Annotated in this window: 60 protein-coding genes (1 of these 60 cut by a window edge); 23 read left to right on the top strand and 37 right to left on the bottom strand. The window is 37.3% G+C overall.

The genetic code is table 11. The annotated features are described in order from the left end of the window. The 3 genes from ACK4M9_RS19240 to ACK4M9_RS19230 all read left to right on the top strand — a co-directional run. Positions 1-223: the final stretch of a glutamate-1-semialdehyde 2,1-aminomutase gene (locus ACK4M9_RS19240; RefSeq protein WP_409854201.1), read on the top strand. 1073 nt of this gene lie to the left of the window's left edge; only the last 223 of its 1296 coding nucleotides appear in the window; its start codon lies beyond the left edge, outside the window; the stop codon is at positions 221-223. 436 nt (positions 224-659) lie between these two features. Next, positions 660-5132: a glutamate synthase-related protein gene (locus tag ACK4M9_RS19235; RefSeq protein ID WP_409854199.1), complete on the top strand. Its 4473-nt coding sequence runs from the start codon at positions 660-662 to the stop codon at positions 5130-5132. Between the two features lie 431 nt (positions 5133-5563). Then, positions 5564-6643 carry an FUSC family protein gene (locus tag ACK4M9_RS19230; protein WP_409854196.1) on the top strand — a complete coding sequence of 360 codons (1080 nt, stop codon included), beginning with the start codon at positions 5564-5566 and terminating at the stop codon, positions 6641-6643. 142 nt (positions 6644-6785) lie between these two features. Here ACK4M9_RS19230 and ACK4M9_RS19225 read toward each other — a convergent pair whose 3' ends face one another. The 10 genes from ACK4M9_RS19225 to fabL form a co-directional block, all read right to left on the bottom strand. Further along, positions 6786-7184, bottom strand: coding sequence for a DoxX family protein (locus ACK4M9_RS19225; RefSeq protein ID WP_409854194.1), 399 nt, complete (start codon positions 7182-7184; stop codon positions 6786-6788). 670 nt (positions 7185-7854) lie between these two features. Further along, on the bottom strand, positions 7855-8253 hold the full coding sequence (locus ACK4M9_RS19220) for a DoxX family protein (protein WP_409854192.1): 399 nt from the start codon (positions 8251-8253) through the stop codon (positions 7855-7857). 301 nt (positions 8254-8554) lie between these two features. Continuing rightward, positions 8555-8743, bottom strand: coding sequence for a twin-arginine translocase TatA/TatE family subunit (locus ACK4M9_RS19215; protein ID WP_409854189.1), 189 nt, complete (start codon positions 8741-8743; stop codon positions 8555-8557). A gap of 2 nt (positions 8744-8745) precedes the next feature. Next, positions 8746-10380 (bottom strand): PhoX family protein, encoded by a 1635-nt coding sequence (locus tag ACK4M9_RS19210; protein WP_409854186.1) that lies wholly within the window; start codon positions 10378-10380, stop codon positions 8746-8748. 268 nt (positions 10381-10648) lie between these two features. After that, positions 10649-12397 (bottom strand): ABC transporter ATP-binding protein, encoded by a 1749-nt coding sequence (locus ACK4M9_RS19205; RefSeq protein WP_409854224.1) that lies wholly within the window; start codon positions 12395-12397, stop codon positions 10649-10651. Positions 12398-12496: 99 nt separating this feature from the next. Continuing rightward, positions 12497-13027 (bottom strand): nucleoside tri-diphosphate phosphatase, encoded by a 531-nt coding sequence (gene ntdP, locus ACK4M9_RS19200; RefSeq protein WP_409854184.1) that lies wholly within the window; start codon positions 13025-13027, stop codon positions 12497-12499. An 18-nt stretch (positions 13028-13045) separates the two neighbouring features. Then, positions 13046-13495: a DUF3939 domain-containing protein gene (locus ACK4M9_RS19195; protein WP_409854181.1), complete on the bottom strand. Its 450-nt coding sequence runs from the start codon at positions 13493-13495 to the stop codon at positions 13046-13048. A 173-nt stretch (positions 13496-13668) separates the two neighbouring features. Next, positions 13669-13962, bottom strand: a complete 294-nt coding sequence (locus ACK4M9_RS19190; RefSeq protein WP_409854178.1) for a hypothetical protein — start codon at positions 13960-13962, stop codon at positions 13669-13671. A 159-nt stretch (positions 13963-14121) separates the two neighbouring features. Beyond that, complete coding sequence (locus ACK4M9_RS19185) at positions 14122-14280, bottom strand: gamma-type small acid-soluble spore protein (protein WP_409854176.1); 159 nt, start codon at positions 14278-14280, stop codon at positions 14122-14124. A 95-nt stretch (positions 14281-14375) separates the two neighbouring features. Then, positions 14376-15125, bottom strand: a complete 750-nt coding sequence (fabL, locus tag ACK4M9_RS19180) for an enoyl-[acyl-carrier-protein] reductase FabL (protein WP_409854173.1) — start codon at positions 15123-15125, stop codon at positions 14376-14378. A 133-nt stretch (positions 15126-15258) separates the two neighbouring features. On the opposite strand from fabL, the gene ACK4M9_RS19175 reads away from it, so the two are divergent. The 3 genes from ACK4M9_RS19175 (at position 15259) to ACK4M9_RS19165 (ending at position 17370) form a co-directional block, all read left to right on the top strand. After that, positions 15259-15483, top strand: a complete 225-nt coding sequence (locus ACK4M9_RS19175) for a hypothetical protein (RefSeq protein WP_409854170.1) — start codon at positions 15259-15261, stop codon at positions 15481-15483. Between the two features lie 289 nt (positions 15484-15772). Further along, positions 15773-16297 (top strand): hypothetical protein, encoded by a 525-nt coding sequence (locus ACK4M9_RS19170; RefSeq protein ID WP_409854167.1) that lies wholly within the window; start codon positions 15773-15775, stop codon positions 16295-16297. Positions 16298-16407: 110 nt separating this feature from the next. Further along, entirely contained in the window at positions 16408-17370 is a 963-nt protein-coding gene (locus tag ACK4M9_RS19165) for an NADPH:quinone reductase (protein WP_409854164.1), read from the top strand. Between the two features lie 508 nt (positions 17371-17878). Here the strand turns inward: ACK4M9_RS19165 and ACK4M9_RS19160 are convergent. From ACK4M9_RS19160 to ACK4M9_RS19145, 4 genes are all read right to left on the bottom strand, one after another. Continuing rightward, on the bottom strand, positions 17879-18184 hold the full coding sequence (locus ACK4M9_RS19160) for a hypothetical protein (protein ID WP_409854161.1): 306 nt from the start codon (positions 18182-18184) through the stop codon (positions 17879-17881). A 104-nt stretch (positions 18185-18288) separates the two neighbouring features. Beyond that, positions 18289-18795: a fructose-bisphosphate aldolase gene (locus ACK4M9_RS19155; protein WP_409854158.1), complete on the bottom strand. Its 507-nt coding sequence runs from the start codon at positions 18793-18795 to the stop codon at positions 18289-18291. Positions 18796-19034: 239 nt separating this feature from the next. Continuing rightward, positions 19035-19526 carry a hypothetical protein gene (locus tag ACK4M9_RS19150; protein ID WP_409854156.1) on the bottom strand — a complete coding sequence of 164 codons (492 nt, stop codon included), beginning with the start codon at positions 19524-19526 and terminating at the stop codon, positions 19035-19037. 56 nt (positions 19527-19582) lie between these two features. Then, a complete protein-coding gene (locus tag ACK4M9_RS19145; protein WP_409854153.1) occupies positions 19583-20794 on the bottom strand; it encodes a DUF418 domain-containing protein in 1212 nt (403 codons plus the stop codon). A gap of 439 nt (positions 20795-21233) precedes the next feature. Here ACK4M9_RS19145 and ACK4M9_RS19140 point away from each other — a divergent pair, with 439 nt between their 5' ends. After that, positions 21234-22172, top strand: a complete 939-nt coding sequence (locus ACK4M9_RS19140; protein ID WP_409854152.1) for a hypothetical protein — start codon at positions 21234-21236, stop codon at positions 22170-22172. A 330-nt stretch (positions 22173-22502) separates the two neighbouring features. Here the strand turns inward: ACK4M9_RS19140 and ACK4M9_RS19135 are convergent, their stop codons facing one another. The 6 genes from ACK4M9_RS19135 to ACK4M9_RS19110 form a co-directional block, all read right to left on the bottom strand. Further along, positions 22503-23033 carry a chromate transporter gene (locus tag ACK4M9_RS19135; RefSeq protein ID WP_409854223.1) on the bottom strand — a complete coding sequence of 177 codons (531 nt, stop codon included), beginning with the start codon at positions 23031-23033 and terminating at the stop codon, positions 22503-22505. Continuing rightward, the gene (locus ACK4M9_RS19130; RefSeq protein WP_409854149.1) at positions 23033-23590 is read right to left on the bottom strand and encodes a chromate transporter; all 558 of its coding nucleotides are present in this window, start codon (positions 23588-23590) and stop codon (positions 23033-23035) included. The genes ACK4M9_RS19135 and ACK4M9_RS19130 overlap by 1 nt, the downstream gene beginning before the upstream one ends. A gap of 52 nt (positions 23591-23642) precedes the next feature. Further along, entirely contained in the window at positions 23643-25256 is a 1614-nt protein-coding gene (gene ggt, locus ACK4M9_RS19125; RefSeq protein WP_409854147.1) for a gamma-glutamyltransferase, read from the bottom strand. A gap of 246 nt (positions 25257-25502) precedes the next feature. Further along, positions 25503-26261 (bottom strand): SDR family NAD(P)-dependent oxidoreductase, encoded by a 759-nt coding sequence (locus ACK4M9_RS19120; RefSeq protein WP_409854145.1) that lies wholly within the window; start codon positions 26259-26261, stop codon positions 25503-25505. Between the two features lie 18 nt (positions 26262-26279). Then, complete coding sequence (mutY, locus tag ACK4M9_RS19115) at positions 26280-27359, bottom strand: A/G-specific adenine glycosylase (protein WP_409854142.1); 1080 nt, start codon at positions 27357-27359, stop codon at positions 26280-26282. An 11-nt stretch (positions 27360-27370) separates the two neighbouring features. After that, complete coding sequence (locus ACK4M9_RS19110; RefSeq protein ID WP_409854139.1) at positions 27371-27691, bottom strand: hypothetical protein; 321 nt, start codon at positions 27689-27691, stop codon at positions 27371-27373. Between the two features lie 118 nt (positions 27692-27809). Between ACK4M9_RS19110 and ACK4M9_RS19105 the strand changes: the two genes are divergently transcribed. Next, positions 27810-28790, top strand: a complete 981-nt coding sequence (locus ACK4M9_RS19105) for a metal-dependent hydrolase (RefSeq protein ID WP_409854137.1) — start codon at positions 27810-27812, stop codon at positions 28788-28790. A gap of 42 nt (positions 28791-28832) precedes the next feature. On the opposite strand, the gene ACK4M9_RS19100 is transcribed toward ACK4M9_RS19105, so the two are convergent. Continuing rightward, on the bottom strand, positions 28833-29090 hold the full coding sequence (locus ACK4M9_RS19100; protein ID WP_409854135.1) for a YfhJ family protein: 258 nt from the start codon (positions 29088-29090) through the stop codon (positions 28833-28835). Between the two features lie 96 nt (positions 29091-29186). On the opposite strand from ACK4M9_RS19100, the gene sspK reads away from it, so the two are divergent. Both sspK and ACK4M9_RS19090 read left to right on the top strand, forming a co-directional pair. After that, complete coding sequence (sspK, locus tag ACK4M9_RS19095; RefSeq protein WP_409854132.1) at positions 29187-29336, top strand: small, acid-soluble spore protein K; 150 nt, start codon at positions 29187-29189, stop codon at positions 29334-29336. 51 nt (positions 29337-29387) lie between these two features. Then, positions 29388-29543, top strand: coding sequence for a YpzG family protein (locus tag ACK4M9_RS19090; protein WP_409854130.1), 156 nt, complete (start codon positions 29388-29390; stop codon positions 29541-29543). A 51-nt stretch (positions 29544-29594) separates the two neighbouring features. On the opposite strand, the gene ACK4M9_RS19085 is transcribed toward ACK4M9_RS19090, so the two are convergent. The 3 genes from ACK4M9_RS19085 to recX form a co-directional block, all read right to left on the bottom strand. Continuing rightward, entirely contained in the window at positions 29595-29909 is a 315-nt protein-coding gene (locus tag ACK4M9_RS19085) for a YfhH family protein (protein ID WP_409854128.1), read from the bottom strand. Positions 29910-30131: 222 nt separating this feature from the next. Then, positions 30132-31814 (bottom strand): L-lactate permease, encoded by a 1683-nt coding sequence (locus ACK4M9_RS19080; RefSeq protein ID WP_409854125.1) that lies wholly within the window; start codon positions 31812-31814, stop codon positions 30132-30134. Positions 31815-31993: 179 nt separating this feature from the next. Further along, positions 31994-32803: a recombination regulator RecX gene (gene recX / locus ACK4M9_RS19075; protein ID WP_409854122.1), complete on the bottom strand. Its 810-nt coding sequence runs from the start codon at positions 32801-32803 to the stop codon at positions 31994-31996. Between the two features lie 89 nt (positions 32804-32892). On the opposite strand from recX, the gene ACK4M9_RS19070 reads away from it, so the two are divergent. The 9 genes from ACK4M9_RS19070 to ACK4M9_RS19030 all read left to right on the top strand — a co-directional run bounded on the left by ACK4M9_RS19070 (position 32893) and on the right by ACK4M9_RS19030 (position 40151). Continuing rightward, on the top strand, positions 32893-33795 hold the full coding sequence (locus ACK4M9_RS19070; protein WP_409854120.1) for a TIGR01777 family oxidoreductase: 903 nt from the start codon (positions 32893-32895) through the stop codon (positions 33793-33795). A 192-nt stretch (positions 33796-33987) separates the two neighbouring features. Then, entirely contained in the window at positions 33988-35112 is a 1125-nt protein-coding gene (locus ACK4M9_RS19065) for an amidohydrolase (protein ID WP_409854118.1), read from the top strand. A 484-nt stretch (positions 35113-35596) separates the two neighbouring features. Continuing rightward, a complete protein-coding gene (locus ACK4M9_RS19060) occupies positions 35597-36157 on the top strand; it encodes a GNAT family N-acetyltransferase (protein ID WP_409854115.1) in 561 nt (186 codons plus the stop codon). A 295-nt stretch (positions 36158-36452) separates the two neighbouring features. After that, complete coding sequence (locus ACK4M9_RS19055) at positions 36453-36581, top strand: YfhE family protein (RefSeq protein WP_409854112.1); 129 nt, start codon at positions 36453-36455, stop codon at positions 36579-36581. 19 nt (positions 36582-36600) lie between these two features. Beyond that, a complete protein-coding gene (locus tag ACK4M9_RS19050; RefSeq protein ID WP_409854109.1) occupies positions 36601-36747 on the top strand; it encodes a YfhD family protein in 147 nt (48 codons plus the stop codon). A 483-nt stretch (positions 36748-37230) separates the two neighbouring features. Continuing rightward, positions 37231-37446: a DUF5654 family protein gene (locus ACK4M9_RS19045; RefSeq protein WP_409854107.1), complete on the top strand. Its 216-nt coding sequence runs from the start codon at positions 37231-37233 to the stop codon at positions 37444-37446. A 333-nt stretch (positions 37447-37779) separates the two neighbouring features. Continuing rightward, complete coding sequence (gene ectA, locus ACK4M9_RS19040; protein ID WP_409854105.1) at positions 37780-38283, top strand: diaminobutyrate acetyltransferase; 504 nt, start codon at positions 37780-37782, stop codon at positions 38281-38283. A 66-nt stretch (positions 38284-38349) separates the two neighbouring features. After that, the gene (ectB, locus tag ACK4M9_RS19035; protein WP_409854102.1) at positions 38350-39636 is read left to right on the top strand and encodes a diaminobutyrate--2-oxoglutarate transaminase; all 1287 of its coding nucleotides are present in this window, start codon (positions 38350-38352) and stop codon (positions 39634-39636) included. A gap of 119 nt (positions 39637-39755) precedes the next feature. After that, complete coding sequence (locus tag ACK4M9_RS19030; RefSeq protein ID WP_409854099.1) at positions 39756-40151, top strand: ectoine synthase; 396 nt, start codon at positions 39756-39758, stop codon at positions 40149-40151. Positions 40152-40206: 55 nt separating this feature from the next. Here the strand turns inward: ACK4M9_RS19030 and ACK4M9_RS19025 are convergent, their stop codons facing one another. After that, complete coding sequence (locus tag ACK4M9_RS19025) at positions 40207-41694, bottom strand: hypothetical protein (protein WP_409854097.1); 1488 nt, start codon at positions 41692-41694, stop codon at positions 40207-40209. 23 nt (positions 41695-41717) lie between these two features. Further along, entirely contained in the window at positions 41718-42785 is a 1068-nt protein-coding gene (locus ACK4M9_RS19020; RefSeq protein WP_409854221.1) for a nitric oxide synthase oxygenase, read from the bottom strand. Between the two features lie 129 nt (positions 42786-42914). Between ACK4M9_RS19020 and ACK4M9_RS19015 the strand changes: the two genes are divergently transcribed. The 3 genes from ACK4M9_RS19015 to ACK4M9_RS19005 all read left to right on the top strand — a co-directional run bounded on the left by ACK4M9_RS19015 (position 42915) and on the right by ACK4M9_RS19005 (position 44878). Further along, entirely contained in the window at positions 42915-43661 is a 747-nt protein-coding gene (locus ACK4M9_RS19015; RefSeq protein WP_409854094.1) for a TspO/MBR family protein, read from the top strand. Positions 43662-43925: 264 nt separating this feature from the next. After that, on the top strand, positions 43926-44600 hold the full coding sequence (locus ACK4M9_RS19010) for an endonuclease/exonuclease/phosphatase family protein (protein WP_409854091.1): 675 nt from the start codon (positions 43926-43928) through the stop codon (positions 44598-44600). A gap of 128 nt (positions 44601-44728) precedes the next feature. Continuing rightward, entirely contained in the window at positions 44729-44878 is a 150-nt protein-coding gene (locus tag ACK4M9_RS19005) for a hypothetical protein (protein WP_409854088.1), read from the top strand. 227 nt (positions 44879-45105) lie between these two features. Here the strand turns inward: ACK4M9_RS19005 and ACK4M9_RS19000 are convergent, their stop codons facing one another. From ACK4M9_RS19000 to ACK4M9_RS18985, 4 genes are all read right to left on the bottom strand, one after another. Continuing rightward, entirely contained in the window at positions 45106-46062 is a 957-nt protein-coding gene (locus ACK4M9_RS19000; RefSeq protein ID WP_409854085.1) for a DUF5692 family protein, read from the bottom strand. 574 nt (positions 46063-46636) lie between these two features. Continuing rightward, positions 46637-47086: a small multi-drug export protein gene (locus ACK4M9_RS18995; protein WP_409854083.1), complete on the bottom strand. Its 450-nt coding sequence runs from the start codon at positions 47084-47086 to the stop codon at positions 46637-46639. 261 nt (positions 47087-47347) lie between these two features. Then, on the bottom strand, positions 47348-47887 hold the full coding sequence (locus tag ACK4M9_RS18990; protein WP_409854080.1) for an NADPH-dependent FMN reductase: 540 nt from the start codon (positions 47885-47887) through the stop codon (positions 47348-47350). Between the two features lie 153 nt (positions 47888-48040). After that, on the bottom strand, positions 48041-49753 hold the full coding sequence (locus ACK4M9_RS18985) for a WG repeat-containing protein (protein WP_409854077.1): 1713 nt from the start codon (positions 49751-49753) through the stop codon (positions 48041-48043). A 352-nt stretch (positions 49754-50105) separates the two neighbouring features. On the opposite strand from ACK4M9_RS18985, the gene ACK4M9_RS18980 reads away from it, so the two are divergent. Continuing rightward, entirely contained in the window at positions 50106-50879 is a 774-nt protein-coding gene (locus ACK4M9_RS18980) for a DUF4397 domain-containing protein (protein WP_409854074.1), read from the top strand. A gap of 147 nt (positions 50880-51026) precedes the next feature. Here ACK4M9_RS18980 and ACK4M9_RS18975 read toward each other — a convergent pair whose 3' ends face one another. The 7 genes from ACK4M9_RS18975 to ACK4M9_RS18945 form a co-directional block, all read right to left on the bottom strand. Next, positions 51027-51659: a response regulator gene (locus tag ACK4M9_RS18975; protein WP_409854072.1), complete on the bottom strand. Its 633-nt coding sequence runs from the start codon at positions 51657-51659 to the stop codon at positions 51027-51029. A 1-nt stretch (position 51660) separates the two neighbouring features. Further along, complete coding sequence (locus tag ACK4M9_RS18970) at positions 51661-52692, bottom strand: histidine kinase (RefSeq protein ID WP_409854069.1); 1032 nt, start codon at positions 52690-52692, stop codon at positions 51661-51663. Beyond that, positions 52689-53417 (bottom strand): cell wall-active antibiotics response protein LiaF, encoded by a 729-nt coding sequence (gene liaF, locus ACK4M9_RS18965; RefSeq protein WP_409854067.1) that lies wholly within the window; start codon positions 53415-53417, stop codon positions 52689-52691. Before liaF ends, ACK4M9_RS18970 begins: the two co-directional genes overlap by 4 nt. A 96-nt stretch (positions 53418-53513) precedes the next feature. Then, positions 53514-54164 carry a PspA/IM30 family protein gene (locus tag ACK4M9_RS18960; RefSeq protein ID WP_409854066.1) on the bottom strand — a complete coding sequence of 217 codons (651 nt, stop codon included), beginning with the start codon at positions 54162-54164 and terminating at the stop codon, positions 53514-53516. 37 nt (positions 54165-54201) lie between these two features. Next, positions 54202-54561 carry a lmo0954 family membrane protein gene (locus ACK4M9_RS18955; RefSeq protein WP_409854063.1) on the bottom strand — a complete coding sequence of 120 codons (360 nt, stop codon included), beginning with the start codon at positions 54559-54561 and terminating at the stop codon, positions 54202-54204. Positions 54562-54918: 357 nt separating this feature from the next. Continuing rightward, a complete protein-coding gene (locus ACK4M9_RS18950; RefSeq protein ID WP_409854060.1) occupies positions 54919-56376 on the bottom strand; it encodes an alanine/glycine:cation symporter family protein in 1458 nt (485 codons plus the stop codon). 242 nt (positions 56377-56618) lie between these two features. Further along, positions 56619-57104 carry a GNAT family N-acetyltransferase gene (locus ACK4M9_RS18945; RefSeq protein ID WP_409854057.1) on the bottom strand — a complete coding sequence of 162 codons (486 nt, stop codon included), beginning with the start codon at positions 57102-57104 and terminating at the stop codon, positions 56619-56621. Between the last annotated feature and the right edge of the window lie 305 nt (positions 57105-57409).

The following is a 57409-nucleotide window of genomic DNA, read 5'->3' as shown; positions in this document are numbered from 1 at the left end:
AACAATTTATTTTACAACAGAAAAAGTAACAAATTATGAGTTAGCTGAGCAAACTGATGGAGAAATGTTTGCCAAATTCTTTAAACATATGATAAATGAGGGAATTAATCTCGCCCCTTCAAAATATGAAGCGTGGTTCCTAACAACAGAACACACAGATGAAGATATTTCCTATACATTAAAAGCAGTAGAAAATGCATTTAAAGCGTTGAAAAGTGAATAATTATGCAATATCTTCTACCCTATGGAATGAATATTCCCTAGGGTGTTTTCATTTTAACGTTGAAAACGCTTGCAAATATTGTATCTTTTTTGACATAATACGTTTTGTTTTTACAATAAATAACTGAATACCATATCCAAATCAATGAATGTATTCATTGATTTATTTAACTACTCGTTGTATACTTGTTTTATAATTCTGACAATTTTTGCGATCGATTTTGATTAAATCAATGCCAAAACGGCATTGATTATCACGAAACTTATGAAATGGACCTAAGCTTCTTATTTTAATGAATCATAGTGCGTGTTGAAAAAAGCGCTCAACGCTACGCAGAAACCTTAGCGTTATACCAGCGCTCGCTTTAAACAACCACTAAATGAGCTAGGCTGTTTACTTTTACTAGGAGGTGAAGGTCAGTATTCTGACCAAGAAGATGAAAAGAAAATGGAGTCCCGAAAGTTTCACTGGCTTTAAAAACGAAGAACATGACGCTTGCGGCATTGTATCTGCAATTGAAAAAAAACGGATACCTACGAAGAAAAATATCGATGACTGTATTAATGCCTTAGTAAAAATGAACCACCGTGCCGGATTTATTAATGAGGAAGGTGATGGGGTTGGCGTTCACATTGACATTCCTCGTGAGCTTTGGAAAGAAAAGCTTAAACAAAATGGTCAAAATGAAGGCTTAGTTGATGACCCGAACTTCGTTGTTGGTCATTTCTTTATTAATAAGCAAACAGACGTAGAAGCAGCAAAAGAAACGATTCAAACACATTTTTCTTCCTTTAACCTTAAGGTAGTTTTCGAATCTGACCAAGTAACAAATTCAAATGCACTTGGACCAATGGGGCGTAGCGAAGAACCAACCTTCTGGCAAGTTGCTCTATTCCCAACAGAAACGATTGAAAACCTTTCTAGTAAACTCTTTGATCTAATTATTGCGATAGAGAAAGATTTAGCAGTCCATGTCGCATCACTTAGCCAGTACCATGCAGTATATAAAGTTTTAGGGGCTGGAGATATCCTTCCAAAATTTTATCAAGACTTAGCAAATCCATTAGTGGCTTCAACGATGACTTTAGGTCATAACCGCTATTCAACTAATACACTATCTAACTTTTTCCGTGTTCAGCCATTTAGTGTGATTGGCCATAACGGAGAAATTAACACGATCGCAAAACTTCGTGATGAAGCTGCGATGCTTGGAGTGCCTCTAGTTGATGGTGCTAGTGACTCTCAAGACTTAAGCCGTGTTCTTGAAACATTTATTTGTAAGCATAATTATTCTTTATTTGAAGTACTAGAAATTATGTTCCCACCAATTATCAATGAGATTAAAGCGTTCCCTGATCATTTACAAGACTTATATACGTATATCCGTGAAGCCTGGGGCCATTTTGCGCAAGGGCCCGCTGGGATCATCTCTCGCTTTGGTGATGAAGCTGCATTCTCTCTTGATTCGTTAGGCTTACGTCCACTTTGGATGATTGAAAACGAAAGCTCTTATTATTTTTCATCAGAACAAGGAATTCTTTCTTCAAGTGAATTTGTCTCTGAGCCTAAACCTCTCGCGCCTGGTGAGAAGGTCGGATTAAAATGGAAGGCTGACGACACAATCCAAGTTTACTTCCATGAAGAAGTACAAGAAGAAGTTTATGAGCGTATGAAAAAACGATTAAATGTAGCAGGAAGTCGCCAACGTCTGACGACAACGTTAGAAAAAGGCAATACGCCCCAAAAGATGAAGTTAAAAGTTACAAATAACTATTACTCTGCGTTTGGTTGGGATCGTGAGCATATTCAAATGGTTGAACAAATGGCCGAAAAAGGTGTTGAACCAATTCGTTCATTAGGGCATGATGCTCCTCTAGCTGCCCTAGACCAGTCACGAAAAAACCTAGCTGACTTCATTAAGGAAAGTGTAGCTGTTGTCACAAATCCAGCGATTGACCGTGACAGGGAAATGGAACACTTCTCGACGAGAGTTATTGTTGGAAGACGTCCTTCACTTTTTGCAGACCGATCATTCAACGTAGCTGAACTCATTTCACCTTTATTGGTCGAGGGGTCTGCTGGTGAATTCATTGCAGCCGGGCAGCAGCACCCTACGTATGAGCAAATCCTAGAGAAATTTAAGGATTCAGCGGAACTTTATTATTTATCACTTACTTTCGCAAAAGATGAGACAATTGAAACTGCCTTAACAAGACTAGTCAATGAGGCTGCTTCTGCAATTGAAAGTGGGGCCGCACTGCTAGTTCTTGATGATGAAAAAGCTCATAAAGACGATCAATTATGGTTGGATCCTCATCTTGTAGTCTCAGCCATTGATCAAGGACTAACCGAAAAACAATTACGACGTGGCTGTTCAATCGTCGTTCGTTCTGGTAGTATCCGGTCATTGCATGATATTGCTGTTTTATTTGGTTTGGGTGCGGATGTCATTAACCCTTACTTAATGTTTGCAACAGTAGTAGAACACAGCGATGCACCTGCTGTTCAGTTATTTACTGCCTTGAACAAAGGATTAGAAAAGGTTATTTCTACCCTTGGTATCCATGAACTTCGCGGCTACGGCCGACTCTTTTCGGCCATTGGCTTAAATAAAGAAGTTTCCGATGTATTAAACATTGTTAACTTCTTAGGATCAACTGAAGTTGCCTTCAATTTCGAAGCAATGAAAGCAGATAGCTTAGCTCGTTTCGAAGATTTCAATAAGGATAACGTTAGACCAGGAAAGCTCTTTCACTTCTTCCCGCGTATTTGGAAGTCTATCGGTGATCTATCTAGCGGTGCTGCTTCATACGAAGATTATAAAAATAAATTAGAAGAACAAGAATTAAAAAATCCAATCTCGATTCGTCACTTAACGGATTTAGTCCCTTCTAAAAAACCATTAACTCCTGAAGAAGTAGATGTTGGTGTGAAAAATCATAGCCTTCCATTTATGATCTCATCGATGTCCTTCGGATCGCAAAACGAAATTGCATTTAGAGCTTATGCTGAAGCAGCTGAACGACTAAACATGATTTCGTTTAACGGTGAAGGTGGCGAAATAAAAGATATGCTTGGAAAATACCCTAATACAAGAGGACAGCAAGTCGCCTCCGGTCGATTTGGGGTTAACGTAGAACTATTGAATTCAACAAACTTAATCGAATTAAAGATTGGTCAAGGTGCGAAACCAGGTGAGGGCGGCCACTTACCAGGATCAAAAGTAACAGCTAAGGTTGCTGCTGCTCGTAATGCAACAACTGGCTCTGATTTAATCTCACCATCAAACAACCATGACATTTATTCTATTGAAGATTTAGCGCAAATCATTACTGAGTTTAAAACGGCAAATGATCAAGCAAAAGTCGCCGTAAAGGTGCCAATCGTTCCGAACATTGGGACGATCGCAGTCGGAATCGCCAAAGCTGGCGCTGATTACATTACATTGAGTGGGTTTGATGGCGGGACTGGTGCTGCTCGTGTTCATGCTCTCCAACACGTTGGCTTGCCAATCGAGATTGGTGTAAAAGCCGCCCATAATGCCCTTATTGAAGCTGGGCTACGTAATTCGGTGGAATTATGGGCTGACGGTGGGATGCGCAGTGCCCTTGATGTTATGAAGGTTATCTTATTAGGAGCAAACCGCGTTGGTTTTGGAACTCTTGCGATGATCGCTGTAGGTTGTACGACTTGTCGTGGCTGTCACCTTGATACATGTCACGTTGGCATCGCAACCCAAATTGAAAGTGAAGAACAAGCGAAAGAACATGGCTTACGCCGGTTCGTTCCTCGTCAATTTGACTTAGCTGTCGAAGGCTTAACAAATCTTTTTACAGCCTTCGGGAAAGAGTTACAAGTATTAACAGCTGCGCTTGGTGCAAAGCGCACTCAAGATCTCGTTGGGCGCTCGGACTTATTACTACAAACTCGCGGTAAAGAGTTAATGAGTTTAACAAGTATGTTAGAAACAATTGCTGTGACTGACATCTTCCAATATGAAGCTCAAACAGAAATTAAAGAAGGCAAGTTAGCTGTAGCTGTTGGAGCAGAGTATTTAGATAACAATGTTGAAGAACTATCGCATTCTCGGGAGTTTACTAGTGTCACAGCTGAACAACGTGTCCTAGGCAGCCGCGTTTCCTGTCATAGAGTCCGTGGAAAGCTCGACGGTTCGTACCGTAATCTACCTGAAGTTACGTTAAATTTCAAAGAAGGATCAATCCCTGGAAATGGTCTTGGGGCATACAATAGTAGTGGTGTTGCGATCAACGTTCATGGCGGTGCTCAAGATGGCGTAGGTAAAACAGCATTCGGAGGTTCCTTTGCGATCTTAAAGTCTGAAGGTCGTGACGGCAGATACTATAACGGATCTGTAGGTAAAGGCGCAGGTTACGGTGCTCAACAAGGGCTCTTCATCATTCAAGGGAATGCCGATGCTAGAGCTGGAATTCGCCTCTCTGGTGCAGACATCATAATTGGTGGTCGTGTCAAAAAGCCACTACGGACCGACTACTTTGCTAATATCGGTACACATGCCAACATTAAAGGATTCGCATTTGAATATATGACAAATGGCCGTGGTGTTGTTTTAGGTGATCCTGGTCCATGGATTTGTGCAGGGATGACAGGTGGAGTTGTCTACCTACGTCATCAACCAGAAGTAGGATTAACAAAAGCTTCACTCCAAAAGCGTATTGCTAAAGGTGCGAATGTTTCAATCCAACCTTTAACAAATAAAGGGATAGATGATTTGACGGAACTCTTAACAAAGTACAAGGATGTTCTAACAGAAAACGGGCAAACAGAAGAAGCAGAAGTTATTACAAACCTTCTCGCTGACCCTGAAGAACACTTTTTACAAGTTATTCCGACAAAACTACAAGCTGACCCTTCAGTGTCTACTGAATAATTAGAAAAGTAGAAGGCACATTACTTTTGACATGTTTGAAGAGTGACGTTATGCGCGTGTTGATTATTGAAATAGTTAGTCTATAAATTCAGCAATTAAAATAGTTCACAAAAAAGTGTCAGCTCATCTCGAAGGATACTATAAATAGTCGTGTATGATTGTACACCCTATTCATAGTCGACGAGGTGACTGACACTTTTTTTTGAATGCTTTTTCTCTTTGACAAATTGGGGAATTATTATTAATGAAAACGATATCAAACCGTTTTCATACTTTTTTCACCTTGATTGTTTTCAAAAATAAGTGTATATTTACGTTTCAATGAGCCAATTTTGGGTCAAATATTAAGTATGAATTGCTTAAGGCTATCTGTTTCCAAGAGAAACATAATCTTAGTTAATTTAATTCATTACGAAAGGAATTACCTTGTTATGAAGCTTGGAGCCCGGATTTTTAAAACCGGATTATCCATTACTCTTTCTCTATATGTGGCACTTGCATTTAATTTGCATCCACCTATGTTCGCTGCCTTAGCAGCTACATTTGCGATACAACCATCGATACAAAAGAGCTTTCAAACAATTTTAGAACAAATTCAAGCAAATGTGATTAGTGCTATTTTAGCGATTGTATTTGTATTAACATTTGGTCATCACCCATTTGTCGTCGGTGTAGTTGTTATTATCGTCATCGCCATCAACATTCAGTTAAAAATGGAATCGATCATTCCGTTAGCAATCGTTACTGTTATTATCATTATGGAAAGTCCCACTGATGATTTTATTGTTTTTGCTTCTACTCGCTTTTTACTAATTCTGATCGGTGTCTTTTCAGCATTTATTGTTAATTTAGTGTTTTTACCACCAAAGCATGAAACACAGCTTTACCACAAAATTTCTAATAGCACCGAAAACATTATTAAGTGGATTAGACTTTTGACTAGAAACGATGCTAAGCAAAAGATGTTAAAAAAAGATTTATCGAGACTCAAAGAATCGATGGTCAAAATCAACAATCTATTCCTACTCTACAAAGAAGAACGAAATTATTTTAAAAAACGCCAGTATTCAAAATCAAGAAAAGTCGTTCTTTTTCGGCAAATGCTAGCAACATCAAATAAAGCTTTAGTCATTTTAAAATCTTTAAACCGCCGTGAGAATGAATTACACCATATGCCTGAAGAGCTCCAAACACTAATTAGAGAAAAACTTGATTATTTAACAAATTATCATGAACGAATTCTCTTGAAGTATGTCGGTAAAGTAAAAACACATACGACAGAAGAATGCATTCAAGAAGTTTGTCTTGGTAAACAAGAATTAACAGCACTTTTTGTTACCTTCTACAAAAAAGAAGAGATTGACTCAGATGAATGGCTTCACCTCTTCCCTGTAATCGCTCAAATCGTCGAGTACAGTGACCAATTAGAGTACTTAGATAAGCTTGTTGATAGCTTCTTCAAGTACCATAAAAAAGAAAATAAAGTAAATATAAAAGAAAGAGAAGATTAAAAACACTAAATGTAAAATAAAGAAGAGGCTGCCCCATAAGCTAAGTAACAGTCACCTCAGGTAAGATATCTAGAGTTTACTAAAAACTATTCTAGATATCGCGCCTAAACGGTGACTGGCACTTAAGGGACGACCTCTTCTTTTAATTAAACGTAACACTATCCACTTTTTTATTAAAAACTTGTTCTAATGAAAATAGCTTACTCCCATTCATAGTTAGATGGACGGCTATTGCTAGTAAAATCAAATCATATGCATAACCATCTAAAAAACCAGCAGCAAACTTCACTTTTACAATTGCTACAAGCAATATGAATGAAAATAGTATTGAAACAACTTTCGTTCCAAGCCCCAAGATTAAAGCAATACCGCCAATCACTTCTATAATTGTGATCCCATATGCCATAAATCCAGGTAAGCCAATTGATTCGAACCAGCCTGCAACATTCTCAATTCCACCTTGAAACTTTACTAAGCCATGGCTAAGAAATATTACACCTAACGTTACACGCAAAATAAGAGCTCCTATTTCGGTCTTCATACTAAATCCTCCTTTATGAGTATAGACACTAATTTGTCTTAATCCTCCTATATGATTATCGCCGCTAATTTGTCTTAATCCTCCTATACGATTATCGCCGTTAGTTTGTTCAACTACTCAATCCTATGTAAAAAGTAGTGAAATTATTGATAAAAAGGCGGCTATCCCATAAGCGTCAGCCCTTGCTCCTAAATTTAGACGTGTTTTTGCACAATCTAATTTTAGGATATGGTGACTGATACTTTGCTATTGAAAGCCGCTAGTTTTGATCATATTTAGCAATTTTTTTGCCTAAATATTGTTATACGCCAAGTTTAGCAACTTTTTTTTGCCTTAACTATTGTTTAGTTTAGCGCATTTTTATTGATAATCAGCTTTAATTGTTGTTTTTTAGTTATTCTGGGCTGATTATTACTCAAAATTTGCAATTCTTAATTCCAAACATGCTATTTTTATCTTTTCACTTGCAAACTATCCTCGTTAACAAGCTGTTTTTGTTAACTTTTTAGTTGTTCAGAGATGGTTATTAGCCAAACTTGGTGGTTTACTAGCCAAACTCCGTAGTTTTCTAGCCAAATTTGCTCTTTTTCTAGCCAAATCAACTATATTATTAGCCAATTGCCATTTCAGCTTATTATAAGCTCAGAAAAATATCTTGATTTCGAGATACTTACCATAAAAGAGCATCTATTGCATATTTACCAGGTCCTATTAACGCTATACCAATGGATACAGCAATTAGCGTTAGATTATATTCATATCCATTTTGTGTCATCCATAAACCATTAGCACCATGAACTTTTACAATTGAAACGACCATTGTTGCTGCGATCAATAAGGCAGCAAGTGGCGTTAAAAGCCCTATCGAAAATAAAATCCCACCACCAAATTCTGCTAAACCTGCAAACAGCGCCATCGGTACTCCCGGTTTGATTCCAATTGATTCTAGCCAGCCTCCAGTACCTTTCAATCCATAGCCACCGAACCAACCGAACAGTTTTTGTGCACCATGACCAATAAATAATCCCCCAATGATTACACGAATAATCAATAAACCTAAATCTTCCATCTTTTTTTCCTCCTCTAATGTATTTATCTTGAATTCAAGATTTATGATCAAAAAAATAGTACTAAAATAGTATATCTCGAACTAAGTTATCTTGAACTAAAGATAATATTAAACGCTTTTAAATGTTTTGTCAAACACTTTTTCTCCACAAAACATCGCAGCGGAAAGCGAAGAGCGTGTTGATGATACTTGTTAAAAGAAAATGTGATAATTATTTTGAAGATACTCGTTAAAAATTGTTTTGATGTTACTCGTCAAAAAAGAAGATGTGAGCTCTTGTGCGCACATCTTCTACTCTACGTTACTTTGAACTAGGCTCTTCCTCTTTACTAGTTAATTCGTCATTCACTAACCCTTTCGTCGAACGCTTAAACTCATTTAGCGTTTGACCAAAGGCACGACCAATTTCAGGAAGCTTCGATGGTCCGAAGATAATTAGTGCAATAACGAGAATTAATAGTAATCCTGGCATACCAATATTAGAAAACATAATTAAAACCCTCTAATTACAACAACGGACGGACGAGGCATTGTATCGCCTGGACGATGTGGCCATCTACTTGTCAGGTTGTTTAAGTTACTTGATCGTTCGCCTGGATGTTGGACAGCTAAGAATAAGTTCTTTTGGTTAGGTGTCCACCATGGACCTGTTAGCTCACTCTCAACTGGCCCCGAAGCAAACTGGTAGGCGATACCCTTTTTCTCTCCAGTTGTCGGAATAACAAACATGCCATTGTTTTGAAAAGGTGCATACGCGCCTTTTCCAATACTACTCGTTGAAATGTCTGTTACTGTCCAAAGATTGCCATGACGGTCAAAATCTAAATTGTCCGGCGCACTAAAGCCGCTTTGCGGACCACCAGCAGCAAATATTTCAAACGTAAAGTCTAATGCACCTAGATCAGAATTTTTCTCAAAGAAACGTGTAATATGTCCATGGAAATTCCCTTTACTAGCATTATTCGTATGGGCGATATAGATAGTATTGTCAATTGGGCTAATCTCTACATCTTCTGGACGGTCAGTCGGCGTTGCCCCTAGTAATATAGCGGCTTCATGCGTATAAACAAGAACATCTGCTTGAGTTTTAAACTTTTCTAGTAAACTTGAATTCCCATTTGCCGCTTCACGTACTGCTTCGATTGTAAGTGCAAGCCACTTGCCATTTTCCATATCTGCAGCGTATAGTGTACCATCTTCAAGAAGCTTCGAGTTTTCTTTGCCTCTACCTTCGTTATACTTCGCTTTACTAATATATTTGTAGACACAGGCTCCTGCCTTATCATCGCCAGAATAGACAACAATGCGACGATCTTTAGATAATCCCATAGCGCAATTTTCATGGTGAAAGCGGCCTAACGCTGTATGCTTACGCGGCTTAAAATATTTGTCTTCCTTGTCAAATGGGTCAACCTCAACTACCCAACCATAATGGGTTGTATCAAGACCTGCATTATCTGCTGTTCTCTCCCAATTTTCTTCACAGGATAAAACTGTCCCCCAAAGTGTAGCACCACCTGAACAGTTGGCAAATGTTCCTTGCACTTCAGTTGCTCCGTTAACAGATGCAGTCCCCTTAGCAGGACCAGTTAGTTGGAATGGTGCTAAGCCTGAAATTCTCCGTGCATATTTTGAAGTTGTATCCATCTTCCATTGTCCTGTTTTTGGGTCAAGATACACTTCAATGATTGAAAGCCCTTGATTGTATAATAGAGATTCTATTTGCTTTTGTGTATATCCACCAACAATTGGACCTTCTACAAATAATGGATTTGTATATTCATGGTTTACTAGAAGTAATCCGCGCTGGCTACCTTTAATCGGTAGATACATTGTAAAGTCACAGTTAAAACCAAATGTATCTCCCTTTGAGTTTATGACATCTCCATATGCAGCAACAACATCGTATGTAAAGCCTTCTGGAAGTAGTAATTCATCTGCACTAGAAGGGGCAATCGGTGTAAAATCAATCTTAGAAGCTCTATTCTCATACCCAAATAAACTTTCTCTTGCCTTGTCAGCTGCCGCAACTTTTGGTGCTAGTGCTCCTAAACCAGTAGAAGCGACCGTTAGTGCTGTCATCCCTGTCCCAACAAACGTCAAAAATTTTCTGCGATTTACATCCATATTTTCCACCTCATCATTAAATTTTTTCACTATTTCTACAATGAAAATGATACATTCTAAATGTAAAGATAGTTTACTAGGTTTGTAATGATATTGTTAATAATTGTAAATATTATTAATTAGCTACTTGATTTGCTTTTTTCAGGCCTGGCTAAAGTTAAGAACCTATCATTTCACAACACCTGGTGTCTTTATTCATCCTGTGAAACACTTTGAGGATAAAGACAAACAAGAAAAAAGCACACCTAAATTCGGTGCGCATTATAACTCACAGTTTATTCTGTTGTACTTCAAACAATCTCCAGTACGATCCTTGTTTATCAATCAATTCCTCATGGGTACCAATTTCAACAATCGTGCCATTCTCTAAAACGACAATCCGGTCAGCTTGTGTCACCGTAGAGAGACGGTGGGCAACGATAAAGGTTGTCCGATTTTTTGCTAGACGCTCTAAGGCAACCTGAATGAAATGTTCACTCTCCGTGTCTAATGATGATGTCGCTTCATCAAAAATTAATATTTTTGGACTCTTTAGGAAAACTCGAGCGATCGCAATTCGCTGTTTCTGTCCACCTGAGAGCTTAACACCACGCTCGCCAATCTCTGTGTCATATCCATTTGGTAGGCTATTAATAAATTCATGGGCATCAGCAGCCTTTGCCGCCGCAATCACTTCTTCATCTGTGGCATCAGGATTTCCCATTAAAATATTAAACTTCACAGAGTCGCTAAAAATGATATTATCTTGTAGCACCATCCCAATTTGATCACGCAACGAACGAACTTTAAAATCTTGAATATCCACACCATCAAGAAGGATTTTTCCCGCAGTTACATCATAAAAACGCGGCAGTAAGCTCACTAATGTACTTTTGCCACCGCCACTCATCCCTACAAAAGCGATCGTTTCTCCGTTTCGAATCGTTAAGTTGATATTTTTCAAAACAGGTTCTTTGTCCTCTTCATAAGCAAAGCTAACATTTTCGAATGAGATGTCACCCTTAACATTTTGTGCCTCTTTGGCATTCGGACTATCAACAATATCATATTTCTCATCAATAAATTCAAAGACACGGTCCATTGAAGCGACCGACTGAGTTAATGTTGTCGACGAGTTAACTAGACGCCTTAACGGATTATACAATCTGTCCATATATAATATAAATGCAACCATTGCCCCTTTAGATAAATCTCCAGTGATAACAAGATAACCTGCAAAACCTATCACCAATAATGGAGCAATATCTGTAATTGTATTTACAACAGCATACGTCTTTGCATTCCACTTTGTATGATCAATGGCTCTTGTCAAAAAATTTGAGTTTCGTTTATCGAATTGTTTTTGCTCGTACTCTTCTAATGCAAAACTCCGGATCACTGTCATTCCTTGTAGTCTCTCATGGAGATGACCTTGAACTTCTGCTAATGATTGTGAGCGCACTCTTGTAAGGGAACGTAAGCGGCTGTAAAAATATTTGATAGAGAAACCATAAAACGGTAATAGAACAATAGCGACAATTGTTAACTTAACATTCATTGTAAACATGATGATAATCGCAACTAATATTGTAAACATATCTAGCCATACATTCATTAAACCAGTAATGATAAAGCTCTTCGTTTGTTCTACATCATGAATAACCCTTGAAATAATTTCCCCCGATTTACGGTTCGAATAAAACTTAAGGCTTAATTTTTGAATATGGGAAAACAGCTGATCACGAATATCATATAAGATTTTACTGCTTGTCCATTGCGCAAAATATTGGCGATAATATTCAATTGGTGGTCTAAGTACGATAAAAATAAGGAAGACAATCGCCATTAGCCACGTTAAGTTTGAAATTTTTTCTGCATCTGTTAATTGCTTTGCATCAATAATGTCATCAATCACATACTTTAAAATTAGCGGCATCGCTAAAGGAATCCCAAACTTTAGCATACCTATCAAAACTGTCCCGATAATTTCCTTTATATAAGGTTTAACAAAAAGCAAATAGCGTCTAATACTATTCAGAAGTAATCACCCCGTTTTCAACGTTAAAATGACTTTTAACCTCGACATTAACTAATTAGTCGAGGTTAAACTCATAATTCTCTATTTTAGTTGGTTAGTTCAATCACGATGCTGCAAAAATCTTTCATACCACATCTCCACGAAGTGCGGATCGAATGGTCCTTTGCGTTGAGTGATCCAGCTAATTAATTCTGTCATACTTGCTTGAATAATATTGTCTAACTCAGGAGGATAGTTCATCAATTTGCGGTGCTGATCATATTCGTCTTCGTCTAAAATGACATATGTCATATCAGGAAACACCTTAATATCTAAATCATAATCAATATATTTTAATGCTTCATTATCCCACGTAAACGGTGTACCTAAATTACAATAATAATAAATGCCATCGGAACGGATCATCCCAATTGTATTAAACCATTTTTCAGAATCAAAATAACAAATTGCTGGCTCGCGTGTTCGCCAATGTCTACCGTCTGCTTCTTTGACTAATATGCGATCATTTCCACCAATTACAACATTTGACGTCCCTTTTAACACAATGGTTTCTTCCCAAATTCGATGTATCGTGCCGTTATGCTTATAGCTCTGAACTTGAATGCTGCTTCCTGTCTTTGGGAAACTCATACATTGCTCCTTTCTATATTATTCAGGGCAGCGGTGAGTAACCATCTTATCATGACTATCAAGATATAAATCGACTTCAGGTTCAATAGACAAGTAATGCCCTATTAAATAGTAGCTAATTTTCCGATAAGGATTTCCTGGTATGATTGGCTCTTCACCTTTTTCCTGTATATACTGATCTACTGCTTTTTGTACATGGTCAATCTGCTTAGGAAGTTCTGCTGTCTCAAATATTTCAAACGTTTCTTTTGACATATAAAAAGGCCGATTAGGTATTCCCTTTAAAATCCCTTTTAATAAATCAAAATCTATGGAGTGATCATCTAATACAATTGATCGCAGTGAGATGCCTCGTTCCATTCCGTCCGCGTATTCATTAACGGCTTGTCTCACTCGGTCAAGTGTTACGTCAATCTGTTGAGTGTTTGTTTCTCCTTTCTGGTTTTTGTTCCTTTTTTTAAAAAACACTGATCTCCAACCTCCTTGATACGTGCTGAAATATCCGAACAATCACTTTCCTTATAAGCGTGTTTTTGCTATCTATTTTATTATACAGCTTTAAAAGCCAATTTGAAATGAAACAACCACCCTTTTTTAGGGTGGTTTGAAAAAAACTAACAACTTTTATCTACCATTTAGGGTTATCTATGTAAAACTTGCAGATATTCATCGGAACGATGTTGAAATGCTCTCTTTAAATGGGTATATAAATCCCTTTTTTGTTGAAGCTTTACTTGAATATAGTGAATAGCAAACTCAGTTTCGACTTGCTCATCTTTACATCCTAGAACATGTTTGTAAAGTTCTCTCTCTCGTTTTGTTATCATATCTTTTTCTTGTTTCTCATAATATTTAATTTCATTAGCAATCGCAAGAATTTGATCGGCGATTTCAACTTGGATCTCGATTAACTTATCAAAATCATTATTTTCCACGTTGTTCTCCCCTTTAACTAAACTCATTAATAACTAGGTTCGTTACAAAGCCAACACTTCCTTTGACTAGTATTGTTGAGGCGTAGGAGGTTTTGTAGAAATATGATTTTATGTATATAAAGAAAAGCACTCCTTCGCTAGAAAGGAGTGCTTTTGTTATTAACGTTGTCTGTTTCTTTGAGCTGATTGTTGGTTTTGTTGTCTTACTTCTTGAGCATCAGTTTCACTAGCAAATTCTTGGTTTTGCCCTTGAGCAGATGCTTGGTTTTGTTGTCTTACTTTTTGTGCGTTCGTTTTAGATGCTTGGTTTTGTTTCATTAGTATCACCTCCACAAGAATTAATATCTCCACGAGAGGTGATTTTATCCGAGAAAAAAATATATAAAATTTAATTAAGTAAAGCGTTTTTTTGATTAAACTAAAAGTGAAATTCCACCATCAACGATGATTGTTTGTCCGCAAATCATGGATGCATCTTCGGATAATAAAAACATAACGGCATTCGTCAGATCATCTACAGTGACGATTCTTCCAGCCGGGTTACGTTTTGCCGCACTTTCTAGAATTTCATCGCGGTTCGGAAAATGTGTTAAAGCATCTGTATCAACAGCGCCACCGGAAACGGCATTGACAACAATATTTTTAGGGGCAAGATCAACCGCTAAATATCTAGTTAGGGCTTCTAAAGCTGCTTTAGATACACCGACAAGAGTGTAATTTTCGATTACGCGAATCGATCCTAAAGAACTTAATGAAACAATTTTTCCACCACCAGTTTTCTCCATACGTTTTGCTGCTTCTTGGGCACAGAATAATAACGCTTTACTATTAATATCCATTGTCCAATCCCAATGAGATTCCTCTAATTCCATTAGTGGCTTCAACACCCCGGATGCTGCATTATTGACAAAGACATCTAAGCGACCAAACTGTTCATCAATTTGCGCAAATAATTCTTCAATCTTTTCTTTTTTACCTACGTTAGCCTTCACGACTAACACTTTACTACCAAGCGCTTCTAACTGCTGTGCTGTTTCCAAGGCTGCCGACTTATTTCTCGCATAATTAATAACTAAATCATATCCATTTTTCGCTAAGCGAATCGCAATTTCTTTTCCAATTCCCCGACTACTTCCTGTAACTAAAGCAACTTTTCGTTCCATATTGAAATCCTCCTAGAAACTCTATATGCTAACCATTATATCGAATAGTTTCGTTTGAGACTACAAAGACTAACCAAGATGATGGAAAACTCATCAATTTTCATAAAATGGTTTACCTTAAGGGGGAACTCTCATGTATGTTGGTCGAGATATGACTGAATTATCAATGATGTCAAAGCATGATTGGACAAATCAAGAGTTGGCATATTTTCATCACAATTTACAACAAATTGCGCCTTATTTAAATGCTGAGGGAGTTACAATCCACAGAGAAATCATTAAGGAAATAGTGTCAAGAGGCGGCATGAACCATGAAGAAGCAAGCTATGAACATGGCAGTCGCGTTCACTTTGATTAGTCGTTTCATGAAAACTAAGGCAACACGAAATGCCTTAGTTTTTTATATGAAAAATAAATTTGGAGACCGCGTTCATGAGCGAGCCTCTGAGATTTTATAAAAGGTCACAGTGAAGAGAAAGAAGCGTGGTCACCATTTACACATACTAGATGGTGACGCGGGGGTTTCTTTTATAAATACATAGGAATAAAGGTTAAGTAGCGACTTAGCCTTTTTGTCCTTTCAGAAAAATCGATTTTATTATAGGATTAAGATATCAATATTTTGAGTATAGAAGGAGTCCATGAAAATGTTTGACCCTAGCGTATATGAAAATTTGAAAGTCGTAATTGAAGGAGAAATTTATGATCGTGATTTAGAAGGGGAAATTGCGATCATTGACAGGCAAGACCAAGTTAATTTAGCGACAATGTCTCGTACATATTCAATAACTTTTCAGCCGCTAAAATCTTCTCATCTTTATCACGCAACGGTTAAATTAGAGGCCGCCCCTGGTGATTTATACGGTGAGATATTAGAAATAGACGAAGGCTTCGGTTGCACATTATTGCTTATCATTAATGGTCCAATAAATGATGTTACAAAGATCCCTCCTCTTATTCAGGAAAAACTAGAAATTTTATGGGATAAGCGTCCAACAATTAACCAACAAATTTATTTTGATTGGACCAAAGAAATAAAGACAACTTATTATTCAAAAACAACTTTATATTTTGACAGAAAAATTAATGAAGAGCATATTTCAGATTTCTCAGAAATAATTAGTTTACTAATCGACTCTTTAGAAGTTGTGGAAGAGATCAATCAAACATAAATCAGATTTCCCAGACAAGATCACTTTATTTTACCTCTTTAGAAGTCGTGGAAGATATTAACCAAACATAATAATTATAGTAATCATAATTAATTTAGGAGCTGATATTCATGAAAGCAGTCGTTTACAATCAACAAGGCAGTCCCGATGTACTTGAAGTTGTAGAACTAGAAAAACCCGTAATTAAAGAAAATGAAGTTTTGATTGAAGTTGGCGCAAGTGGGGTAAACCCAGTCGATACATACTTCCGTTCAGGTTTACGTCCAGTTGAGTCTTTCCCCCAAGTTCCTCATTTTGACCTAGGTGGAAAAATAGTCGAAATAGGATCCGCCGTGACAAAATGGAATGTTGGCGATCGCGTTTGGGCATCAAGTATCAAAGGAACAGCAGCACAATTTGTTGCTTCTAAGGAAGAACAGATTTACCCTTTACCTGATCATGTGTCGGACGTTGAAGGAGCCGCACTAGCTATGGCATTTATGACCGCTCATCTTGCCTTGTTTCACAGAGCACAATTGAAAAAAGGAGAAAAAATTGTTATTTTCGGTGGTGCAGGTGCAGTTGGCCATGCTGCGATTCAATTGGCTCGCTCTATAGGCGCATATCCAATCGCAACAGCCGGCAATGCTGAAAAAGCAGCGATAGCAAAAGCCGCTGGCGCAGATGAAGTCATTATTTACACAGAGGAAAACGTTGCCGCAAAGGTTAAAAGTCTTACAAATGGTGCTGGAGTTGATGTCATCCTTGACGTTTCCCTAAGTGACAACCTGGAGCAGGATTTACAGATGATTGTTAATGGTGGGCGAATTCTCGCAGTAGGCTCACCAAAAAACAACACACCTGAACTCCCTTGGCGCTTACTAAACTTTAAAAACGTTTCCCTTTTAGGAATCCTACTTTTTACTGTCCCGATGCAGTATCAAATCGAAGCAGGAAACGAAATAAGTCGTCTTTTCGCAGAGAAAAAACTTACTGCCCTCGTCGGTAAGACCTACACTTTTAGCGAGGCAGCCAAGGCCCACGCGGCAGTAGAAAGCCACCAGTATAATGGAAGCATTGTTATAACGCCTTAATATCTCGATTATATGGGTAAACCATTGATACTGGATTAATTCCACAATCTAATCTTGGCAATCAGCTGTTAAATCAGGATTACAAAATATACATGTTTTTCCGATCTCAACCCTGAATGAAATTGTGGGCCGACTTCTTTCACTTCTCTGTTATGCAGTTCCTGTATAAGAGGGGACGATAGAACTCGCCCGATAATTCTCCACAGAAAAAAGAGGTTTTCCCATAAGTATCAGTGCACCTCGAAGTCATACTATTTATAGAACTGTATGTTTGTACAATATCTATTTATAGTAGGCTAAGTGACTGATCCTTTGCTTTGGGAAAGCCTCATTTTCTTGTTATTTTGAGATATGGTAGATATAGAGAAAACGTATAGGATGCATAGTGACAGCGTCTATTCTTATATTCTAATGCTCGTAAAGGATGAATCACTCGCAAAATGCTGCGAAATACCGAAACGAAGCTTTACTGCTACTGTTGCCGTAAAGCTTCGTTAGTAAAAATCTGTTATTTTTTCAATCTTTGATATAAACCAATGATTAAAATTGAAAATGCTATTAAATTTAGTGTTCTAGGAAGAATATTTATAAATGCTACAAAATCACTTGTACTGAAACCAAATGGTGGCTCACTAACGTTATCAATGATTAGCTTGGTAGTATATTGAGCAACAAAAGAATAGAGTCGGAGAAATAATAAAATTAGAAAGCTATAAACCCCTGCTAAAAAAGAGTATTTCTTAGACTGTATTAAACCAAATATTAATAAACCTAAGAAAATCAAATCAATTACTAAATAAAGTGTTTTTATCATTAGTTCCTTCCTTCCTCAATTAACTTGTTCCAATATACTCCGATAATAAGAGAAGGTGTTGAAACGACATTTCATCAACTAATGCCATCTTTACTCTAAGAACCTCATTTATTATTAAATCTAACTAACTCACTTACTATATATTCTTTTTCTAAACTTTCTCCTTCTTCTGCATCTAAATAAAGTTCCAGAATGATGGAATTAAAAGCCTTTCTAATATCTTCATCATTCAACCCTTTAGAGTAAAAAACAAATTCACTCTCATATTTTGCAATATTTTCACCATCGATATTTTGTTCATAACCATCACCAAACCAGTATCTTTCTTTATTATCTATTGTATTTACAGCCTCTCTCCAACTTCCACCAATAGGAAATTCAACTTTTCGTGAAAATTTTGTAGAGTGTTGAACTTCAAAAATAAAAGTAAATTTGCGAAAATCGTCTTTTGTGGGTTTTTCCAATCCATATGTTCCAACATAATCATATTCTTCTTCACTTAATTGTGAAACGATTGCTTCGATAGTTATTTTCGGTTCCTGTAAATTGTTACAAGCAGTAGCTAACAAGAGTAATATTATTAAGAAACATAACGTCCATAGTTTTTTCATATACTTCCCCTCCTCACTTCCAATCTACCATAAAAACCCAAATATTCTTTTGCTTTTCTCTCTATTAGTTTAATATTACTTGCCAGTTTTTAGGTAAAAAAACGAGTTACAACATTGCAACTCGTTTTTTTACTGACGAACTTTTAGTAAATTACTCTCTTAATTTAATTGCTTATAAAATCCTGTGGCTTTTCCTTCGAATCCTCTAAACTATTGCAACCGTTATATAGAAAAAACATTCATTGTCTACCTGAGAATTTTAACTCTCCGTTACCAAAAGCTTTTATTACTTCGTATTTCTTATCTAAATTAATTTGATATAACAATTGATCATTTGCTGTAATTTCTAAATTATCGTCAGTTTCTTTTTGGTTATAATAGATGTTTAATGTTTTTTCTTTAACATCAACATTGAAATTACTAAAATAGACCTTTTTACCATCCTTCAACTCATTTTTACCATTTAAAAATATGTAAATGGTACTATCACGTTCAAAATAAAGATGTGTTCCGTTATAGTTCTCTAATTCTTCAATAAATGCTTGAACATCTTTGTTGGCATTTTTTAAATTTATTTCTGAAAAGGAAAATTCTGAAAAGGATGGTTCGTGGTTACACCCCACCAACAATAATATTAGTACAATAACTGATAACAACTTTTTCAAGAAATCACTCCCTGATAAAACTTCTTCTTCAATTTCCTTCAATTTTTCCTTGTTAATTTTCTCCATGATAAAGACATTTTTACACGAATTGGCACGGATCCTGAGGGCGCTCAGAAGATGTTTTAAATTCCTTTGTACGTAAAGGCTCTCCATACATGCTCAAGAGGTCCGTACTTAAACCTTTCCATCCACGCTTTACTTAAGAAGATTTGAACAGTGAAAATTGCAATCGTTATCAGTATACCTACTTCTGGTGTCACTTTACCGTAAAAACCTAGACCATAACCGTAAAACAGCGAAATACAAATAACAGTTTGAAGTAAGTAGTTTGTCAAAGCCATCTGACCTACTGGTGCTAGAAATTTAAGCCGTGCCATCCATTTTTCTTTTTGACATAATAACGTAATCGAGCTGATGTAAAAGAAGGACATAACAAGCCCTGAAACGAGCGAGAGAACCTCTACCGTTGCTTCATGCAGGTAAAACGGTACGATAAACAGTTCCACTTTTAAAATGACAAACACAACAGTCATTAAAACGCCGATGATCAAACTGTTTTTCCATACTTTTTTAATCCACTCCAAATGCCCAGTTATATCGAAGAGTACCCCTTTTTTCCCTACATATAAGCCGATAAGAAAAATAAACAGCACCATTGGTACACTAACGATAAAGTTAGGTAAAACTAATGGTATCTCCTCCGCTAAACGAAACGTAAATATTTCTGAGAAACTGCCATTTTGAAAAACTGTAATCGATTTTTCTACTAAAGGTGAGAAGTCATTTATAAGTCCTGATTCTTCACCTAGGATGTTTTCCGCGAGGGACTCTATGAAGGTGAAAAATGCCAATAGAAACAGAACAGCACTGAAAAGTCCAATCGCCCAACTCTTAATTGTTTCCATTGAAGACCTTCTAAATAAAAGTAAGAAAAATGCTGCGAGCGCATAATTAAGTAAAATGTCGCCACTCCATAATATGAAAATGTGAATAAGTCCAAGAAATAATAGGAAAAAAATCCTTCTTGAATAAAGTTTTCCAACAGATAGCCCTTTAGCTTTCACTCGCTCCATAAAGAGAAAAAAACCTAAACCAAATAAAAATGAAAACGTCGTAAAAAATTTCCCTGTTGCAAAAATCGTAACAAACCAATCTGCACTACTGCTTAGTGCTCCTTCGAACAGTGTAACTCCCGAAAGCATTAAAAATAACTTTGGGGCCACAAAAAATTGCATGTTTACCATTAAAATACCTAAAAGCGCAAACCCTCGAATAATATCCAACGTGATAATTCGATCTGCTTGTTGAGTAGGTTGTAACCTTAGTGCCTCCATACCCTCACTCCATTTCTTCTTTTGATATGTAACCATTGCGTACAGTGATATGTATAACGTGTGTGTAAAGTGATATGTACGATTGTGTAAAACATTTATTCAAACCTAAAAACCGTCTACTACCAAAATTATACACGATTCGTCTGGTAATTTAAGTAATTTTTTTTGTGAATAGTATTCATTCTATTTTTTTGTGCCTTAACCTGCTCAATTTGCTCCATTTCGAGCTTAGATTGTACCCTAAATTTCTAGCGATGCTCTCTTACGACTAGAGTTTGTCTCCTTGCTCCAATCCCCACTTTTTTCTCCTCCTCAGATGGACAAAAAGGAAAAATGTCCACGAAGGGTGCCTGGCACCTTGAGCAGGCAACTTAATAATATTAATGTATTTAGGAGATACTCTCTGCTAGAGGTCATATTAGGAAGGAATGGTATAACAATGAGAGGGTTACATGTAAAGTGGTTTACGGAAGCAGAACAAATCCGTGAACCAATTGAAACTATCTTAACTTGGGACTTTTTTTTAATAACGATTATTATTGCTGCAGTACTTGCTACCCTACCACAACTCATCCCTTCCTTAATGGAGTTAAAGTTTGTAAAAGCGGTCGACCGGAGATTAGCTGCATTTGAACCATATACAGGTTTAATCTTAAAATATGGGACAGCAATAGCGATCACACTTCAGTTGTTTTGGGATTCAATTTTAGCTCCTGAAATTCATTTAACGTCCTTTTCGCTAGCGGTCGGGATATTCGTTGTTGTAATGCTCCTCATCCCACACCATATTGCAACAAAAGTTGGGGCACTTGGTATCCTAGTATTGTTTTTTGATGCACTATTACAAATTGGGTTATTTCACATTATAGATTATGGGTTCTATGTAGCGATTGCATTTGCTTTGCTATTACAAAAAACAAAGTGGGCAAGATTAGGCATGCCAGCACTCTATTTAGGAACCGGACTTTCTTTATGTTGGGTAGCTGTTGAGAAGTGGGTCTATCAAGAAATGAGTGTAGATATCATTTTAAACCACGCAGTTCCTACATTTGGATTTGATCCTGCGACATTCGTCTTGTTAAGTGCCTTTATTGAGTTTGTTGTCGGTTATCTTCTAGTCGTCGGTGTACTTAATCGTTTGCTAGCCCTCGTGCTAACCTTAATTTTCGTCTCAACGACGATGTTATTTGGAACTCTAGAAATCATTGGTCACTTTATGGTTCATATTATTTTAATTACCTTCATCATTGAAAACACAAGCTTTTATAACCCACCAGTTCAAATGCATAAACGGAAGATAGACCAGATCATCTTTATCTTTTTAAACTTCATCTTTGTTTTAGCAACGATCTTACTCATATACTACCGCTTTGCTTAGTGGTGACAACTTTTTTCGTTTATTTATGACTTGTTCATGATCGAAAAAACGGTTTGGCTAATAAATGACTCAATTTGGATAGTAAATCCGCTGATTCGGATAGTAAATCACTCAGTTTGGATAGTAAACCCGCTGATTTGGATAATAAAACGCCGATTAGTCATTTTATAGGTGACTCACTACCATATGTCCCTGGCACCAAAGCTATTTTTGGTGCTTTATTCTTGAATTCTCGTACTTGATGGCGCCTTTTTGGTACGAGGCACTGAAAAAAAGGAACCTAAAAAACAAAAATATGTCAGCCCCACAAAAAAGGAGACTGACATTTTTTCATCCTAGAAAGATCCCACCATAAAGTAAGGCGCCACCAATAACATAGGCTGGATGAACCTTTAACTTCTCAAGTAAAACATAAGCAATAACTACGATCGCACCTGTTTGGAGCAATCCTAATTGTAGATAAGACGTATCAAAAAAGCGGTAAGCCATTAACCCTAATAAAATAGCAATCGTCGGACGAACTAGACTTGTCATCGCTTTTACCTTTGGTGAATCTTTAAATTTCATTAGCAAGCTTAAAAGTGCAATCATTAATATTAATGATGGTGCAACGGTAGCGAAAACACCAACAAACGCTCCGAAAATACCACCTTGTTCATACCCGATATAACCTGCCATTTTTGTCGCAATTGGACCAGGCATTGCATTCCCCAATGCTAAAACCTCACCAAATTCGGCAACTGAAAGCCAGCCATAACGGTGAACTACTTCGTATTCAATTAGCGGAATTGAGGCTGGCCCTCCACCATAGCCAATTATTCCAGGGATAAAAAATGCTAGGAAAATCTCCCAATAAATCATCAACTCTGTTCACCTTCTTGTTTCTTTTTAGCTGGTCTTGTTAAAGCAAAAAGTAGGATTACTCCAATGATGAATGCAGGATGTACTCCTAACAAGCCAATCAATAAAAAACTGACGAGCAGTAAAAGTACACTTTTCCCCCAACCAAGTCCTTCTCGCGACTTCGCGAAAAAATCCCATGTAAGCACAGCCATCATTACACCAACAACAGGCACAACCGCTTTTGTCATGCCTTGAACCCACGCTTGCTCCCTAAAGGAGGTAAGCGATGTTAAAATCACAATCATTAAGATAATTGTTGGTACAATACTTGCTACAATCGCATTGATCATCCCTAAATAACCACCAACTCGATAACCGATATAGCCTGCCATTTTCGTGGCAATCGGACCAGGCAAGGAGTTTCCAATCGCTAAAATGTCACCAAATTCGTCTGTATCAATCCATTTATATTTTTCTACGACTTCTTTGTGGACTAAGGGAATTGAAGCTGGGCCACCACCATATCCCAGCATTCCAACACGAAAGAAAGCCATAAAAAGCTGATATTGCTTCATTAATTCTCCTCTTCTCCATATATTTAAGGACAAATTTCCTCAACGCACTTAATTACCAAGCGGCAATTGAGCCATCCGTCCTCGCTTCCGTTCCCCCAGCAAGAACGCCGGTATTGGGATCACGCCAAATGATTTGACCACGCCCAAAGGCCCCTGAGTTATGAGCTACTTCGATTTTGTGCCCCATTCTTGCTAAGCTCTGAGCAATATGGTTAGGAACTGTATGCTCAAGCAAGACTGTTTTGTCCTCCATCCATTGCCAACGGGCTGCATCCAGTGCGGCTTGTGGATTTAACTTAAAATCAATCGCATTCATCACCACTTGCATATGCCCCTGTGGTTGCATGAATCCCCCCATGACACCGAAAGGACCAACTGCTTGATCACCTTTTGTAAGAAACCCTGGAATAATTGTATGGAAGGTCCTCTTTCCTGGCTCAAGGCAGTTATCATGGTTTTCATCTAATGAGAAATTATGACCACGGTTTTGCAACGCAATACCTGTACCTGGAACAACTAACCCAGAACCAAAGCCCATATAATTACTTTGAATAAAGGAGACCATGTTTCCTTCACTATCCGCTGTAGCTAAATAAACCGTACCACCCTTTGGCGGTTCGCCTGCAGTAGGTGTTAATGCTTCATCAGTAATCAACTGACGACGAGCCACTGCATACTCTTCTGAGAGCAAGTCCTTCGTTTTAACACTCATCTTGTCTGTTTCTGTGATATATTTCAAACCATCACTAAACGCTAGCTTCATTGCTTCAATCTGCTGATGGTATGTCTTCGCATTTTCGCGCTCGCTAAACTCAAAGCCTTTGGCAATATTTAAAGCTAGAAGCGCAACTAAGCCTTGCCCATTTGGCGGGATTTCCCAAACATCATAGCCACGGTAAGATACGCTAATAGGGTCAACCCACTCAGGCTTAAATGCTGCTAAATCTTCTTTTGTTATAAAACCATCATATTCCCTTGAAAACTCAGCAATTTTCTCAGCTAATTCTCCTTGATAGAAAGCTTCTCCATTCGTTTCGGCAATTAGCCTTAATGTCTTTGCATGCCCCTCAGACTTCCAAACATCACCTACTTGCGGGGCTTTCCCATTTGGAGCAAACGTCTCAAACCAGTGCTTAAATTCTTCGCCTTTTAGATTATTTTTATAGCTTTGAAAAGCTTGATTCCAATAAAAACTAAGAATTGGTGACAACGGATAGCCTTTTTCTGCATAATCAATTGCCGGTTGCAGTACCTCAGCTAAAGGTAATTTCCCAAACTTTTCCGATAACTCAACCCATGCCGCTGGAACTCCTGGGACAGTCACTGGTATCCAACCAAACTTTGGAATTTCCTTGTAGCCTCGTTCTTTTAGCTTTTCAATCGAAATTGATTTCGGTGCTGGTCCACTTGCATTTAAACCATGCAGTTTCCCCTTAGTCCAAACTAGCGCAAAAGCATCGCCGCCAATGCCGTTAGATGTCGGTTCGACAACAGTTAAACATGCAGCAGTAGCAATCGCCGCGTCAATCGCATTGCCACCTTTTTTTAAAATATCTAATCCCGCTTGAGCAGCAAGTGGCTGTGAAGTCGCCACCATTCCATTTTGAGCATATGTAGTCATCCTTTGTGAAGGATAAGGATTATGGAGAGCATCGTATTGTAACATTTTGTTCAACCTCCTTTTGTTTATTTATTTAATTATATAAGAAAAAATTCGTTATTTCATCGATTTTCATTCGGAATACGAAATATTTTTTTATAAAAAATTTTTCGGTCGAGTTCTTGAGCAAGCCTCTTATACAGGAACTGGATAACAGTGAAGCGAAAGAAGTCGACCGATATTTTCATTCAGGTTCGAGAACGGAAAATGATGAACGTTATATGGGAGAGCATGGATAACTCTCCACTACTACTAAAAGTTAGACTTCGACTGTCCGCCATCAACGTTCAATGTCGCTCCGACGACCCAGGAAGCTTGTTCCGATGCTAGAAATAGAACAACGTTGGCAATCTCTTCTACCGTGCCAAACCTACCTGCAGGAATTTCACTTTCAACGAATGCATTGATCTTTTCTGGGTTTTCTTCAAGTCGCTTTTGCCAATTTCCGCTCGGGTGTAGAATGGATCCAGGAGCGACACCATTAACTCTAATTCCGTCCTTAATTACTTCATCAGCTAATGACTTTGTAAAAGAGATCATTGCAGCCTTGGCACTATTGTAGGTCGGTTTGCCACCAGCTTCACGACCAAATACTGAAGATATATTAATGATTGCTCCCTCGCCATTTTCTTTCATCACTGGTACTGCGAGCTTGCTAAAGTGAACAGCAGAAAAGTAGTTTAAGTGCATTGCTTCTTCAAACAATACAAGATCGGTTTCGATTGTCGTTGAACCATTGCTTCCGCCAACATTATTGATCAAGATATCAATCGTCCCAAAATCATTGATGACATTCTCAAATACCTTTTCACGAGCTTCGCTAGTTGTTAAATCCCCTTCATAGCTTGCATCTAAGCGGTTTTCAAACAGCGCCTTTTCTAAATCCTCCTGTGAGCGTGCCGCTATTGCTACAATCGCCCCTTCATCCTTAAAAGCTTTGGCAATTGCTAAACCAATCCCCTTTGATCCACCAGTAACTAAGACAATTTTCCCTTTTAATTGTAAATCCATCTTATCTCTCCTTAATAACTAATTGATTAAGCAGTGCTTCATTATTTTTTGATGCGAAACTGGAAACGGGTATGCTTTAATCTCTAAAGCTGAAACCCATTGTGATCGTTCATTTGGTTTTATGCCGATACTTAAAAGCTCTACGTCAAAAATTGTTACGTCCCATTTTAAATGGGAGAATACATGTTCAACATGGAAAATTTGCTGACCGATTGTCGTCTGAAGCGAAAATTCGTTTTGCAGAAATTTTTCAAGCTGCAACTCCATTAATTCTTCACCTTCAAGTTCGACATTAGGAAACTCCCATAAACTCGCTAAAAGTCCTGTCGTTGGTCGTTGGTGAATTAAAACTTGATCATTTTCATTTTTAATAAAAGCACAAACTAATTTTTTCTCTTTTGGCTGCTTTTTTTTCGCCTTAATCGGTAGTTCAAGCTGAATTTTCTGTTCGAAAGCCAGACAATGCTTTTGCACCGGACATATTGAACATGAGGGTGATGTCGGCGTACATATTAGTGCCCCTAGCTCCATTAGCCCTTGATTAAATGATGAAGGATCATCAATACTAATTAACGTCGCAATGATCCCTTCAATTTTCACCCTTGCCTTTTGCTTACTAATATCATCGTAGCTTGCAATGATCCTTGAGATTACTCGCATGACATTACCGTCTACTGCCGGTTCTGGAATTCCATAAGCGATACTTAAAATCGCTCCCGAAGTATAAGGGCCAACGCCTTTTAACTTTGATATTTCCGCCTTGGAACTAGGGACAATGCCATTATATTGTTCATGAACTTCGCGTACCGCTGTCTGCAAGTTTCTCGCTCGTGAATAGTACCCTAATCCTTCCCAAGCCTTAAGAACGTCACCCTCCTCGGCAATGGCCAATGCTTCAATAGTTGGAAACTTGTCAACAAACCGATTAAAAAAAGGAATGACCGTATCTACCCTAGTTTGCTGAAGCATAATTTCTGATACCCAAACTTTATATGGATCGCCATCCTGTCGCCATGGTAAATCACGTTGGTTCCCTTTAAACCAAGTTAGTAAATCGTCTTGAAATCTTTTCACTGATGCTTTATTTTCTAGTTGCATAATCTTCTCCTCTAGTCTTGAATCGGTTGCGTTTGAAAGGCCCAACAGTTTAATTTCTCTAAGCCACCTTCAATAAATCCGTCTAGTTGACTAAAAACTGGGTGTTCACACGATTTTCTTAGTTTTTTTAATGCATGATAGTGGGCTAAAGTAGGCACTTGAAACATCTCTACATAAAGAAATGGTTGATCAGTTGCAACAAACCACTCAATCTTTTCTGCACTAAACTCGGGAAGTTTATTTATTATTTCTTTCATTACTGCTTCATAGCCTTTAATATCTGTTTCTTTCACTTTGTATTCAATAAAAATTTGCAACGACGATGCGTTCATATTGCAAAACCCCTTTTTAAACTATATAATTTCGGGTAAAACTAAATATATATTAGATGATGGTGATCATTTCTCGATCACATTCAAGTTATCAAATAATACTGGAGGTGCTTATACTTTGGATACTGGTACACATGTTGTTATGGGCATTGCAATAGGCTCCATAGCAACATTAGATCCTGTCGTCGCAAACGATCCGCTTTTGGCCCAAACCGTAATGTTGGGTGCCCTTATTGGCTCTCAAGCACCTGATTTTGATACTGTACTTAAACTTAGAAATAATGCTAAATACATTCGCAATCATCGCGGAATTACCCATTCAATTCCTGCTGTTCTACTTTGGCCAATTTTGATTACCGCTATATTGGCTCTATTTGTTCCAGGTATAAATATACTGCATTTATGGCTTTGGACATTTTTAGCAGTCTTTTTACATGTATTTGTCGATATTTTCAATGCTTATGGAACACAAGCGCTCTATCCATTAAAAAAGAAATGGATTGCGCTCGGTGTCATTTACATTATTGATCCATTTATTTTCCTAGGTCATATTGCTGCGATCATCCTTTGGCAAATGGGTGCTCATCAAGCTTATACATTTTTAGGATTGTATGTTATTTTGATATTTTATTATATTTGGCGCTTTTATGCCCGAAATAAAGTATATAATACAGCAAAACAACAGCATCCTGATGCTACCCATATTTTTATTTCGCCGTCCTACAATTGGCAAAGGTGGCATATCGTCATTCGTACGAAAAAAATGATGTATGTCGCACAGGCAACAGGTAATCAGCTTAATTATTATGAAGAATATCCGTTTCAACCAATCCCAAATGACCCAGTAATTAATGCCGCCCTAAAAGATGAAAATTTAGCCGCATTTTTATCGTTCTCTCCTTCTTACCGATGGGAGGTCGTTGATGAAGGCGATCATCAAGAAGTCCGCTTTATTGATCTTCGCTACCGTAGCAAAGGTCATTATCCGTTTGTGGCGATTGTTCGACTTGATGATCAGTTAAATATTTTAAGCTCTTATACAGGTTGGATATTCAGCGAAGAAAGCTTACGAAAAAAACTCGAATTTGCAACAGAGTAAACTATATAGAGAATGAAAAGTAAGCAAATGTATTATTACTTTTCATTCTCTTTCTTTTAGTAAATGTTTAAATTTCTCATTTCTAGAGGCAAACTCATGGAGTCTCGCTCCATAATTTTCAATGAATTGGGTGACGAACCTTTCTGTGACAGCTTGTCCTTCATATTCTCTACCTGCTTTTGCCCTTGTTGCTTCGAAATCTTCCCATAATGCTTCTACCCAATTACGAGCTAACTCGTAACTAAGCTCATTGTTTTGCTCGATTAAGATCTTTGTGAGATGATCAAATTTTTCTTCCACTTATCTTCCCTCCTATTCATTACATTAATTTCATCTTATAATCCAGCTTTAATAACCCATACTAACTTTGTACCGCTAATAAGGAGGTTTTCACCGATGCGTAACAAAGAAAAAGGGTTTCCAAACCGAATGTCTTTCGACGGCGAGCCACGCGCAAAAGAAGAATACTCTTCAAAACGTGCTGATGGTACAATTAGAAATCATCCCCAAGAGCGGATGATGAATTCTAATCAAAAGCGAAAATAAGTAAGTAAAGAAGCCTTGTTTATGTTTGGATAAAACTAGGAGGTGCTTATCTTGAAACAATTTAGTAAAGGTCGTAGCCCTAACTATCAAGATCCGTTCCAATCTCCACGTGCCAATCCAAAACACTCGTATGCGCAAGTAAATGGTGAGACTGAGGTTAGTCTTCATAACTACGTTCTTCGAGTGCAAACACGAAAAAGAGCGTAGGGGTACAGGTTGCCTAATCGAAAATTTAGATTTTCGATTTAGGCAGCTTTTTTATTGCTTAATTAATAAGGCAATCGGAAAAGCTTCTTCCTCTTTCTCATTTCCTTCTCGGTAACCCCAAGCAAAAATTCCATTCATATACGAAATTTTAAAGATCGTTCCTTCTCCGTCATTAATTTCATACGTTTCACCAGCGTTGTAATCATCTGGATTTAACAAATATGATTTTGCCATGACTATTTTTCGTTCATAAACTGCTAACTCGTTCACCATACCCATTTGCTCTGCTTTTTTTGCTTTATCATTTAAAAGAGTTATTTCCTGACGAATTTCATATTCTGACATTTGACTGTAGCGTTTTTCCACGAAAATCCCTCCAAGATAGAACTAATTTCTTACATTATTATATCTAATTTTCTAAAATGACAAAACTATTATCGTTTATCCGCAAAGCATCAAACACCAAGCGGTAAAACATTAATAAATTTTTTCAGCCCTTTTTGGTAGTCTAGCGAATTGATCTAAAAATAAAAAACTGCACTCTACTGTTAGTTTAATGTCTAACAAGTAGTGTGCAGCTCTCTTACATTATAATAAATACGCTAAGACCAAACCGATGACCCCTGAGAATAACGAGTAGTATAGCATCGGTCCAATTGTCATGCGAATAATTGTCCCTTCCTTGCCAAGTAAGCCAACTACAGAAGCTGCTGCAACTACGTTTAAGACGCAAATCATATTGCCGGCATTTGCGCCAAGCACTTGCATACTTAGAACAACGGTTGGATCAACACCAATTTGATCTGCTACACTAAACTGGAACAATGAAAACATCATATTACTAAAAGTGGCACTACCTGAGATAAATGATCCTAACGCTCCGATTAAAGGAGCCACTAACGGCCACGATCCTCCCATTAATGCGGATGCAGTGTTCGCTAACTCAATTGGCATACTCTGTAGATTTGCATCATTTAAACCTGAATTAATAAAAATCCGAACCATTGGTACTGCGGTAAATAATGCAATTGCACTGCCAACGATAGCGCGACCTGACATTGAAAATGTTTCTACTAATTGCGCTTTCGTCATTTTATGAACAAAGAACGTAATTAAAACAACTAGGACAAACACCGAACCAGGTAAATATAAGGGCTGTAACGATGTGCCAATATCAGTACCTAAAATATTATTCCAAGAAATCTTAAAGCTTAATAACCATTGTTTTAATGGCAATACTTCAAGCCTTGTCAGAACTAGGAAAAGTCCGACTAATAAATACGGCACCCAAGCAACTAAAAGTGGTAATTCCTTTTTCATGCCCTTTTCCTTGACTTGGGCAGCTTCGCTTGCATATTCTTGACCAATCCATGCTTGTAACCAATCGGCTCTCTTTGGGAAATCCCATGTTTCCTTTGGTAAGAGAAAACCTTTTTTTGCGGCTGGGAGAACAATAATTAAGCCAATTAAGCCACCAAAGATGGATGGGAACTCTGGCCCTAAGAACGTTGCGACAACTAATGCTGGAAGCGTGAAGGCGAGTCCTGCAAAAAGGGCAAATTTCCATACTTTTAGTCCTTCTTTAAAGGAACGATTTTCGCCGAAAAACTTTGTTAACAGAAGCACCAAAATTAACGGTACAAAAGTACCAACAATGACATCTATAGTCATCACCTGCGCTCCTAATACGTGCATATAATCAAGCATCGTCATGTCACCTAGAAATGGTTGAACAATTGGTGCAATTTCTGACCCTTCTTGTAGTCCTTGATTAACTCCGACGATTATTGGCGTTCCTACCGCTCCGAAAGAAACTGGACTACTATCAGCAATTAATGCAAGTACAACAGCTGCCAGAGGTGGAAATCCTAAAGCTACTAATAAAGGAGCTGCGATCGCAGCCGGTGTTCCAAAGCCTGCTGCACCTTCAATAAAGGCTCCAAATAACCAAGCAATGATTATTAATTGTACGCGGCGATCAGCAGTAATACCTAAAAAACTATTGCGGATTGTATCAATCGCTCCACTTAGCTTTAACGTATTCAAAAGTAAAATGGCTCCAAAAACTATGTACAAAATTGATACGCCAATAATGATCCCTTCAAGCGATGCAGCCACAACTTGAATAACTGGTACTTTCCAATATAGAACAGCTAAAATCGCTGTAGCCAAAAGACTAATCGGCATCGCCTTAACAGCAGGCATCTTAAGAACAACTAAAAAAAGTAAAACCGCTATAATAGGTGTTAAAGCAACTAAAGTAGTAAACATTTATTATTCTTTCCTTTCATTAAATAAAAACAGTATTTTTAAACCGGTGACTTGAAGTACTTTAACATATTAGCGCACCAGTTTAAACCATATTTCTGTAAAATTAATATATCAATTTCACCAGTTGCTCTCTTAAACAACAAAAAATCCTATGATAGCAAGGATTATCTGTATCTTATTTATTCCCCGTCCCCTTCATAATAGTCAAGGAACTTTTCAATCAAATCAAAGGAAAAGCCGCGACGGTACAAGTATTGTTTAACCTTCTGATTTTTTTCCCAACCAATCACAGTTCGATATTTCTTAAAAGCTTTTTCCCCTTGGTAATTGATAGCATCCCATTCTTCATCGATTTCATCTTCTACTTCTTCATTAAATATTTTAAAGGCTTGTTTAACGATATCATGTGAGAATCCATTTGAGACTAATTGCAAATGTATTTTTTGATCTTGCTCCATGCGCGAAGTCTTTAACTTAGTTGGGTACTTTTTCTTGATAAACTTAACTGCTTTCTCTAACTGCTCTGATATAGAGTACAACTGGAGACTTTCTTCAATTTCAGCTACGCCAACGCCTTTTTCCATTAACTCTCGCTTAATTGACTCAGGTCCTTTTAATGTTAAATTAAGCCTCGTCTGGACAAATGCGCTTGCATATTCGTTATCATTTAAATACTTTTCTTTTATTAATCTATTGACGATCTTACTAACAACTTCAGGTTCTAGCTCCTTTTTTCGTAAATAATCCTGTACTTCTTTTACAGAGCGCATTCGGTAAGACAAATAGTTTATTGCAGATTGATATCCTTTTCTAATATGGTCTTCAACAACAATATCAGCAAGAAATTCCTTCGTTACTTCCAAACCTTTTCTTAAATTGTATGAAATTAAAATTGCTTCATCGACACTAAAAGCATACTCCTCATCTAGGAAAATATTGTAACGTTCTTTATTCTTCTTCTGGATCGTAATTTTCGAAATCACTGCCATCCTAATCACTCCTTCCCTAAGTATGGTTACTGGCTTTTTCCATTTCAATTTTGCATAATGGATTATAAGAAATTGTGGAGGTGTTTTCTATGAATATTGTGATATGTGGTGGCACTGGATTAATCGGTTCGAGTTTAGTCGACAGCCTTGTTAAAGATAAACATCATATCTACATTTTAACAAGAAATCCTCAAAATAAGAAAAAAATAGATAATATTACATATATAAAATGGTTGGGTTCTGATGATACACCAGAACAACATCTTGAAAATATTGATGTGATAATTAATTTAGCAGGTGAAACAATCAATAGCCGTTGGACAACTGACCAAAAACAAAGGATATTAAATAGCCGGATTACCGCTACTCGTAATTGCATATCATTAATTGAAAGGTTAAAGAAAAAGCCTGCTGTTTTTCTTAACGCTTCTGCGGTTGGGTTTTACGGAACATCACTGTCTTCCATTTTTACGGAAGAACAGGATGAAGCTGGGACGGATTTTCTAGCTACGGTTGTTGAAGAATGGGAGCAAGAAGCAAAAAAGGTCGAATTACTTGGGGTTCGAACAGTCTTCCTTCGCTTTGGAGTCATATTGGCAAAGGATGGTGGTGCCTTAAGTAAAATGATTCTCCCATACAAGCTTTTTGCTGGTGGGACAATCGGAAGTGGTCAACAGTGGCTGTCCTGGATTCACATTGAAGATGCCGTTAACCTAATTAAGTTTGCGATCGAAAATGGCGAAATTTCCGGACCACTGAATATTACCGCACCACACCCAATGCGAATGAAGGAATTCGGAAAAACACTAGGAGCTATCATTCACAAACCACATTGGCTACCGACTCCAAGCTTTGCCTTAAAACTGTTACTGGGCGAAATGAGTGTACTTGTCCTTGAAGGACAAAATGTAGTTCCTAAAAAAGCAATTGACCATGGCTTTCAATTTAAGTATCCCAATCTAAATGAAGCATTGAAAAGTTTGAATTTATAAGGTTTATCATGAGGCTGTCCAAAGTAAAGCATCAGTCACCTCGTTTAATACAAATAGATTAATGTACAAACATACATTACTATATAGTATCACATTGAGGTGTACTGCCACTTACATGACAGCCTATTTATTTTTCATTGAGGTGCGCAACTAATGCGACCGCTTTTATATAACATTTAAAGGAGTATAGCTATGAAAATTCTTATTCAAAATGCAACTATTTACCCGATTACTTCGCCAAAAACTGAAAAAGCTTCTTTATTAATAAAAGATGGGAAGATTGCTTTAATCGAAAAGTCCATTGAGCCGACAGCTGACATGACGGTTATTGATGGAACGAATAAACATCTTCTCCCAGGGTTTATTGACTCCCATACTCATTTGGGATTATATGATGAAGGAACTGGTTGGGCTGGGAATGATGCGAACGAGACAATTGACGCGCTCACGCCACATATTCGAGCAATTGACGGTGTCTATCCATTGGACATTGGTTTTAATGATGCCGTAAGGTTTGGAGTAACGACAGTTCATGTTATGCCTGGAAGTGCTAATGTTATTGGCGGGACAACTTCTGTCATAAAAACTGTGGGTAAGAATGTACAAAAGATGATTATTAGAGAAACCGCTGGCTTGAAACTAGCACTAGGTGAAAATCCCAAACGAGTGCATAGTACTTCTACTAAAAATAACGATATTACTAGGATGGGAATTATGGGTATGCTTCGTGAGGCATTTTATCAAGCGAAACAAAACCCAAATGAAGATGATCTTCGAATGGCACCAATTATAAAGGCATTAAAACGGGAAATTCCGGTTAGAATTCACGCTCACCGCGCTGACGATATCCTGACTGCTGTTCGCTTTGCTGAAGAATTCCAATTAGATTTACGGATTGAGCATTGTACAGAAGGACATCTAATTGCTGAAGAATTAACCCATTACCCTGTTCAAGTATCAGTAGGACCGACTCTAACAAGACGTTCAAAAATTGAATTAAAAAATAAGACCTGGAAAACATACAGCATATTAACTGAACACGGCATTAATGTTTCAATTACAACTGATCACCCTTATACTCCGATCCAATATTTAAATATATGTGCTGCTATTGCTGTTAGAGAGGGATTATCAGAAGAAAATGCCCTTAAAGGTATTACAATTAACCCAGCAAAAAATTTGGGCGTCGATGATCGAGTAGGGAGCTTGGAGGTTGGAAAAGACGCTGATGTTGTTCTTTGGAATCACCACCCGTTTGACTATATGGCAAGCCCTGATTTAACAATAATAAACGGGGAAATTATTTACAAAAAATAAATAAAAAAAGGGGTTCCATTTTTAGTTCAAATCGATTATGATGATAAAGGATTTTCAAGTAAACGAACTAATACATGAGTTAAAGCCCGTATTTTTGAAGGTAAAGTACCTTAAACAACGAAAATGGCTTAATTTCGTGAAATATCGCATAAATTGAGAATTTTTTGTTTAACTTTATGACTATTCTGGGTATAAAACCAATACAATATAAAAAGCACATGTACCGTACTCGCGGTGACAAGTTTTTAACGTGCTTTTTATTTTTTACTCTGCAGGTTGTCTCGTCGAACCGAGGTGCTGCAATTATATGTTTTGATAATAGTTCTATAAAGAAAAGAAATGGGAAGGCAATTGGTTGCGCCACCAGTGTTACTGGTCCTAGTGGGTTCGATTCCCACCCCGAATTTGATAGGCAATTTCATTAAATTCGAGGGGTGGAGCGAGCTAAGGCTTATTTTTCTGCCCCTATGTGGAGGGGTAAAAAATGATTAAAAAGCGCGATTTAGCAGATTGTCACAAGCTATATGAGTTAATGATTGATCCAGCTGTTTTCCCATTTGTTCGTCAAAAAGCAAATTCCTATGATGAGTTTCTCTTCTTAACAAAACAAACGATTGAGGCTGAAGAACGGGGTGAACTTATTTCACGAACAATCCTTGATGAGTGGGGTAACCCTATTGGAACAATTAATTTATTTGATGTTAATGAACATGCCGGCTTTTTAGGCACGTGGTTAGGCAAACCATACCATGGAAAAGGGTATAATAACCTTGCAAAGGATGCATTTTTTAACGAATTATTCTACGAGCTTTCAATCGAAGCTGTATACATGAGAATTCGCACAGAAAATATTCGCTCTAGAAAAGCCGCAGAAAAACTATCTTACGTGACTTTAGCAAACGAAACTCGAAAAGATATCTTTGATCAAATTAACAAAGACACAATCATATATGATTTATTCCAAATTGAAAAAGACCAATTTACGCTTTACCAATACAGACAACAACATGCACATGCACATGAATTAGAGCTAAAAGAAGCATAATAATCAAGTAGGAGCTGACTAAGTATGTCACTCCTATTTTTTTATGCACACAACATAGGCGTGTCCGCGCGGAAAACTGATTTTGACGCACTACTCAACATTTTTTGCGCTGAAATACTAAAAAATGGCGCAGAAGCTCATGAATTTGGCGCACGAACTTGGCTGGCACTCGCAGAGAAATAATATCGGTGCAAGCGAGTTGATTTGGACGGGGTTTACATTATGGTCCTGAATAAATTTATTATGATGTAAGCAAACTACTTGTGAAAATGCTTACTAAAGGTGGTAGAGAAAAATGGAAAGTAAAAAACAACGCGCTAGAGACGAACGAAAAACGTTAAAAAAGGCACAAGAAGTTCATTTCTTATCTGAGTTTAAAGCTGCTGACCGAGCAATGGAACGTGCTAGAGGAAATAAACAATAATTAAACGGGGTGTTTTCGAATGGCTAAAAATAAGCAAAAAAAAGCAGAAGAAGTAGTAAGTGATGGAAGAGATATTGAATTTTCACAAGAATTAGCTGACCAAGACGACCTAGAAGCTCAAGAGCGCTCTAGAGCAGCAGATGCTAGAGCCAAAAAACGAAAATAATTAATTTGAGGAATGACTAAAAGAAGTGAGCTCAAGCATGATATAGCATTTGAGCTAGTATCTTTAATGTCATTCCTTTTTTTATGCTCTTTTTTAATCAAACTTCATAAAGCGGTTTTCACTACAAACTGTTTAATCTGTTAAAGCAATGTGACAAAGGTAAATCGCAATGCGTACAAACTAGTAAATGGCGCACTGCCCTATTAATTAGTTAATTGGAGTCCGAGTGGCCTTTTTACTCGGACTCTATTTCTATTTTCTGCACATAAACTAGTAAGTGCGCATATCAATTCAATTTTTGGCGCAGGTATCTTTTAAAAAGGCGTAGAAAGACTAGATTTTTGCGAAAAACCTATACCGAATCGTGCACAATTATTAAATAAGCTCGCAATCTAAGGCAACGCGCACAAAAACTCATGCAATTCTTCAATTCATTCTTCTATTTCTAAATCTAGCTCATAAAGATGAATTGAGGTGGTTTCTATGGGGCGAAAATTATTAGAACAAATCATAACTCTATTTACTGCGGCTACTGGGGTTATGGCCGCTCTTGCATGGAATGATGCTGTACAAGCTTTATTTAATTCACTTTTCCCTTATGGCGAGGGCATCAGGGAGCGGTTTATATTTGCTATTTTGATCACAGCTATTGCTGTTTTAATCACGACGATTTTTGCAAGCTTTTTAGAAGAAGAGTAATACGCATCTTTCAGGTATTGTTTGCTGCGTGAACGCGATTGAGAGTTAAAGCCCTGCGTAAATGGCTCGTCCATGTTTTGATTATCAAAAAAAATCTTAACTAATTTTTTAACTATTCTTGAAAAAAGGTGAAAATGGAACAATTAGGTAGCAATAAAAGATAATCCTAGTGCTCATTTTCGATTATGGTGATTAACGGAAGCTAATCGCTATTTATCACGGATTAACACGTTTGCTTATCTATAGCGAACTTACTATCATTAAATAGTGTTAACAATTACTTTAAAGGAGAGTGACATATATTTTCATGCATAGACATTTCGGTGATCTGCAATGAAAAGTAAAAATACAATGGACCAAACAATATCTATAGAAAAACCAAAAGTAACTGACGGGTCATTAATGTGGCAGTTGGTATCACAATCCACCTTGGATTTAAACTCACCATATAAATACATTATGATGTGTGAATATTTCAGTGAAACATGTGTGGTTGTTAAAAAGAATGAGAACTTATTAGGATTTATAACCGCCTTTATTCCCCCAAAGCAACAAGATGTCATCTTCGTATGGCAAGTTGGAGTTGACCCATCTCAACAAGGAAAAGGTATCGCATCAAAAATGCTTGCTGAACTTTTAAAAAGAGATGTCTGCAAAAATGTTCGATACTTAGAAGCAACTGTTACCCCATCCAACCAAGCTTCACAATCTTTATTTCGAGGCTTTGCACGTAAAAATCAAAAAGAATGTGTAGTTACACCATGTTTTCCTGCCGATTTGTTCCCAGGAGAAGGCCATGAGGAAGAACTCACGTTTCGAATCGGCCCATTTATCTGAGTAAAACGATCTGTTAAGTATGCTTTTTTCAAAGTTTCCTATAAAACCGAGGAGGGATTTATTCATATGGTAAATCAAGATCTGAAAATATTTGAGGAATTAGAATCAAATGTTCGAAGTTATGTAAGAAGCTTCCCAACTGTTTTCAAAAAAGCAAAAGGGTATAAAATGTGGGATATAAATGGTAAGGAGTATATCGACTTTTTTTCTGGAGCAGGCGCGCTAAATTACGGACATAACGATGAGAAAATGAAGCAAAAGCTTGTTGAATACATCATGTCAGATGGGATTACTCATTCTCTAGACATGGCTACTGAAGCAAAAGCTACCTTCTTAGAGAAATTTAATGAAGTCATTTTAAAGCCACGTAACATGGATTATAAAGTAATGTTCCCTGGCCCTACTGGAACAAACACTGTCGAAAGTGCGTTAAAGCTTGCAAGAAAAGTAACTGGGCGTACAAACGTTATTTCGTTTACAAATGGCTTCCATGGAATGACTATTGGTTCATTATCAGTTACTGGTAATTCTGCTAAACGAAAAGGCGCTGGTATCCCTCTACAACATGTAGTAACTATGCCTTATGATAGTTTCGTTAGTGAAAAGCTCGACACCGTGGAGTATCTCGAACGCTTTTTAGAAGATAACGGCAGTGGTGTTGAAATTCCCGCCGCAATGATCCTCGAGACAGTCCAAGGTGAAGGTGGTATTAATGCCGCGAAATTCGAGTGGCTACAACGTGTTGAAGCAGTTTGTAAACGTTGGGGTATTTTACTTATTATTGATGATGTGCAAGCTGGCGTAGGTAGAACTGGTACCTTCTTCTCTTTTGAAAAAGCAGGGATCAAACCTGATATTGTTTGTCTATCAAAATCAATTAGTGGCTACGGCTTACCATTAGCTCTAACTTTAATTAAACCTGATCTAGACATCTGGGATCCAGGTGAACATAACGGCACATTCCGTGGCAATAATCCCGCCTTTATTACAGCGACTGAGGCATTAACGTATTGGGCAGATGAAAATTTCGAAAAAGATATTGCTGAAAAATCAGCTAAAATTACTGCATTTTTAAATAAGATGGTTGCTGATTACCCTGAGTTAAATGGCGAAGTAAAAGGTCGTGGCTTTATGCAAGGAATAAGCACGCCTATTGAAGGCCTAGCTAGTGAAATAGCTGCAAAAGCCTTTGAACAAGGACTAATTATGGAAACAGCTGGACCTGAAGATGAAGTATTTAAGCTTTTCCCTCCATTGACAATTAGTCATGAAGGATTAGAAAAAGGCTTTAAAGTAATCGAAGAAAGCGTCCGTAGTTTAGTTTCTTCAAAACAATTAGTAGCCAATTTATAAGAAATGCAGTTGCAGGCTAATAAAATAGATTATATAAATTCATAAAAAACATCGGCGTGCGCCTAGACTTTAGGCGTCCCCCGTCTATACTTATCCATTTTCCAAGGAGGAATCGTTAAATGAAAGTTGTGAAACTAGAAGATATCATAGGAACTGATCAAGAAATAAAAGGTGAAAACTGGACTAGTCGTAGACTTCTACTAGCTCGTGACGGCATGGGTTACTCTGTTCATGACACAATTATTAAAGCAGGCACTGAAACACATATTTGGTATCAAAATCACCTTGAAGCTGTTTACTGCATCGAAGGAGAAGGTGAAGTAGAGACGTTAAGTGACAACAAGGTTCACCCTATTACAACTAACTCTATTTATGCTTTAGATAAACATGATGAGCATTTATTACGTGCAAAAACAAATATGCGCATGGTATGTGTGTTTAATCCACCAATCACCGGACGCGAAATTCATGACGAAAATGGCGTATATCCGTTGGTCGAAGAAACAAAAAAATAATAATGTCCGCGCTTTAGACCCAAGGCGGATTTAAAAGAAAGGAGTTTGCTTATGATTAGGGCATACTCCTTTCTTTATTGTTTATCATTGTTAATATTTGTTTAAGAATGATTGCTACATTCGTATGCCTTGAGTAAATGACCGGCAACTCAGCTTCGTTTGCAAATTCTTTAATTGACCACATACAGCTATGGGAAATGTGTTGTGTCAAAACAACGAGAAAATCACTCTCTCGCAATATACTGACCGCATTAGGGTTTTTCATGGATTCGCACGATAAGATTTTACATGGATAGACCTCTTCCTCCGTCTCATATCCTTGAATATCACCAAAAATACCAACCGTTTTGCCACTAAGTGGTGAAAAGTCCGTTACTACTCCTTCTGAGCTTTGGAGGATAACTTCGTCTTCCTTGACTACCTCCTCTTCTTCTTGCTCTCCCACTCTTTCTCGTAAGTCTCTCACTTCTTCCTGCAGCTCGTTAACCAATCCCTTTAACTCTTTAATTTTCTGCGCCTGCCTTGCAATTAATAACTCGTCGCCAGTTGCATTTAACTGCTCTTCAAGACGACTATTTTGCTGTCGGAGTTTTTCATTTTTATTTTCTAAATCGGCTATTGTCCTTTTTTGCGCTTCAACCGTTTGTTGAATTTTACTATTTGTAGCAGTTGCCATTGCTAACTCTTTTTGAGTTTTTTCTAGTAGATGGCGCAGCTCTTTTTGAAAATGGCCTTTGTTTGTTAATCGTAAGATCGCTTCATCTTTTAAAAATGAGAAATAACCTGTTAAAGGGAAAGAGACTAACAAATACGTTAAAAGACTTTCTCCAATCATTTTCTCAAATTTTTGAGCGTCCCACTTTAAGTAATGAATTTGCGGAATGAGTTTTAACTGGACGAAATAATCAACAATCAAGAAAAAGAGGTATTTCTTAATTTCTTCTGATTCTTCTTGGGCAAGAGATTTTATCTCCTTCTTAATCCACTTTGTAATCAATTTCCGCTCATTTTTCCCCTTGTAAACAAAGCGCCGCGGTCTTTGTGGTGCCAATGAAAGATACCCATCTTCAAATGTCCGCAAAATATCCAGTACTTCCTGATGATCCATTTCGTCGATAATTTGTTCAAAGTGTACCGTAAAGTATGTATAAGCTTTCTGAAAAAAATCGTCTTTTTGCCGCTTCCAGAGCTTGTTTTGCTTTGCTAGCTGGTGTTCAAGTTCGATCTGCTCTTTGAAAGTCCTAGTCACCGCGAAATGGTTAGGCTCATCAATAATGACCGGTACTTCCTCACTACCAACCATCATTTTCTTTTTTCCTGAAAAAAAACTATCCTCAATCGAACTATGACTTTTTATTGCAATAAATGTTGGTAAGTATGTGGTATTACAACAATAAAGTGAAGGTAATTCAAAAAGATGCCCATAAAACATAATCCACGGTGTTGTGTTTTCCGCAAAGTTTTCTACTTTTTGCGCCCTCGCTTCGACTGTCTTTCCACAATGAATACATTTATGTGATGCAATTAATTCAATTTCAATCATCTCGGTTGACACCACCTGCACATCTATTTTTTGTTAGGAAAAAAGTTGGGACTAATCATTTGATTATCATATTCCTTATGAAAAATATGAGTCGTTGCAGGTGAAACAGGTGGGATCAACCATGTCCAATCACCAGTTAATTCACGAGCTTTTTGTGCCTCTTTTTCCTCAAACTTTCTAAACTGAGCTGCAGCAGTATGATGATCGACAATACTTACTCCCGCTTCCTTGAATGAATACAACACCGCCACATTAAGTTCGACAAGTGCTTTATCTTTCCAAAGACTACTTGCTTGCCTTGTATCAAGCCCCATAATCGACGCTACTTTTGGTAGCATATTATAACGGGTTTCATCGGCGAAGTTCCGGGCACCAATTTCAGTTCCCATATACCAACCATTAAACGGTGCTGCTGTATAATGAATACCACCAATCTCGAGCATCATTTCTGAGACAATTGGGGTGCTATACCATTTTAGTTGCAAATCTTTAAATGCTTCAATTGTTGGATGAACGATCGGCACTTCTAAGACAATCTCTTTTGGTATTTCAAACCATTGCGGCTGCTTCCCATTTGCTTCAACTACAATTGGCAAAAGGTCAAAATCGGTTCCTTCCCCCCTCCAACCCATTTCCATGCAAAGCTTAGTAAACGGGACTGATGCAGGGTCGCCTAACATGCCCAACTCTGTTTCATAACCAGCATAGCGAAGTAAAGAATAATTAAAAATTCGAATATAATCGGTATCTGATTTTTTCGGTTTAAAGATTGTTATAGTCGGAACGATCTTTCCATCATTTGTTCCAATTTCAATATGTCGAAACATTGCTTCGGCGACTTCTTTTTCTTGTTCAAGTTCCCTTTCATCAATTACCTGTAACGTTTCCCAAAATAGTCTACCAATACAACGATTGCTGTTGCGCCAAGCCATTTTCGCACCATACTCTAACTCTTCAAATGTATGTTCATAATAGCCATTAAGCAATAGTTCATTTTTTATTGCTGCAATTCTCAACGTTGCTTCTTGCTCGCTTTTATTTAACTCTTGATAGCATACTCTAATAAATTGCTCTGCTTGTTTATCTAACATTTCTTTGTTGTAATACACATTTTTCGACCTCTCTTAAAGGGAAATCCCCTTATTATTATATAATAGGTTGGTAATTCTGTCCGAATTTCGGGAATATGATTTATAATAAACATAGATATAGGAGGTGCGATGATGTTACGTTTTGCAATAAACTTTCTGTCGTTGAGCTTCGTTGTTCTCAATAACTATTTAGCAAATGCCTTACCTTTTAACAACCTTACAACGGGAGAAATTGCCAACCGCTTGACTGTTCTATTTACACCCGCAGGATATGTATTTAGTATTTGGGGTCTCATTTATTTTCTATTATTTATATGGGTACTTCGCAGCTTACCTAAAAAACGTCAAGACCTACCACTCTACAAGAAGGCAACACCTCTTTTTGTCTTAACCTGCTTTTTAAATAGCTTTTGGCTTTTCCTCTGGCATTATGAATATTTTGTTTTATCAGTTGTAGTTATGATCGCTTTCCTTGTGACATTGATCTTCCTTTACAAAACTGTAAAATCAGTATCAACTAGCTTTAGTGATTTGCTTCCTTTTTCCGTTTACTTAGGGTGGATTAGTGTTGCAACAATCGCAAACATTAGCTATGTCCTTGTCGATGTTGGCTGGGATCGGTTTGGATTCTCCGATATTTTTTGGACAATATCAATGCTTATTGTTGCTACAGTACTAGCTATTTTCTTTAGGGTCAAAGAAAATGATTTTGTTTATCCACTAGTTTTTGTTTGGGCATTCATTGGCATAGCAGTGAAAAATTTAGCCGTTGTTCCAATCGTAGCATACGCTGCATTTATTCTTGCATCATTTATTTTCGTTTGGGCATTGTTTGGACGCCGTAATCAGTACACAATCTTATTTTTCAAAAAATAGAAAAGCCATGGCGAGCAAGCTCACAAGCGAAGTGAACTTGCTCGTTTTCTATATTTACATAAATGAGTGAATTTCATAATTACCTTAATCGAGTTATATCAAACTAAATGTAGTTGCGAATGGTTTTAACGCAACTACATTTAGAACTTAGTAGCGAAAATATTGAATTATGAAATTCATTAAAATAATTGTATGAGAGGCGCTATTAAGTCAAAAAATATCATTAATAAAAAACAAGAGGTGTTTACCTTCAAACTTAAAGTAATGACCTATAATATTAGGCATGGGCGGGGGCTAGATGGAAAAGTAAATATACAACGGATTGCGGATGTAATTATTAAAGAGGATATTGACATTGTCGGATTAAACGAAGTCGATCAAGTCTTTTCTAGACGCAGTAATTATTTGGACCAAGGACGTTGGCTTGCGAATGAACTGCAGATGAATTTTGCATTTGGACCGGCTTTATCGTTAAGATCCGGGCAATATGGAAATGCCATCTTCAGTCGTTTCCCATTGACCAAACATAAAAATCATCTGTTCAAATTAATACCACCAATCGCTGAACCACGCGCAATTTTGGAGGCTGCAATCTCTATTGAAAATATCAGTATAATTGTAATCACTAGCCATTTCAGCATTCAGCCATTTTTGCATCGTAGGCAACTCGACTTCTGTCTAAACTATCCTAATTCACCATGTATATTAATGGGGGACTTAAATCGTGGACCACGCTCTAGTACTTATCGAAAACTATCAGAAAAATATATTGACTGTAGCGCACATCGTCCTTTTCCAACATTTCCTGCTAGAAAGCCACGGTCAAGATTAGATTATATTTTTACAAGTAAGCACTTTGAGATCATAAAGACCGATGTCATTCAATCAACTGCTTCTGATCACCTCCCTGTAATGACAACAGTAAAAGTGCAACTATAATCAAGACGTTCCTTTACAACTGCTTTTTATAGGGGACATTTTGATGCCCTATTTTGTCTAAGCATAAATGGATAGAATATCTGCCATCCTATAGATGAAATGATACCGCGATGAAGGAGTGAAACTATATGACGAACAATAAAAAACGAGCAAATCACAACAACGGCAGCCAAAAAGGTAATACTAATAATGAAGCTGTTAATACAGAAAACATCCTTTCACAAGAAGAACTTGAAAAAGCTATCTCTCCAACAGGACGCCAAAATTCAAAGCAATAAGGTCTCCGCTAACTAGTAAGTAAAATTCTACATTACAGAATCACCAAATAATGCTCGGAAAGCTCTTTGCTTATTTTCTCAGAAAGAAAAGCACCCTAGGAAAGACTTTATTAAAGTCTTCTCGTTAGGGTGCTTTTTATTGATTTGCCTTTTTATGTGTCTAACGATTTATCATGAGACAAATTCTAGTCACTGAAGAATAGTATCCTTCTATTCGAGTTAGTTTATTAGCTAACTTTAATCTTTCTTTGATCAGTGTCTAAAAGATCTTCTCGGTACGAATTGACAAGCTTGTATTCAGCCGTATCGGTCCACATCTCATCCTTCAATGGATTGAAGCGATACTTCACAATTCTGTATACCTGCCACACTGCAAGACCAACATTAAGCGCCAAGCTCAGTATCGCAAGTGTCCAGTTTGCTGCAGGGTTATAGCTTACACTAACGTTAAAAGTGCTTCCTAAAGCAAAGAAGTATGGGAATGTCATGACCCACATCATCCAAAATGATAATGTTTGAGCACGATTTTGCATCCAAGTTCCTTTTGCCCATAAAAGAGCAGGAACAGTTGCTGCTATATTCAAGGCTACGCCAGAGTAAAATGCGTTACCCGGAGCACAAGAGTATACGTATGCGATATTCCAAACCCCGTATGCTATGACCCATAAACGAGTCTGATCTGGCCACACCATATCTTTACGCTTACCACTTGTTGCGAAAATACCAAACCAACCGCAAATTAATAAAATATTTAGAATACCTGCAACTCCGTTGACGTAGTTCCAACCACCTGAGATATAGCGCATCCCATCAACAACACCCTCGAAGCCAACGAATCCAACCTGGAATTCACGTATAACCGCTTCCAAAATATTAATAGCCAAAATGGCTGGGACAAGCGTCAAGTACCATTTATGCTTCTTATGGTAATTGGTGAAACGGATTACCATATAAATAAGACTTCCAGCAAGGGCTGAGTAGACTTTAACCCATGTAAACCAAGAGGTAATTTCATTGCTACCCTTTAATAACCAAATTGGCGTAAGGATTACCGGTATAATCATAAACAAGATAATGCTTCCCCATTTACTTGCACGAGCTACCTCATTCAATCCGATAAGTATACCAAAAACTACGAACCACATCACTACATTATACCAGGGTATTGATTCAAAAAAGAACATATTGACCGACTCCTCTTCATCAAATTCTTTTGGTTTTCTGTAAATAATCGATATTTAGAGATTGATAAATAAACGAACAAGAACATAGTTTTATAAACAGCTGCAGTTAAGCAACTTTAATAAGAGATGACGATTATCTACGTCTTCCGTTGATTTAGTAATTCTTTTTAAAACATAACGAACGTTCGGTTTGTCTATGTGATTATCTTAACAAAGTTTTGAAATCAAGTCAAGTAGAGATTAATGGGATTTCTCTGATAATTCGACAAGAAATCCAAGTAGTTTTTTCACCACAAAAAAAGCGAGGATGCCCCAAAAGCTAAGCAATAGTTCACCTCAGCCACGATATCTAGCGTTTCGCTTAAATAGATACCGTACTTAACTGAGGTGAGCTGTCACTTCAGGGACACCCTCGTTTTAAATAATCTAGATCATGAATTTTCCGGAAAACCGTCGAAATATTGTAACCTTTTTTCTCGTTTAAATCGAGACTTATGAATTTTAATAATATAGTAGCTTCTTCTTTTCACTTAACAAAACTCTTTATATAGTACATTCTCACTTTCACTTATAATTATCTATTAAATAGATCGACTCCATAATATGAAGTTACCGTAATTGCAATTGTCCATATCGCTAAACTAATCGTCGTCCACACTAACGTCGAATGTCTTTTGGCACCTAAGGATATTGCAATGACAACGGCCAAGTGTGCTCCTGTAAGAAATGGACCCGCTAGCGATAAACCAGGGAGACCATATTTATTCCAAATTTCAACAGCTCGTTTTGTCCGTTTCTTTTCTTTTTTTGGTTGCTTTTTTGCTCGCCACTGTTGGAACTTATCAAAAAAGAGGATAAGCAAGTATACTGTAGATAAATTTCCTAAAAAAGATAATAGTCCAACTAAAATCGGATTTAATCCATTAATAATACCAATCGGGATAATAATTAAGATTTCAATCCATGGGATAGCTGCCAAAATAAAAATAACGATATACTCCCATAATGATAATAGAAACTCCATATAAGCCTCCTAAAGCTGAGATAATTTTAATTTTAACGTAAAGTGCTACGAGAATCTAATGAAGGGTACTTTTCTATCGTTACATCCAAACCTCTACTTTCCACAGGTTCCAGGAATTTGATCGATCACAATAAAGTTTAATGTTTGATCGTTCTCAATGTAGGTTAATTGTTTGAGGCTTCTCAGTATGGTCTAAAGTGTTGGATCGTTCTCAGTGAAGTTTAAATAAGACCTACCAGAAATATGATAGGCCCTCAGTCGCTATTTACGTCTTTTAAGCTCCTCAACTAAGTTTCTTCCTAACTTCTCGAGTCGCTCTTGGAGATTATCATCACGCAAAGAGCCGTCTTTGTCAAAGGCCTCATATGCGGCTGGAATCGTTGGGCTTTGTGGTAACGCCCAGGCATGGAGATTACGGCAAATTTGGTGAAGCGTATTGACTGTGTTAGCAGCACCTAATTTACTGCCAGCCGTAGCTATGATCGCCGCCAATTTGCCACTCATCTCCCTTGCACCAACGTAATCAAGAGCATTTTTCAAAACACCTGAAACACTGCCATGATACTCAGGTGAAGCAAGGATTATTCCATCAGCTGAAGCTATTTTGTTAATGAAATCCTTAACGACTACTGGATAATCCTCTTTATCTAGATCACCTTCATAAATAGGTAACTTCACTTCAGCAAAGTGAATGATTTCAACAGCAATTCCATGCTTCTCTATTTCTTTGACAACAATTTCAGTTGCTTTTCGCGTCGTCGAACTCTTCCTCGTGCTTCCTACTAATGCAACTATTTTCATGTAAACACCTCTTTATTTATCTGATTACATTCATTTTAACGAATCGAGGCTGTCCGATACAACTAATAGACATTAATAAAACTGCCCCCAATCGTTAGGTTTTCTCTAACAATCGGGGGCAGTTCAATACTACCTGGAATGAGTGTTTTTAAACTAATTAAAGGAAAGCCAAAATTCACCTTTCGTATCAATGATTTCGATAATTTCAGAAAATGGAATTTTAAAGGTAGGAAACCCGGCTGCATAAGGGCCAATTTCATATGGAAAAAAGTAAATATAAAGGGCATTTTCATCGACATAAAAAGGCTGATTTTCTGTAATACCTTGGTAAGCACCTGGAAAAACATAATCGTACTGCCGATCAGTTTCAATCATTTCCTCAATAATCGAACTCAGTCTTGCAATATAATGACTGTCTTTTTTAAATAGGTCACCAAGTTCATAGAAGCGGCCACTAATCATGTTAAGGTTTACGTAGGTTTTCATTGGCATGCCGTGGGCAGCACCAAAGTAATATTCATACCCGAATAATTCAATAACTAGCAAATGTTTCTTGAAAAAACTAACGTTAAAATCCCCAGTGTAGGTATATTCAAGTTGTTCTGTCGGGTCAATTTCTTTTACATTTGAAAGCTGTTTTAGCTTCTCGTTAACATTTACTTCTGCTTTTTGATTTTTGATGCCATCTACATGCGGATAAAATACTAGAAAATCTTTATTCGGTTCATATTTCTTTTCAAGGACCCGATAACGATTTGTTAGCGGAATAATTGTATTTTGTCTCCAGACTATTTTTCCTTTCCGATCAAAATAAGCAATTCTAGTATTTTTCATCGCTCTAACTAGTCTGTTTATTAACGCAACGCTGTCTGCTCCGATAACTACCGGCAGACCTCTTGCACGATTACCGGAACGATCAATAAAAAAAGCCTTGTTTGCTTGACTGCTAGAAGCAATTCCTTGGTCAAATTGTGATATGTGATCATAAATAAACTCTGTTATCAACTCACCTTTCCAGTTAGCAATGGCATACAGAGAACCAATATAAGGTTTAGACCGATCAATTGCTTTACCAACAGCGACACGATTTTCGCCCAAAGTTATTACGTCATTGTAAATCGGTTCAATGATGTACCGTCCTGCTCTATCAATTAGACCATACTTATTTTGAATGTCGTCTGCTTCATTTACAACCGCTCTCCCACTTTCAAAAGACTGAGCAGTACTAAACCGCGGTTGGATAATGACATTACCCTTTAGATCAATATATCCAAACTTTTCTTGTGGACCGGTTCGAAAGGACAACATACCCTCGCCATAATTGCCTACAAAGTAATAATTGTAACGACTCACCACATTGCCCATTCTATCTATTAAAGCAAAATGGTTATCGGCCATTTTCACTACTGCTAAACCATCTTTAAAATCAGTAGCCGATTCAAATTGTAACTCAATCGCAACATCGCCATCTTTATTTAAGTAACCGTAGCGAAAGTTCCCATAGGTATCTATATCAGAAAACATGGCTCGACCTTCTTGAAACATACTAATATAGTTGAACGGTCTTTTTGTTAATAAATCGCCTTGTTCATTAATAACATGAAATCCACCTTCAAAAACAACTGCAGCCCTACTTTCTGAAAAATCAATTGTGGACTCAAACTTAAATGGGATAATTACATTGCCACAACGATCAATAGAACCATATTTCCCAGCTTTCTCTGCTGTTGCTAAGCCATTTTTCTGAAAATCAAGGGCATAACAAAAATCAGGTTGAATTTCAAATTCACCCTTTTCGTTTATATACCCCCATTTTGTACCGTCCATTGTTTTCAACGAAGCTGGATAGACATATTCATTCCCCATACTCTTTATCTCCTAAGATTAGTTTTCTGTAGTATATGGTTAATTTATTAGGGGTGTGCCTAAATTATGTTTTTTAAGTTTAATAGTTTAACAATTTGGTAACAATAGTAGTAACAATAATTTTAGGGAGCTGATTTTAATGAGTTTATACGAATATATAAATACGATTAATGAAATGTTAGAGCAATCAAAAGAGGACACATGTGAAATGAATTTATATTTAAGTGAATTAGAAGAACTGTTTCTTGAATAGTCTAGTTTTTTAATTGCAAAAATTTATAGACAAATTCCCAATTCTTTCGTTCATGCATAGCTTATGGTTGTGTCGTTAAGAACGAAGGGAGAGGAAATTATGTATCCACATTTTCAACCGGTGAACAGAGTAGCACAGGATGCTGCGATGTATGATTTACTTGCTAATTACTATAAGTATCTAGACCCACAAAAACATATTCATTATTATCAACTTCATTTTATGTGTATGCAACAGCTTTGCCAAATGCAAGATTATAGTTTTAGAAATACCCAAAACCCTACACCTAGTGGGGCACCTGCAAAGGTTCGAGTACTTCATGCTTCTCCAGGCGCACCTGCAGTTGATATTTATATTAATGGCAATAAGACATTTGAAAACGTCACTTATTATCAAATTAGCCCTTATTTAGAAGTACCTGCTGGTTCTTATCGAGTAGAGGTCTATCCTACTGGGCAAAAGAACACCCCAGTTTTAACTGAAAATGTCGAGGTTCGTTCAGGTCGAAGTTATACGGTAGCTGCTGCTGGAAGACTTGCTGATATTCGATTAATTGCAGTTATGGACACAAGAAAAATGGTACCAAATAAAGCAAAAGTCCGCTTCTGGCATTTATCTCCAAATGCTCCTGCTGTAGATATAGCAGTTCAAGGTGGCGATGTCCTGTTTAGCAATGTATCTTTTGGTAGAGCTGCAGACTATCTAGAAGTAGATCCAGGAAGGGTTACTCTTGAAGTTCGTGTTGCTGGAACAGATAATGTCGTTTTAACTTTGCGTGACATAAATTTAAAAGCAAATGAAGCTTACTCAATTACAGCATTTGGTCTTGTTGACGGCACACCACGCTTAGAAGCGCTAATTTTACAACCATAGTCATATTTTTAAATGAAAAGCTACCAATTAGCTGAACTCCACTTGTTTGATAAGACTGGCAAGTGCAAGTTTATAATTGGTAGCTTTCTTTTGTTTTGAGTTTCTGCGCCAAATTTGGTTACTTGTGGGCTTTTTTCTGTGCTAAAACTATTTCACTAACCCATGCTTGAACGCATAAATAACTGCTTGCGTCCGATCGTGGACTTCGAGCTTTCCTAAAATATTGCTGACGTGAACCTTCACCGTTTTTAGGGCGATAAAAACTTCATCGGCAATCTCTTGATTTGTTTTCCCTTCGGCAAGAAGCAGTAAAATCTCCATTTCCCGTTCTGTCAATTGTTCATGTGGTAGGTCGACTTTCTTTTGACGCATTTTTGTCATCATTTTCCCTGTCACTTCTGGCTCTAGGATCGTTTGCCCAGCGTATGTCGCTCTGACAGCATTGGCAATTTCACTCGCTTTTGATGTCTTTAGCATATAGCTTGTTGCTCCTGCTTCTAGTGCCGGGTAGACTTTTTCATCATCAAGAAAGCTCGTCACAATGATTACCTTTGCCTCTGGCCACGCCTCAACAATTCTTCTCGTTGCTTCAATCCCATCCATTTCCTTCATCACTAAGTCCATTAAGATGATGTCCGGGCGGAGCTGTAAGGCTAGTTCTACTCCACGAGCACCATTATCAGCTTCACCGACAACTTCAATATCCGGCTGTGCAGATAAATATGCGGTAACACCGATCCTTACCATTTCATGATCATCAACAAATACTACTTTTATCAAACTAGTCACCCACCATTAATGGAACCTTCACTTCTAATCTAGTTCCTTTATTTTTTAGACTTACTACCTTCAGTGCACCACCAATTTCCTTCGCACGTTCATGCATGTTTTGCAATCCATAGGACCCTGCTTTTTCTACGCTAACATCAAAGCCAACACCATCATCTGCAATTCGTAAAATAATTAAGTCGTCACGGTTAATAAGAAGTACTTCTAGGCTAGTCGCTTTTGAATGACGTAATGTATTTGAGACTGATTCCTGCAAAATTCGAAAGAGATGATCTTCGACACCTTTTTCTAACGGTACCGCTTCAATTTTCCATGAAATCTCCATCCGTACCTTTTGCGATAGTTCACTTAAAAGTTCTTGCATTCCTTCTTGAAGAGACTTCCCTTTTAGCGGTACAGGTCGCAAATGTAATAAGAGTGCTCTCATCTCAAGCTGTGATTGATGGATCATTTCTTCTACTAGTTTTAATTGCTTAGCTTCGTGGGCATCCTCTTCCTGCTTCGTTTCGGTTATTGCAGACATTAGCATTGACGCAGCGAATAACTGTTGGCTAACCGAATCATGAAGTTCCCTAGCAAGACGGTTCCGCTCTTGTGAGATGATTTTTTGAACAACTTTTTCTTGATCAATCGCTTTTTCACTCGCAAGCTTTTGTGCTGTTTTGACTTGTTCAGCCATTTGTTTTTGAATCGTTTTCACCTTGTTGAACACTGGTTTGAGCTCATCAGGATAAGCTGCTCGTTCCTCTTCAAGTAACCTACCTTGCTCTAGCTGTTGCAGAGCATCTTCAATCATTTCTAACTGTTTTTTATAGGTCGAGCTACTCGAAAGACCAAAAATAATTCCAGAAGCAATCGCGACTCCAGGAATAAAAAAGAATACCGGTAAATCGATAATTTTCGCTTCTAGTAAAAAGCTCCAATTTTCCACTGGAAAAACTGTAATATATATAACGGTAAACAAAGTAAAAAGAATTAGAGAAAACAAGATACTCCAGATCAATTGTCTCTGAACCGACCTCATATTCTTTTCACCTCTAATCTACCAATTCCCATCGAAGTTATTATTTTAATTTTTTGTAAAGCAATATCATAATTGTCCGTTCGATAAATTAAATTTTGATTAAAGAGTTTTTCATTCGCCTCATCAAAAATGATCGTTGTTCCCGTTAATGCTGAATGCGATACGCTTACTTCTATATCATACGGAACGAGAATTTGAATATTACCAATAAAATTCCGAATCGAAATAACGGCTTCACCTTTTGGCAATACCGTATTACTTATATCAATTCTTGTGTCGCCAATACCTGTTTGAATATTTACATCATGCCATTCATAAATATCGTCAGGGGTTCTTTGGCGGCCATAAAACATATTTTTCAAGAGATGCTGTGGCCTAATCATCCTAGTGCCACTATTAACTAAATCCTTAATCACTGGCTCAATTAAAACTGGACGACTTCTTGACTTATAAAAATAAAGAAGTACATAAGCAACGACTGCAAAAATCAAAAATTTAAATACGAGCATATCAATCGCTGTAAAAAATAAAACTAAGCAACCTAGCCCAAAAATTAATTTCCCAGAAGAGCTATGTAGCCTCTTACCTCCAAAATAAAGCAACACACCTGAAAAAATCACCGAAAAAACTAACCCCTGATTAAAAAAGGTAATTTCAATGACGAGAAGAAGTAGTCCTATTAAAATGGTCCAGCTAATATAATCTGTTTTGTTATGATTATCCATAAAGGTCTCTCCTCGGTTAATGTGTTTAAGGGGCTGACACTCTAGTAATGTCAACCCACTGTTATTAGTTTTACTATTTAAAACTATATCATGTTTTTACTGAGAAATAGAACGACTTTCCTGATTTTTTAATTCTTTTTCTAGTTGGGCAATTCGGCTATCGATCGTATTGCGATGATATTGAGAGTTCGCTTGATGCTCTAAACGATCAAGATAACGATCCATTTCATCAAAACGTGAGCCTACACTTCCTGTATAACTATTGTTGTCAAGCATTTGATTCATGCGATGGTTCGCACGGGTCATGTTTTCACGTCCCATTAATTCCATTCGTTTAATATGCATATCTTTAAGCTTATGTTTCATTTCTTCGTATTTTTGCTCAAGTTCGTAAAGGTGTGAAGTCGCTTGATCTAGCGAAAGCTTTAAACGGCTAGCGCGTTCTTCGTAGTGAGTTTGTTCTTGGATGGCAAATTGCATTAATTCAGTTTCACCAGCTTTTGCTGCAATATCTACTTGGTATTTACGTTTATCAGCTAGCTGACGCGCCTCATGATACTCACGCGTGAACTCTTCCTTTAATAAATATTGTCTTTCCACTAACTTTCTAACCTTTTCAACTTCTTTTTCACAATCTCTTAAATATTGATTTAAAACTGAAATTGGATTTTTTTGTTCCTTTTCGTCTAGCATTTCATGAACGTCAGCTGCAATTGTGTTTTTAATTCTCGTAAATAAGTTACTCATTTTCATTCGCTCCTTTTAGTTAAGTTTTTTAAAATAATTAGAAGTTTCTTTTCAATTGGGCCCATTCTTTTTCAAAATTGACGAATGGATCTTTAGACTCTGCTTTGTCTTCAAAAGTAATTTCCTTCTCTTCATTCCACTTTTTGTAGACAAAGTAGAGAACGACAGCTGCCATAATACCGGCTAGTGCAGGAACATTTGAAACTGTTATTGAAAACAAGATTAGCCCCAGAATTGCCCACCCAACTTTACTCGATGATGTGTCAGCCTTCATAAAACCTTTAAATGCGTAGTAAAGAATAGCTATACTAATGGCGAACATCGCAATCGGTCCTACGTTGGCGATAAGGATGATGGCAGCAATACCACCTAAAATAAACAATCCAAATTTTTTCATGTTAACTCCTCCCTTCTTATGACTCTATCTTACCTAGATTTGAAACTTCTCATAATGAGCCTCAGGTGTATTTTTAGTAAGACTTGAGGCGTACTAGTTTCTAAGTATTGGTTGGTTAACATGAAGGCATGGACAATTCGTAACGATATTCACAAACTGTGCGAAATGATGCGTATGTTGCTTAAACCCAGTCATAAATTGTCTGACCTAGTGCATAATTCGCAGCTGAGACGTAGAGGTAATCCTCAGTTGGTATTACCCCTTTCTGTAAAGTAGATTTGCTCAGTAAATCGCCTGAATAAACAAGCAGAAAAAGGAGTAGCCACCATAACGGTGACTACTCCTTTTTGCTTCGTATTAACTTACATTATCTTTATTTTTCTGCTTATACTCATTCGTCCAGTAGTCGGCATTTTTAATACCTAGCTTTTCTGGATCGAACACAGGGTCAAGACCTTGTTTCTTTTGGGCTTCATAATCCTTTAAGGCTGCTAATGCTGGTTTTGCTAACATTAAAATAGCTATTAGGTTAAGCCAAACCATCAGCCCTAAACCGACATCACCCAGATCCCAAACTAAACCAGATTCTCTAATTGCCCCAAGGAACGTTGCTCCAAGTAAAACTACTTTTAAAATAAACATTGCGATCTTAGGATCTTTTCCACGAGTTAAATACGCAATATTTGTCTCTGCCATATAATAATATGCCATAATTGTAGTAAAGGCGAAGAAGAACAGCGCAATTGCTACAAACCCTGAACCAAAACCTGGCATCACCGATTCAATCGCTGCTTGTGTATAACCTGCACCCGGTTCAACACCAGGTAAGTTGTTAACAATATACGAGTCATCGGCAGCTTTTGTATTATACATTCCTGTAATTAAAATCATGAACGCAGTTGCTGAACAAATAAATAATGTGTCAATGTATACAGAAAATGCTTGAACTAAACCTTGCTTTGCTGGATGCGAAACTTCGGCAGCAGCTGCAGCATGAGGACCAGTTCCTTGCCCTGCTTCATTTGAGAATACACCACGTTTTACTCCCCACATTACTGCTAACCCTAACATTCCCCCAAAGGCTGATTCTAAAGCGAATGCACTTTTTACAATAAGCATAAATACTTCTGGAAGTTGCGAAATATTCATCGAAATGATGATAACCGCTACGAAAATATAAGCAAGTGCCATAAACGGTACGACATATTGAGCAACCGTTGCAATCCTTTTTACTCCACCAAAAATGATAATACCAATTAAAACTATTAAAAGAAGTCCAGTAACCCATTTTTCAACACCAAATGCATTGTCTAAACCTGCAGCAATCGAATCTGATTGAATTCCAGGCATTAATAAACTCATGGCAAGAATAGCTGAAAAAGCAAAAATAATCGCAAACCATTTCCAACCAATCCCTTTTTCAATGTAGTAGGCTGGTCCCCCACGATATTGCCCGTCTTGGTTTACTTTATAAATCTGCGCTAATGTAGACTCGATGAATGCACTACCAGCTCCGATAAATGCAATTGTCCACATCCAAAAAATAGCTCCAGGTCCACCAAAGGCGATAGCTGTAGCTGTACCTGCAATGTTCCCTGTTCCTACCCTACCTGAGAGTGCAATCGATAAAGCTTGGAAAGAAGAAACCCCTTCTTTTGAGCTTTTCCCTTGAAACATAAGTACTACCATTTCTTTAATATGTCTTACTTGAAGAAAACGCGTTAAAACGGTAAATAATAGTCCAACTGCCAAAATGAAATAAATAACTGGTGTACTCCATAAAACACTATTTAACCAATCTACCACTAAATTCATGGAAACCCCTCCTTTTTTAAAAACTTATATTTCGAATTATAATTTGAATTCAGAAAATTTACAATCCTTTAATTTGGTAATTTGAAAAAGAAATTTTTCGACCTGGACACTTCATACTTTCGACAATTGGGTAAATAGGACACCCCTAACTAGGTTTGTCAGTACATCCATAACAAAAACACATTCTTTCCGTATAAATGCCTGCTTAATGAAAGGCAATTTATCGAAAGAATGTGCTTTTTTTACAGTGACTTTTCGTAAATATTAATGAGAAAATGTTTTTTGTCCCGAGAAAGTGCAATTTTGTTATACCCGTTACGTTCCCAAAAAAGGTTTCCACGTTTATTTTGAACTTGTGCACAGAGTCTAATTTTATCTATTGATTGCATTTGTCGTAGCTTCTCTTCAAATAATTGATAACTCTTATAGCCAGTGCCACTTTTTTGATAGTTTTTATGAATAATAAATAAACTTAACCAACAGTAGCGATCGTAAGGATTGCCAAGAATATAATAAATTAACCCAATACAATCTTCTGCCTGTTTAATATAATAAAAGCTTGCGCCCAAAACACTGTTCTCAAAAATTTCATTGATGATTTGCTCTCTAGTTAGTACCAACTTCCCTTCCGCATGATGAAGAAAATACTGATCAGAATTTAAAATGTCCTCCTGAATAATTAGGCTTTCCTCTGCAAGAGGATCATCCATTGCTTCTAAATATAACATTCGTTTCACCCTCTTTTGGCTAGACTCGCTTCCTAACAGCATATGATCTAACTAAAGAGGGTGTTCTCATTATGGTCACCTTTTTCGGGCTGCCATTGCTGTCTAATTAGTAACCCACATTCTACCAATATCACTTTTTCGGGATCCATTGCTACCTATTAGTGACCCACTTTTTCCAATAGCTACTTTTTCGGGATCCATTGCTACCTATTAGTGACCCACTTTTTCCAATAGCTACTTTTTCGGGATCCATTGCTACCTATTAGTGACCCACTTTTTCCAATAGCTACTTTTTCGGGATCCAT

Source organism: Anaerobacillus sp., from assembly GCF_046314235.1.
Lineage (GTDB): Bacteria > Bacillota > Bacilli > Bacillales > Anaerobacillaceae > Anaerobacillus.
The sequence above is the reverse complement of the archived record's forward strand: the minus strand, read 5'-3'. Positions and strand labels throughout refer to the sequence as shown.

What these genes read in the sequence shown, in the direction of transcription:
- ACK4M9_RS19010 (WP_409854091.1), top strand. Translation starts at nt 43,926, where the DNA reads ATGACCTATAATATTAGGCATGGGCGGGGGCTAGATGGAAAAGTAAAT.
- ACK4M9_RS18995 (WP_409854083.1), bottom strand. Translation starts at nt 47,086, where the DNA reads ATGGAGTTTCTATTATCATTATGGGAGTATATCGTTATTTTTATTTTG.
- ACK4M9_RS19055 (WP_409854112.1), top strand. Translation starts at nt 36,453, where the DNA reads ATGGAAAGTAAAAAACAACGCGCTAGAGACGAACGAAAAACGTTAAAA.
- ACK4M9_RS18950 (WP_409854060.1), bottom strand. Translation starts at nt 56,376, where the DNA reads ATGAATTTAGTGGTAGATTGGTTAAATAGTGTTTTATGGAGTACACCA.
- ACK4M9_RS19165 (WP_409854164.1), top strand. Translation starts at nt 16,408, where the DNA reads ATGAAAGCAGTCGTTTACAATCAACAAGGCAGTCCCGATGTACTTGAA.
- ACK4M9_RS18985 (WP_409854077.1), bottom strand. Translation starts at nt 49,753, where the DNA reads ATGGGGAATGAATATGTCTATCCAGCTTCGTTGAAAACAATGGACGGT.
- ACK4M9_RS18955 (WP_409854063.1), bottom strand. Translation starts at nt 54,561, where the DNA reads ATGAAAAAATTTGGATTGTTTATTTTAGGTGGTATTGCTGCCATCATC.
- ACK4M9_RS19210 (WP_409854186.1), bottom strand. Translation starts at nt 10,380, where the DNA reads ATGGATGTAAATCGCAGAAAATTTTTGACGTTTGTTGGGACAGGGATG.
- fabL (WP_409854173.1), bottom strand. Translation starts at nt 15,125, where the DNA reads ATGGAACGAAAAGTTGCTTTAGTTACAGGAAGTAGTCGGGGAATTGGA.
- ntdP (WP_409854184.1), bottom strand. Translation starts at nt 13,027, where the DNA reads ATGAGTTTCCCAAAGACAGGAAGCAGCATTCAAGTTCAGAGCTATAAG.
- ACK4M9_RS19020 (WP_409854221.1), bottom strand. Translation starts at nt 42,785, where the DNA reads ATGTTAGATAAACAAGCAGAGCAATTTATTAGAGTATGCTATCAAGAG.
- ACK4M9_RS19235 (WP_409854199.1), top strand. Translation starts at nt 660, where the DNA reads ATGAAAAGAAAATGGAGTCCCGAAAGTTTCACTGGCTTTAAAAACGAA.
- ACK4M9_RS19135 (WP_409854223.1), bottom strand. Translation starts at nt 23,033, where the DNA reads ATGATTTATTGGGAGATTTTCCTAGCATTTTTTATCCCTGGAATAATT.
- ACK4M9_RS19225 (WP_409854194.1), bottom strand. Translation starts at nt 7,184, where the DNA reads ATGAAGACCGAAATAGGAGCTCTTATTTTGCGTGTAACGTTAGGTGTA.
- ACK4M9_RS19005 (WP_409854088.1), top strand. Translation starts at nt 44,729, where the DNA reads ATGACGAACAATAAAAAACGAGCAAATCACAACAACGGCAGCCAAAAA.
- ACK4M9_RS19080 (WP_409854125.1), bottom strand. Translation starts at nt 31,814, where the DNA reads ATGTTTACTACTTTAGTTGCTTTAACACCTATTATAGCGGTTTTACTT.
- ACK4M9_RS19230 (WP_409854196.1), top strand. Translation starts at nt 5,564, where the DNA reads ATGAAGCTTGGAGCCCGGATTTTTAAAACCGGATTATCCATTACTCTT.
- ACK4M9_RS19140 (WP_409854152.1), top strand. Translation starts at nt 21,234, where the DNA reads ATGAGAGGGTTACATGTAAAGTGGTTTACGGAAGCAGAACAAATCCGT.
- ACK4M9_RS19145 (WP_409854153.1), bottom strand. Translation starts at nt 20,794, where the DNA reads ATGGAGGCACTAAGGTTACAACCTACTCAACAAGCAGATCGAATTATC.
- ACK4M9_RS19175 (WP_409854170.1), top strand. Translation starts at nt 15,259, where the DNA reads ATGTATGTTGGTCGAGATATGACTGAATTATCAATGATGTCAAAGCAT.
- ACK4M9_RS19160 (WP_409854161.1), bottom strand. Translation starts at nt 18,184, where the DNA reads ATGATAAAAACACTTTATTTAGTAATTGATTTGATTTTCTTAGGTTTA.
- recX (WP_409854122.1), bottom strand. Translation starts at nt 32,803, where the DNA reads ATGGCAGTGATTTCGAAAATTACGATCCAGAAGAAGAATAAAGAACGT.
- ACK4M9_RS19015 (WP_409854094.1), top strand. Translation starts at nt 42,915, where the DNA reads ATGATGTTACGTTTTGCAATAAACTTTCTGTCGTTGAGCTTCGTTGTT.
- ACK4M9_RS18980 (WP_409854074.1), top strand. Translation starts at nt 50,106, where the DNA reads ATGTATCCACATTTTCAACCGGTGAACAGAGTAGCACAGGATGCTGCG.
- ACK4M9_RS19130 (WP_409854149.1), bottom strand. Translation starts at nt 23,590, where the DNA reads ATGAAGCAATATCAGCTTTTTATGGCTTTCTTTCGTGTTGGAATGCTG.
- ggt (WP_409854147.1), bottom strand. Translation starts at nt 25,256, where the DNA reads ATGTTACAATACGATGCTCTCCATAATCCTTATCCTTCACAAAGGATG.
- ACK4M9_RS19030 (WP_409854099.1), top strand. Translation starts at nt 39,756, where the DNA reads ATGAAAGTTGTGAAACTAGAAGATATCATAGGAACTGATCAAGAAATA.
- ACK4M9_RS19215 (WP_409854189.1), bottom strand. Translation starts at nt 8,743, where the DNA reads ATGTTTTCTAATATTGGTATGCCAGGATTACTATTAATTCTCGTTATT.
- ACK4M9_RS19220 (WP_409854192.1), bottom strand. Translation starts at nt 8,253, where the DNA reads ATGGAAGATTTAGGTTTATTGATTATTCGTGTAATCATTGGGGGATTA.
- ACK4M9_RS19120 (WP_409854145.1), bottom strand. Translation starts at nt 26,261, where the DNA reads ATGGATTTACAATTAAAAGGGAAAATTGTCTTAGTTACTGGTGGATCA.
- ectB (WP_409854102.1), top strand. Translation starts at nt 38,350, where the DNA reads ATGGTAAATCAAGATCTGAAAATATTTGAGGAATTAGAATCAAATGTT.
- ACK4M9_RS19110 (WP_409854139.1), bottom strand. Translation starts at nt 27,691, where the DNA reads ATGAACGCATCGTCGTTGCAAATTTTTATTGAATACAAAGTGAAAGAA.
- ACK4M9_RS19000 (WP_409854085.1), bottom strand. Translation starts at nt 46,062, where the DNA reads ATGTTCTTTTTTGAATCAATACCCTGGTATAATGTAGTGATGTGGTTC.
- ACK4M9_RS18990 (WP_409854080.1), bottom strand. Translation starts at nt 47,887, where the DNA reads ATGAAAATAGTTGCATTAGTAGGAAGCACGAGGAAGAGTTCGACGACG.
- mutY (WP_409854142.1), bottom strand. Translation starts at nt 27,359, where the DNA reads ATGCAACTAGAAAATAAAGCATCAGTGAAAAGATTTCAAGACGATTTA.
- ectA (WP_409854105.1), top strand. Translation starts at nt 37,780, where the DNA reads ATGAAAAGTAAAAATACAATGGACCAAACAATATCTATAGAAAAACCA.
- ACK4M9_RS18945 (WP_409854057.1), bottom strand. Translation starts at nt 57,104, where the DNA reads ATGTTATATTTAGAAGCAATGGATGATCCTCTTGCAGAGGAAAGCCTA.
- ACK4M9_RS19045 (WP_409854107.1), top strand. Translation starts at nt 37,231, where the DNA reads ATGGGGCGAAAATTATTAGAACAAATCATAACTCTATTTACTGCGGCT.
- ACK4M9_RS19050 (WP_409854109.1), top strand. Translation starts at nt 36,601, where the DNA reads ATGGCTAAAAATAAGCAAAAAAAAGCAGAAGAAGTAGTAAGTGATGGA.
- ACK4M9_RS19065 (WP_409854118.1), top strand. Translation starts at nt 33,988, where the DNA reads ATGAAAATTCTTATTCAAAATGCAACTATTTACCCGATTACTTCGCCA.
- ACK4M9_RS19060 (WP_409854115.1), top strand. Translation starts at nt 35,597, where the DNA reads ATGATTAAAAAGCGCGATTTAGCAGATTGTCACAAGCTATATGAGTTA.
- ACK4M9_RS19185 (WP_409854176.1), bottom strand. Translation starts at nt 14,280, where the DNA reads ATGAAACAAAACCAAGCATCTAAAACGAACGCACAAAAAGTAAGACAA.
- ACK4M9_RS18970 (WP_409854069.1), bottom strand. Translation starts at nt 52,692, where the DNA reads ATGAGGTCGGTTCAGAGACAATTGATCTGGAGTATCTTGTTTTCTCTA.
- ACK4M9_RS18960 (WP_409854066.1), bottom strand. Translation starts at nt 54,164, where the DNA reads ATGAGTAACTTATTTACGAGAATTAAAAACACAATTGCAGCTGACGTT.
- sspK (WP_409854132.1), top strand. Translation starts at nt 29,187, where the DNA reads ATGCGTAACAAAGAAAAAGGGTTTCCAAACCGAATGTCTTTCGACGGC.
- ACK4M9_RS19025 (WP_409854097.1), bottom strand. Translation starts at nt 41,694, where the DNA reads ATGATTGAAATTGAATTAATTGCATCACATAAATGTATTCATTGTGGA.
- liaF (WP_409854067.1), bottom strand. Translation starts at nt 53,417, where the DNA reads ATGGATAATCATAACAAAACAGATTATATTAGCTGGACCATTTTAATA.
- ACK4M9_RS19150 (WP_409854156.1), bottom strand. Translation starts at nt 19,526, where the DNA reads ATGGAGAAAATTAACAAGGAAAAATTGAAGGAAATTGAAGAAGAAGTT.
- ACK4M9_RS19070 (WP_409854120.1), top strand. Translation starts at nt 32,893, where the DNA reads ATGAATATTGTGATATGTGGTGGCACTGGATTAATCGGTTCGAGTTTA.
- ACK4M9_RS19170 (WP_409854167.1), top strand. Translation starts at nt 15,773, where the DNA reads ATGTTTGACCCTAGCGTATATGAAAATTTGAAAGTCGTAATTGAAGGA.
- ACK4M9_RS19155 (WP_409854158.1), bottom strand. Translation starts at nt 18,795, where the DNA reads ATGAAAAAACTATGGACGTTATGTTTCTTAATAATATTACTCTTGTTA.